The sequence below is a fragment of the Bilifractor sp. LCP21S3_F8 genome (genome assembly GCF_052117805.1).
Classification (GTDB): Bacteria; Bacillota; Clostridia; order Lachnospirales; family Lachnospiraceae; genus Bilifractor.
In genome coordinates this window covers 115,344-163,179 of the sequence record NZ_JBQKIK010000005.1, presented here as the reverse complement: position 1 = coordinate 163,179, position 47,836 = coordinate 115,344, and the positions used below count along the sequence as shown (strand labels likewise).

39 protein-coding genes (1 of these 39 running past the window's edge) are annotated in these 47,836 nt (G+C 50.4%); 31 read left to right on the top strand and 8 right to left on the bottom strand.

Features of this window, described 5'->3' with window-relative positions; all coding sequences use genetic code 11:
• Window positions 1–394: 394 nt before the first annotated feature.
• The 5 genes from ACTQ3A_RS04320 (at window position 395) to ACTQ3A_RS04300 (ending at window position 6,334) form a co-directional block, all read left to right on the top strand.
• Window positions 395–1,918 (top strand): AAA family ATPase, encoded by a 1,524-nt coding sequence (locus ACTQ3A_RS04320; RefSeq protein ID WP_441100819.1) that lies wholly within the window; start codon window positions 395–397, stop codon window positions 1,916–1,918.
• A gap of 394 nt (window positions 1,919–2,312) precedes the next feature.
• Window positions 2,313–4,088 carry a threonine--tRNA ligase gene (gene thrS / locus ACTQ3A_RS04315; protein ID WP_441494144.1) on the top strand — a complete coding sequence of 592 codons (1,776 nt, stop codon included), beginning with the start codon at window positions 2,313–2,315 and terminating at the stop codon, window positions 4,086–4,088.
• 88 nt (window positions 4,089–4,176) lie between these two features.
• A complete protein-coding gene (locus ACTQ3A_RS04310) occupies window positions 4,177–5,061 on the top strand; it encodes a methionyl aminopeptidase (RefSeq protein WP_441494147.1) in 885 nt (294 codons plus the stop codon).
• A gap of 288 nt (window positions 5,062–5,349) precedes the next feature.
• Window positions 5,350–6,027, top strand: a complete 678-nt coding sequence (locus ACTQ3A_RS04305; protein WP_441495251.1) for an AzlC family ABC transporter permease — start codon at window positions 5,350–5,352, stop codon at window positions 6,025–6,027.
• 1 nt (window position 6,028) lies between these two features.
• Window positions 6,029–6,334, top strand: a complete 306-nt coding sequence (locus tag ACTQ3A_RS04300) for an AzlD domain-containing protein (protein ID WP_441494143.1) — start codon at window positions 6,029–6,031, stop codon at window positions 6,332–6,334.
• Here ACTQ3A_RS04300 and yfbR read toward each other — a convergent pair.
• Entirely contained in the window at window positions 6,291–6,923 is a 633-nt protein-coding gene (yfbR, locus tag ACTQ3A_RS04295) for a 5'-deoxynucleotidase (RefSeq protein WP_441494142.1), read from the bottom strand. The genes ACTQ3A_RS04300 and yfbR overlap by 44 nt on opposite strands.
• Before the next feature lie 232 nt (window positions 6,924–7,155).
• Here yfbR and ACTQ3A_RS04290 point away from each other — a divergent pair, with 232 nt between their 5' ends.
• Window positions 7,156–8,406: an AI-2E family transporter gene (locus ACTQ3A_RS04290; protein ID WP_441494141.1), complete on the top strand. Its 1,251-nt coding sequence runs from the start codon at window positions 7,156–7,158 to the stop codon at window positions 8,404–8,406.
• Window positions 8,407–8,866: 460 nt separating this feature from the next.
• On the opposite strand, the gene ACTQ3A_RS04285 is transcribed toward ACTQ3A_RS04290, so the two are convergent.
• Window positions 8,867–9,133: a heavy-metal-associated domain-containing protein gene (locus ACTQ3A_RS04285; RefSeq protein WP_441100756.1), complete on the bottom strand. Its 267-nt coding sequence runs from the start codon at window positions 9,131–9,133 to the stop codon at window positions 8,867–8,869.
• A 99-nt stretch (window positions 9,134–9,232) separates the two neighbouring features.
• On the bottom strand, window positions 9,233–9,631 hold the full coding sequence (locus ACTQ3A_RS04280; RefSeq protein ID WP_441100755.1) for a metal-dependent transcriptional regulator: 399 nt from the start codon (window positions 9,629–9,631) through the stop codon (window positions 9,233–9,235).
• A gap of 562 nt (window positions 9,632–10,193) precedes the next feature.
• On the opposite strand from ACTQ3A_RS04280, the gene ACTQ3A_RS04275 reads away from it, so the two are divergent.
• The 6 genes from ACTQ3A_RS04275 to ACTQ3A_RS04250 all read left to right on the top strand — a co-directional run bounded on the left by ACTQ3A_RS04275 (window position 10,194) and on the right by ACTQ3A_RS04250 (window position 14,945).
• Window positions 10,194–10,463 (top strand): hypothetical protein, encoded by a 270-nt coding sequence (locus ACTQ3A_RS04275; protein ID WP_441100754.1) that lies wholly within the window; start codon window positions 10,194–10,196, stop codon window positions 10,461–10,463.
• A complete protein-coding gene (locus ACTQ3A_RS04270) occupies window positions 10,460–11,221 on the top strand; it encodes an ATP-binding protein (protein WP_441494140.1) in 762 nt (253 codons plus the stop codon). The genes ACTQ3A_RS04275 and ACTQ3A_RS04270 overlap by 4 nt, the downstream gene beginning before the upstream one ends.
• A 387-nt stretch (window positions 11,222–11,608) precedes the next feature.
• Window positions 11,609–11,830, top strand: a complete 222-nt coding sequence (locus tag ACTQ3A_RS04265; protein WP_441100752.1) for a FeoA family protein — start codon at window positions 11,609–11,611, stop codon at window positions 11,828–11,830.
• A 46-nt stretch (window positions 11,831–11,876) separates the two neighbouring features.
• Window positions 11,877–12,098 carry a FeoA family protein gene (locus ACTQ3A_RS04260; RefSeq protein WP_441100751.1) on the top strand — a complete coding sequence of 74 codons (222 nt, stop codon included), beginning with the start codon at window positions 11,877–11,879 and terminating at the stop codon, window positions 12,096–12,098.
• A gap of 180 nt (window positions 12,099–12,278) precedes the next feature.
• A complete protein-coding gene (gene feoB, locus ACTQ3A_RS04255; RefSeq protein WP_441100750.1) occupies window positions 12,279–14,423 on the top strand; it encodes a ferrous iron transport protein B in 2,145 nt (714 codons plus the stop codon).
• A gap of 249 nt (window positions 14,424–14,672) precedes the next feature.
• Window positions 14,673–14,945 carry a FeoB-associated Cys-rich membrane protein gene (locus ACTQ3A_RS04250; protein WP_441100749.1) on the top strand — a complete coding sequence of 91 codons (273 nt, stop codon included), beginning with the start codon at window positions 14,673–14,675 and terminating at the stop codon, window positions 14,943–14,945.
• A 219-nt stretch (window positions 14,946–15,164) separates the two neighbouring features.
• Here ACTQ3A_RS04250 and asnB read toward each other — a convergent pair whose 3' ends face one another.
• Window positions 15,165–17,087, bottom strand: coding sequence for an asparagine synthase (glutamine-hydrolyzing) (gene asnB / locus ACTQ3A_RS04245; RefSeq protein WP_441100748.1), 1,923 nt, complete (start codon window positions 17,085–17,087; stop codon window positions 15,165–15,167).
• Window positions 17,088–17,651: 564 nt separating this feature from the next.
• Between asnB and ACTQ3A_RS04240 the strand changes: the two genes are divergently transcribed.
• Both ACTQ3A_RS04240 and pap read left to right on the top strand, forming a co-directional pair.
• Window positions 17,652–19,118, top strand: coding sequence for a radical SAM protein (locus tag ACTQ3A_RS04240; RefSeq protein WP_441100747.1), 1,467 nt, complete (start codon window positions 17,652–17,654; stop codon window positions 19,116–19,118).
• A 491-nt stretch (window positions 19,119–19,609) separates the two neighbouring features.
• A complete protein-coding gene (pap, locus tag ACTQ3A_RS04235; protein ID WP_441494139.1) occupies window positions 19,610–21,088 on the top strand; it encodes a polyphosphate:AMP phosphotransferase in 1,479 nt (492 codons plus the stop codon).
• A 203-nt stretch (window positions 21,089–21,291) separates the two neighbouring features.
• On the opposite strand, the gene ACTQ3A_RS04230 is transcribed toward pap, so the two are convergent.
• The gene (locus ACTQ3A_RS04230; RefSeq protein WP_441494138.1) at window positions 21,292–22,059 is read right to left on the bottom strand and encodes a tRNA threonylcarbamoyladenosine dehydratase; all 768 of its coding nucleotides are present in this window, start codon (window positions 22,057–22,059) and stop codon (window positions 21,292–21,294) included.
• Between the two features lie 389 nt (window positions 22,060–22,448).
• Here ACTQ3A_RS04230 and ACTQ3A_RS04225 point away from each other — a divergent pair, with 389 nt between their 5' ends.
• From ACTQ3A_RS04225 to ACTQ3A_RS04175, 11 genes are all read left to right on the top strand, one after another.
• Window positions 22,449–23,243: a helix-turn-helix transcriptional regulator gene (locus ACTQ3A_RS04225; RefSeq protein ID WP_441100744.1), complete on the top strand. Its 795-nt coding sequence runs from the start codon at window positions 22,449–22,451 to the stop codon at window positions 23,241–23,243.
• Between the two features lie 248 nt (window positions 23,244–23,491).
• Window positions 23,492–24,232, top strand: a complete 741-nt coding sequence (locus ACTQ3A_RS04220; protein WP_441495250.1) for an MBL fold metallo-hydrolase — start codon at window positions 23,492–23,494, stop codon at window positions 24,230–24,232.
• Between the two features lie 163 nt (window positions 24,233–24,395).
• Window positions 24,396–25,154, top strand: coding sequence for a tRNA pseudouridine(38-40) synthase TruA (gene truA / locus ACTQ3A_RS04215; RefSeq protein WP_441494136.1), 759 nt, complete (start codon window positions 24,396–24,398; stop codon window positions 25,152–25,154).
• 288 nt (window positions 25,155–25,442) lie between these two features.
• On the top strand, window positions 25,443–25,856 hold the full coding sequence (gene rpsL, locus ACTQ3A_RS04210) for a 30S ribosomal protein S12 (protein WP_441100741.1): 414 nt from the start codon (window positions 25,443–25,445) through the stop codon (window positions 25,854–25,856).
• A 182-nt stretch (window positions 25,857–26,038) separates the two neighbouring features.
• Entirely contained in the window at window positions 26,039–26,509 is a 471-nt protein-coding gene (gene rpsG, locus ACTQ3A_RS04205) for a 30S ribosomal protein S7 (RefSeq protein WP_441100740.1), read from the top strand.
• A gap of 15 nt (window positions 26,510–26,524) precedes the next feature.
• Window positions 26,525–28,642: an elongation factor G gene (gene fusA / locus ACTQ3A_RS04200; RefSeq protein WP_441100739.1), complete on the top strand. Its 2,118-nt coding sequence runs from the start codon at window positions 26,525–26,527 to the stop codon at window positions 28,640–28,642.
• Between the two features lie 261 nt (window positions 28,643–28,903).
• Window positions 28,904–30,097, top strand: a complete 1,194-nt coding sequence (gene tuf / locus ACTQ3A_RS04195) for an elongation factor Tu (RefSeq protein WP_441100738.1) — start codon at window positions 28,904–28,906, stop codon at window positions 30,095–30,097.
• Window positions 30,098–30,346: 249 nt separating this feature from the next.
• The gene (locus ACTQ3A_RS04190; protein WP_441494135.1) at window positions 30,347–30,865 is read left to right on the top strand and encodes a hypothetical protein; all 519 of its coding nucleotides are present in this window, start codon (window positions 30,347–30,349) and stop codon (window positions 30,863–30,865) included.
• A gap of 106 nt (window positions 30,866–30,971) precedes the next feature.
• Complete coding sequence (fliB, locus tag ACTQ3A_RS04185; RefSeq protein ID WP_441494134.1) at window positions 30,972–32,126, top strand: flagellin lysine-N-methylase; 1,155 nt, start codon at window positions 30,972–30,974, stop codon at window positions 32,124–32,126.
• A gap of 99 nt (window positions 32,127–32,225) precedes the next feature.
• A complete protein-coding gene (locus ACTQ3A_RS04180) occupies window positions 32,226–32,822 on the top strand; it encodes an NUDIX hydrolase (RefSeq protein ID WP_441494133.1) in 597 nt (198 codons plus the stop codon).
• A gap of 166 nt (window positions 32,823–32,988) precedes the next feature.
• Window positions 32,989–34,104, top strand: coding sequence for a GGDEF domain-containing protein (locus ACTQ3A_RS04175; protein ID WP_441099940.1), 1,116 nt, complete (start codon window positions 32,989–32,991; stop codon window positions 34,102–34,104).
• A 105-nt stretch (window positions 34,105–34,209) separates the two neighbouring features.
• Here ACTQ3A_RS04175 and ACTQ3A_RS04170 read toward each other — a convergent pair whose 3' ends face one another.
• Complete coding sequence (locus ACTQ3A_RS04170) at window positions 34,210–34,833, bottom strand: HAD family hydrolase (RefSeq protein WP_441494132.1); 624 nt, start codon at window positions 34,831–34,833, stop codon at window positions 34,210–34,212.
• 548 nt (window positions 34,834–35,381) lie between these two features.
• Between ACTQ3A_RS04170 and ACTQ3A_RS04165 the strand changes: the two genes are divergently transcribed.
• Both ACTQ3A_RS04165 and nudC read left to right on the top strand, forming a co-directional pair.
• Window positions 35,382–36,755 carry an MATE family efflux transporter gene (locus ACTQ3A_RS04165; RefSeq protein ID WP_441494131.1) on the top strand — a complete coding sequence of 458 codons (1,374 nt, stop codon included), beginning with the start codon at window positions 35,382–35,384 and terminating at the stop codon, window positions 36,753–36,755.
• Between the two features lie 69 nt (window positions 36,756–36,824).
• Window positions 36,825–37,790, top strand: a complete 966-nt coding sequence (gene nudC, locus ACTQ3A_RS04160; protein WP_441495249.1) for an NAD(+) diphosphatase — start codon at window positions 36,825–36,827, stop codon at window positions 37,788–37,790.
• A gap of 334 nt (window positions 37,791–38,124) precedes the next feature.
• On the opposite strand, the gene ACTQ3A_RS04155 is transcribed toward nudC, so the two are convergent.
• Window positions 38,125–38,613 carry an S-ribosylhomocysteine lyase gene (locus ACTQ3A_RS04155; RefSeq protein ID WP_441099934.1) on the bottom strand — a complete coding sequence of 163 codons (489 nt, stop codon included), beginning with the start codon at window positions 38,611–38,613 and terminating at the stop codon, window positions 38,125–38,127.
• Window positions 38,614–38,753: 140 nt separating this feature from the next.
• On the bottom strand, window positions 38,754–39,797 hold the full coding sequence (locus ACTQ3A_RS04150; protein ID WP_441494129.1) for an RluA family pseudouridine synthase: 1,044 nt from the start codon (window positions 39,795–39,797) through the stop codon (window positions 38,754–38,756).
• Between the two features lie 610 nt (window positions 39,798–40,407).
• Here ACTQ3A_RS04150 and ACTQ3A_RS04145 point away from each other — a divergent pair.
• The 4 genes from ACTQ3A_RS04145 to nifJ all read left to right on the top strand — a co-directional run.
• The gene (locus ACTQ3A_RS04145; RefSeq protein WP_441099931.1) at window positions 40,408–41,466 is read left to right on the top strand and encodes a lactonase family protein; all 1,059 of its coding nucleotides are present in this window, start codon (window positions 40,408–40,410) and stop codon (window positions 41,464–41,466) included.
• A gap of 473 nt (window positions 41,467–41,939) precedes the next feature.
• Complete coding sequence (locus ACTQ3A_RS04140; RefSeq protein WP_441494128.1) at window positions 41,940–43,082, top strand: DUF362 domain-containing protein; 1,143 nt, start codon at window positions 41,940–41,942, stop codon at window positions 43,080–43,082.
• A 139-nt stretch (window positions 43,083–43,221) separates the two neighbouring features.
• Window positions 43,222–44,586 (top strand): chloride channel protein, encoded by a 1,365-nt coding sequence (locus tag ACTQ3A_RS04135; protein ID WP_441494127.1) that lies wholly within the window; start codon window positions 43,222–43,224, stop codon window positions 44,584–44,586.
• A gap of 269 nt (window positions 44,587–44,855) precedes the next feature.
• A protein-coding gene (gene nifJ / locus ACTQ3A_RS04130; RefSeq protein ID WP_441494126.1) for a pyruvate:ferredoxin (flavodoxin) oxidoreductase crosses the window boundary here: on the top strand, window positions 44,856–47,836 show its 5' portion. The gene runs 565 nt beyond the window's last position; 2,981 of the gene's 3,546 nt are visible here — the first part of the coding sequence; it begins with the start codon at window positions 44,856–44,858; its stop codon lies off the right edge, out of view.

The following is a 47,836-nucleotide window of genomic DNA, read 5'->3' as shown; positions in this document are numbered from 1 at the left end:
GCTCACACAAAGTGTGAAGCGGTGGGGCGAACGCCGCGACAGACCGACGAAGTCGGTCACCTGTAGGATTGCGGGAGTGCGAAGCACGGAGCAATCCGTAGCTTATACAGTTTGTGGTACGATGTATCGTATGGCCGTTAGTGTATAAGCTCTTCGAAAACGCAGACAGGATCGTCACGCGCGTCGCATATGCAAATATTGATTTGCGAAGCCGATTTTGTTAGACTCAAAGAGTACGTTAAGAAACAACTGCAATCCGGCAGGCCTATTGTGGCAAATTCGCTGTGACAGGTATACTCTGGGATCTGTATTGTGGCAGCTGAACTCCGGAGGGCACCATAACTTATCAGCTGAAGACAACGTTCTTATATTTTTATCTATCGGAGGAATTGAAATGACGGAAATCCAGTCAAGAGGCAGCCAGGTATTTGACCTGAAATCTCTTCGTGAGGCGAAGAAGGCAAAAAGTCCTGATGGCCCCGTATGTACCTATACGACATTTGATTCTGAGGCGGACACAGCGAATCCGGAGCATCCGTTTCTCATACTGAGACAGCCGTCTGGGGAAAAACTGAAGCACCATGTTACAGGTAATTTCATGAATCCTTCGAGAAGGACAGGGTTTGAGTATAAGACCGGGGCCGGTCCGGAGTATACCGATATCCTCAGGGTGGACCGCAGGTTTGAACGGCTGATCAGATGGCTGGGAGAAAATCAGGTTCCGGTAAGGCTGTCCGGCTGTCAGATGGCGGATGGTTTCGGAATTTACAAGGTTCATGCGGTCAATTATTCGGGAAAGGTTGCCGCGGGCACGGACGGATTTCTGCAGATGACGATCGGACGGATTCTGGCGGGGAGATTTCAGGAGGAATCTGACCTGGAGGAGGAAGCGGAGGAACAGGAAGAGCAGGTAAAGCTGACGGACATTTCAAGCATGACGGATTTTCTGGCGTGTGCGGGAGCTGTCCTTCCGTCGAATATCCGGAGATGGGCACAGCGGAATCTGTCTCTGATCCGGACCAATACCATCAGCCAGGACGAGAGACGGCATGCGCAGCGTGCGCTTTCCATGATGCTGAATATTCAGTGGAAGGGCGCATGGTTTGAGTCGATCGATCCGAAGCGGGCCCGTGAAATTCTCGACGAGGAGCTGTACGGACTGGAAAAGGTGAAACAGAGAATCATTGAGACGATCATCCAGATCAACCGCACACACACTCTTCCTGCCTATGGACTCCTTCTGGCCGGTCCTGCCGGTGTGGGAAAATCGCAGATCGCCTATGCGGTCGCGAGGATCCTGAAACTTCCATGGGCATCACTGGATATGAGTGCGATAACGGATCCGGAGGCACTGACCGGAAGTCCGAGAGTTTACGCGAACGCGAAACCTGGGCTGATCATGGAGGCGTTCTCGAGAGCAGGCTCCGACAATGTTGTCTTCATCATCAATGAGCTGGATAAGGCAGATCAGGGGGATTCCGGCGCAAATCCTGCGGACGCTCTGCTGACACTTCTGGATAATTTGGGATATACCGACAACTACATCGAGTGCATGATTCCAACGGGAGGCGTCTATCCGATCGCGACGGCAAACGACAAGTCTCGGATCAGCGCTCCTCTGATGAGCCGATTCGCGGTTATCGATATTCCGGATTATACGCCGGAAGAAAAGAAGGTTATCTTCTCGAGATTTTCTCTTCCGAAGATCCTGAAACGGATGGGGATGAAGGCAGAAGAGTGCATCATTCCGGATGACGCGGTCGATGTCGTGATTGAGAAATTTGCCCGGATGCCCGGCTGCCGTGATCTGGAGCAGGCGGCGGAACATCTGGCGGCGAACGCCCTTTATCAGATTGAAACGGGGAACCTTGCGGGTGTCACCTTCACGCCGGAGATGGTGAGACAGATTCTCGGATGAGAGGTAGCACCCGGCGAGTAGTCTGCGTTTGCAGATTTCTTTGATGGTGAGACAGATTCTCGGATGAGAGGCAGCACGGCAGACACAACGGAAGACAGCGGAAGACTGCGGAGCAGCCGCAAATCGGTCCCGCGAGGCAAGAGGCGTAAGCTAGGAGTAAGTAACGTGTGCAAAGACTTATAACATCTTGATGTAAGTATATTTTCGCACAGTTTGAGCGGCAGGATAGTCGCAATATTCCGGGAAACACCGGCCGAAGTTTGATTTTCGGGTGACAATAAGGGTCTGAGGGTATATAATCGAACTCGTCAGGCAAAGCGGCGCAATGCAGCGGCGCGTGACAGTTATATAAGGCAGATCGCTGGTAGCGATCTTAGCAAAGGAGAGACGTACTATGGAAAAAGAAGAATTTTTAGCGGTTTATCGTCATTCACTCGCGCATATCCTTGCGAAGGCTGTCATTGAACTCTTCGGTAAAGAGAATGTACAGTATGCAATCGGTCCGCAGATTGAGAACGGACTGTATTACGATTTCGTACTTCCGAGGACGCTGAACAACGATGATTACAAGACCATCGAAGACAAGATGCATGAGGTGATACGGAGAAGAGAACCGTGGACACGGAAGGTTGTATCCAAAGCGGAGGCGCTTGAAATTTTCAAGGATCAGAAGTTCAAGACAGAACTGATCGAGGAGCTTCCGGAAGACGAAACCATCACCCTGTACTATACCGGCGATGATTACGTTGACCTGTGCAGAGGACCTCACGTAGAGAACTCCCAGGAGCTGATGAATGTCGCTTTCGAGGTTCGCTCCATTTCCGGCGCGTATTGGAGAGGTGATGAGAACAGGGATCAGCTTCAGAGAATATATGTCACCGCATTTCCGGACAAACAGCAGCTCAAGGAGTATAAAAAGCTCCTGCGCGAGGCCGCGGAGCGCGATCACAAGAAGCTCGGACCGCAGCTTGAACTGTTTATGTTCGACGAGAGCGCTCCCGGAATGCCTTACTGGCTTCCCCGCGGCTGGAAGATGTTCAACGCTCTTCTGAATTTCTGGAGAGGAATTCATGAGGATCACGGATATCAGGAGATTTCCGGACCGGTTCTCAGCAACTCCAGACTCTGGCAGACTTCCGGTCACTGGGGCCACTATAAAGAGAATATGTTCATCATCCCGGGTGTCAAGGAGGATGAGAGCGATTACTATGCGTGCAAGCCGATGAACTGCCCGAACGCGATTCTGGTGTACAAGAAGCATCTGCGCTCTTACAGAGATCTTCCGTTCCGCATCAATCAGGTAGATGTCATCCACAGAAAAGAAAAATCCGGAGAACTGAACGGTCTTTTCCGTGTTCAGATGTTCCGTCAGGATGACGCGCATATCCTTGTGGCTGAGGAGCAGATCGCTTCTGAAATCAAGGATATCATGAGCATCGCGACACAGATCTACGGAACCTTCGGATTGACCTACAAGGCTGAACTTTCCACCAGACCGGATGATTATATGGGTGACATCAAGGTATGGGACAAAGCCGAGAAGGATCTGAAGGATATTCTGGACGATGTATACGGACCGGGCAACTATGAGGTGAACGAGGGCGACGGAGCATTCTACGGACCGAAGATCGATCTTAAGATGAAAGATGCTCTCGGAAGAGAATGGCAGATGGGCACCATCCAGCTGGACTTCCAGCTTCCGCTGAATTTTGATATGAAGTACGCGGCACAGGACGGCTCCGTAAAGCAGCCGGTAATGATTCACCGCGCGATCTTCGGATCGATGGAGCGTTTCATCGGTATTCTGATCGAAAACTACAAGGGAGCTTTCCCGTTCTGGCTGAGCCCGTATCAGGTGGCTGTTGTTCCGATCCGTCCGGAGCATAACGACTACGCGAAGAAGGTTGTAAACGCCCTCAAGAACGCGGGTATCCGTGTAGAGGTTGATTACGCGGACAAGAACATGAACGAGAAGATCAAGACCTACAAGACCTTCAAGGATCCGTATATCGTTGTTGTCGGCGACCAGGAGGCATCTTCGGATACCGTATCCATTACGGTTCGCGGTCAGAAGCAGCAGCTTCACAATGTACCGCTGGATCAGCTTGTTGCCATGTGCACGAAGATGGACAGAGAGCATCTGAAGGAGCTGATTGATACAGCAGAATGATGATGAACCCATGCGGCTGCTGCAGATCCATTCTGCGGCAGCCGCTTTCGGTTTTCCCGTTCCGATTACAGAAAGAGAGTGTGCAGATATGCAGTTCAAAGATAAGAAATTAGACCGCAACGCGCCATGCTGGTGCGGAAGCGGAAAGAAGTATAAACATTGCCATATGGATTTTGATGAAAAAATCCGTGAATTTGAAGTAAAGGGATTTATCGTTCCCGAAAGAAAGCTGATCAAGACACCGGAGCAGGTCGAGGGAATCAAGGCCAGCGCGAAAATCAACATCGCAGTGCTCGACGAGGTTGCGTCCAGAATAAAGATCGGTATGAGTACCGAGGAGATTGACCGGATCGTGTATGATACGACTACAAAGATGGGCGGAATCCCCGCACCGTTGAATTATGAGGGGTTCCCGAAGAGCGTGTGTACCTCGATTAATGAGGAGGTGTGTCACGGCATTCCCTCTCCGGATGTTATCCTGAAGGACGGAGACATCATCAACGTAGATGTTTCCACCATTTATCATGGCTATTTTTCGGATTCCTCCCGCATGTTCTGCATGGGGAACGTATCATCGGAGAAGAAAAAGCTTGTGGATGTCACGAAGGAATGTGTCGAGATCGGCATTAAGAACGTGAAGCCGTGGACGTGTCTTGGGGACATGGGAAATGCGGTTCATCAGCATGCGGTGGAGAATGGCTACAGCGTTGTGCGTGAAATCGGAGGCCACGGGTGCGGAATTGAATTCCATGAGGATCCATGGGTGAGCTACGTCAGTGTTCCGGGGACGGAGATGCTGATGGTACCGGGTATGTGCTTCACAATTGAGCCAATGGTGAATATGGGCCGCGATGATATTTTCCAGGATGAGGAAAACGGCTGGACGATCTATACCGAGGACGGTCTTCCGTCCGCGCAGTGGGAGGTACAGGTGCTTGTGACAGAGGACGGATGCGAGGTCATTGCGTACTGAGGCCTTCGGATGAAGAACTCTTTGGACCGTCGGTGCGAGGATGCGGTAATGCTCTGAAAACTACACGTATTTTGGGTTGAGGAATTCTTTAGCTTGTCGGTTCGAGGGCGGATGCGGTGGCATTCCGGTAGATTTGGTAGAGATGAAGAGGTTTTTGCTGCTCTGTGATAAGGCAGTAAAGGAAGTGTGCAGGGGGATATGATGGATACTGTGGGGAAAAAGAAAAAGGTGCCCCATTCTGCAACGGGATGGTTCGCGTACGGGCTGCGCAACGGAATTCCGATCTGTATGGGTTATTTTGCCGTTTCGTTCGCACTGGGAATCTCGGCTAGAAACGCCGGAATGAACAGTGTGCAGTCTTTTGTGATGTCGCTGACGATGGTGGCGTCTGCAGGACAGTTCGCGGCGATTAATCTGATCGCCGCGGGCGCGGGCATCTTTGAGATGATCACGACGTCAGTCATTGTCAATCTCCGGTATTTTCTCATGAGCTGCTCGCTCACACAGAAGCTTGATCCGAAGAGCAGCCCCCTGCACAGGTTTCTCCTGGCCTACTGTATGACGGATGAGATCTTTGGACTGTCCGTCTCTGTGGACGGCTTCCTCGATCCGCGGTATACCTACGGGATTACTGCCGTTTCGGTTACGGGCTGGTGTGCGGGGACGGTTCTCGGCGTGCTGATGGGGAATATCCTGCCGGCCTGGGCTTCCAATGCGCTCGGTGTCGCCATGTACGGGATGTTCCTTGCGATCATTATTCCGCCGGCGAAGAAAAATCATTTTATCGGCGGTCTGGTAGCTGTATCGATGCTTGCAAGCTGGCTGTTTTCCGTGATTCCGGGACTTGACGATATCTCCTCCGGCTTCCGGGTCATTATTCTGACCATTGTTATTGCGGGAATCGCGGCGGCATTGCGTCCGCGAGAAGAGGTAGAGGAATCTGCAGAGAAGGGAGAGGTGAACTGAGATGTCAGAAAACATATATCTTTCTCTGCTGATCATGGCACTGACCATTTATGCCATCCGGCTTCTGCCGTTTCTGTTCATCCGGAAACCGATCCGCAGCAGGTGGTTCCGGTCCTTTCTTTATTATGTCCCGTATGTGACTCTGGCGGTGATGACCTTTCCGGCCATTCTCACGGCCACCAATCACGTTGCGGCAGGCGCGGCGGCATTGATTGTCGGGCTGATTGTGGCGTGGATCACAGAAGATCTTTTCGCAGTGGCGATCAGCTGTTGTGCGGTTGTGTTTTTGGTCGGACTGATTCTGTGAGCAGTTCATCGAGAGTCCTTCCATATGAAGGAAGAAATTCGTTCACGAAGTCGGTTACCTCCGGCATTTCAGCGGCGAGATGACGGATGGATTCTTCAGTGGTTGATTTCGCTGTCCGGAATTCCCGGTTGCCGGAATTCTCCTCCTCGATACATTTGATGAGCGCGGAGATTTTATCGGCGGCCTTGACCAGACGGCGCATATAGTGCTCTTCTTCCGTGCTCTCTGCATGGAAAATCTCTTCAAAGGCGGGACGGAGATCATCCGGAAGTTCATCGAGCAGACGGTTTTCGGAGTCCGCCTCCACTTCCTTATAGGCTGTTTTCAGCTTCTGATTCGCGTATTTCACAGGCGTAGGCATATCACCGGTTATAATTTCCGACGCATCGTGGTACAGGCCGCAGAGTGCGGCCTTTTCTGCGTTCAGATGTCTCCCGTATCTTACATTTCCTATGACGCAGAGCGCGTGAGAGATCATGGCGACGTCAAGGGAATGCTCGCTGAGGTTTTCCGGTCTGGAATTGCGCATGAGCGCCCATCTTTCAATATATTTCATTCTTGAGATCGTGGCAAAAAAATTGTGCTGCATATAAGCGTCCTTTCTGTATGGAAATAATCCTTCGATCGACCGGAGGTTTAATGAAAGGGGCAGTGCCCGTTGGCGTATGCGTACGGTGTCTTATGGTGTTTGCGGACAAGCATCCTTCTTGCATTAAAACAGGAACTATATTACTATGGAACATGCGGGAAGCCGGCCGTGTGAACCGAGCGGAGGCAACCGCAGCGCATAAATCTGTATCTTACAACTCCGGGAGTGACCTATGAAGTTCAACAAAAACATCCTGAAAAACCGTTGGGCATCCAATGCGCTGGCAATCAGCATCGGCGTTTTTGTATATTTGTTTTTTTCGCATCTTGATGTGGTTGGCAGAGGCATCGCTGCCTTCTTCGGTTTTATCAATCCGGTAATTATCGCGCTGATTATCGCGTATGTCATGGATCCGCTGACCAAGGTATTCGAACACTACGTGTTCCGGCGGATGCGCAGGGAGACAGCCCGGAGAAATCTGGCCGTTGTCTGTACGATCCTGATTATTCTGGCCGGATTTGTGTTCCTGATGGTGGCATTGATCCCGCAGATTGTAAACAGCATAATTACTTTCTTCAATAATGTCAATGTATATGCGGATGAGATTCGAACGCTCCTCGCGAATCTGCAGGAGAAGGCAGCCGGATCAAGGTTTGATTTTTCCAAGATTCTCAACGGCGGTCAGGCGCTTTTGGATACCATAGTGGGGAAAATCCCATCTAATGTAGACAGCATCATCAATACGTCGTTTTCGATCGGCAGAAACATCATGACCTGGGTGATTGCCGTGATCATGTCGATCTATTTTCTTGCGGACAAGAGCAGGCTTCAGGCGGGGTTCGGAAAGCTGATGCACGCGATTCTCTCAGAACGGATGTTCCAGAGCTCCTGTAAATTCTGGAATCACTGCAATACAATCATGATCCGTTATATCGTTGGAGAACTTCTGGACGCGCTGATCATCGGAGTTTCAAACTTTGTGTTTTTCCTGATTGCGGGTCTGCCCTATAATCTTTTGATTTCCGTGGTGGTGGGAGTGACAAATCTGGCGCCGACCTTCGGACCGATCGTCGGCGGGGTTGTCGGCGCGTTTATCCTTGTGCTGAACAATCCATGGCACGCTCTGTGGTTTATCATTTTTACAATTATTCTGCAGACAATTGACGGTTATGTCATCAAGCCAAAGCTTTTTGGCAACACGCTGGGTGTCTCATCGGTGTGGATTCTCGTCTGCATTATTGTCGGAGGAAGAATGTTCGGCGTACCCGGAATACTTCTGGCAATTCCGTTCGCGGCAATTTCGGATTATGTATACAACAATTATATTCTGGTGGTACTGGAAAACCGGAAGAGCAAGAAACGTGACAGGGAGCGGGCACAGGCAGAAAAAAACGGCCATGAGGCTGGCCGGAATGAAAGCGCGGAACCGGCGTCAGAGAGAAGAGAGGAAGCGGCGGACGAGAGAGGCGCAGAACCCAAATAAAGCACTGCCTTGATGGGAGGCAGTGCTTCGGATAGATATTAGAGGTGGGTGATGAGGCCACCTCTCATTTGAGGAGGCGGGGCGTGTGATGGGCACGTCCCATTTAGTTATGATGGGTATACATTCCCAAATGTCTGTTGCTGCACACTGCGTGTCCGCAGTCCTTCGTAAGGCCGGCGGATTGGACTGCCGCGCATTTTTTCTGGAATGCAGATTTTCTCCGGCTCCCTGCCCGGAGAGGTCCGGGAGCCGGTGCGGAGGGATCTGCATTCCCCGCTTAGGATAATGCACGGCAGCGCCAAAGCGGCCGCGATGTCCGTGGCGTTCCGGACATCACAATTTTGAAAGGATTTTGTATGCAGCGCAGTTAGTGATTACTAACTGCGGTTAATACAATATCACAACAAGTTAGAAATGTCAAACATTTTTTAAATAAATTATCGGATTTTTTGGACCAGATTCAGTCCTTGGATTTTCCGAAGTGGAAGAGCCCCTTTTTCTCGAAAGGTTCCGTCCGGCATCCTTTATAGTGATAACCGGTTTCCTCGATACATTCCTTCAGCAGACTGCTGTCAATTTCATCATCTGTCAGGAAGGTGGCAGTGTTCTTGATATGAGAGGCGGAAACCTTCTTTGCGCGGGGAAAAGTCTTGCGTATGACATCGCAGATATGAGCTTCACACATACCGCAGCTCATGCCTTCAATGGATGCTGTAGTCTTATACATTTTGTTCTCCTTTCCATGCTTCCATGCAGTTAACTGCAATTAACATATATTATAGCATTTGAACAGTTATGGTCAAGCGGAAAGGAGAACGTTCTTGTCTCAGGATTCAGCTGCTGCCTTGTTCTGCGTCTCTTTCAGGATTTCATTGTACCTGGACATTGCCTTGAAGGTTTCCTCGCTGATGTCATGTTCGACCTTGCAGGCGTCAGTCCTTGCAATTTCGGGAGAAACGCCGATGGCGGTAAAAAAGTCGGTGAGCATCTTGTGGCGGCTGTAAATGCGGTCCGCAATCTCCATGCCGCTGTCGGTCAGAGTAATGAAGCCGGAATGATCCATGGTGATAAATCCGTTTTCACGCAGACGCTTGGTCGCGTAGCTGACGCTGGGCTTGGTTACGCCGAGATGATCGGCGATGTCAATGGAACGGATATATCCGTGCTGTTCCTTCATCATTAGCATTGCTTCAAGATAATCTTCCGCTGATTTCTGTATGGTCATAATTATTTACCTGCTTTCCTGTAAATCCATGATAGGAGAACGTGTCATGATTGTATATTGGTGATCGCAAAGCGTCCGCGAAAAGTAAATATCATGAGAACGTATCTGATATAAATCAATTGAACTTGTTATCCATAAGCGTTAAATACTTAAATGCTTATACGAAACAGATTATCATTATTCCTGTATTATTTCAAGACACTTTTTAATTCATGTTAGAATAATTAAACATTAGTTTGCGATAAATGTGATTTTCGAATTGCATAAAATTAAAAGCCAAACAAGATCAATGCGTGTTGAAGGTCACACGCATATACCGGGGGTCATGCCGACCAGCAGCCGCGTTTTGACCCTGTAATACCGTGCAGGGCACACGCATGTACCGGGGGTACGTGTGCCCTGCATCGGGCGCCCACGATCCGTTAAGTGTGCTTGTTCGTAACAAATGATACGGAAGAAAACATAAATATATGATATATTGTTTCCGCATTCAGGCAGAGGGCAGTGAGCATAGAGGGCGCGGAATGCCCGTCTGCCGGTGTTGAGAACGGAGGTAATTGCGATGGCAGTAATGATGGGATGTCAGGGAAGAGATAAGACTCCGACAATCACGGAGAAAAAATGTCCGAGGTGCGGACATCTGATTGAGATGTTCTCCACAGATACAGAAGTAAAGTGTGAGAACTGCGGGTTTGTCGTGTATAATGATGCGCTGAGCTGTGTGCAGTGGTGTGCGTACGCAAAGCAGTGCGTCGGCGAGGAAGCTTATGAGCAGCTGATGGCCGTCGCGAAGAAGCAGAAGGAGAGAAGAGAGGCGGAGGCAAATAAATGATCCGGAAAATTGTACATATAGATGAAGAAAAATGTAACGGCTGCGGTCTCTGTGCGAAAGCGTGTCATGAAGGCGCAATTGAGATGGTGAACGGAAAAGCACACCTGATCAGTGACAGCTACTGCGATGGGTTCGGGGACTGTCTCCCGGAATGTCCGGCGGGGGCGATCACGATCACTGAGAGAGAAGCAGAAGAGTATGACAGAGAAGCAGTCAAGGAGAGAATGAAAATGAGACAGGAAGAAACAGAGTTCCACGGATGTCCTGGAAGCAGGCTTCGGATGATCAACCGGGATAACGTGTCTGACGAGGGAGAAGAAGGAGGAAAAACACGTCCTTCCGAAGCTTTCGGAAATGAGGCAGGCGACAGCCGCCGCGCGGCTGAACCAGTCAGCTGCCTGACGACATGGCCAGTTCAGCTTCGGCTGGTTCCCGTAGTCGCTCCGTTTTTCAGCGGAGCAAAGCTTCTGATTGCGGCAGACTGCACGGCTTATGCCTACGCGCGTTTTCATGAGGATTTTATCAGAAATCATGTCGTTCTCGTAGGCTGTCCGAAGCTTGACCCGTTGGACTACACAGACAAGCTTCAGGCAATTATCGAGCGGAATGACATCAAGAGTGTCACTATCGTGCGGATGGAAGTCCCGTGCTGCGGAGGACTGCAGTATGCGGCGGAGAACGCATTGAAAAACAGCGGAAAATTCCTTCCGTGGAACGTTGTGACCATCGGTATCGACGGAAGAATCGTCGAAGATTAATAGTTTTTGCCGGAACTGATCCTGTTGAGATCCCCGCACAGATGCAGTGTTCTTCATCTGTGCGGGGATTCTGGCTTTCTGCGCCTGCGTAAGGGGGTGCGGCTTTCTTGTGTCTGCGCGGGGATCTTCATCTGTGCGGGGATTCTGGCTTTCTGCGCCTGCGTAAGGAGGTACGTTTTTTGCAGCTGCTCCGGGATTTTGCCCTTGACATTACCATGAAAAACAATTAGACTGTTCTTGCTGAGATGATATATATCTAACAACAGTAAGACTGTTCTACCTTATGCGCAGATACAGCCGTGAAGGACCTGCCCGTATGTGGCATATGCACCAGCAGGCCCGATGTCAGCAATGACAGCAAAATGAGTAGCGGAAGGAGGAACTGATATGCTTCCATTAACATTTGCATCAGAGGGAGACTGGGTTATTGTCAGAAAGGTCAGTGGTGCCGCCGAAACAAAGAAACACCTGGAGGATCTGGGGTTTGTGGTCGGCGCTGAGATTCAGGTCATTTCTTCGCACGGCGGGAATCTGATCATCAAGATCAAGGATTCCTCGCTTGCACTCGTCAAGGAAATGGCTTCGCGGATCATGGTTTCCGCGGCATGAGCGACAAGTCGGGAAGGAAGAACAGAAATACTATCAGGAGGAACAGATGAAGACACTGAGAGACATTGGAGTCGGTGAGACTTCAACCGTGGTGAAGATACACGGCGAGGGAAAAACAAAGAGAAGAATCATGGACATGGGGATTACCAAGGGAACCGAGATTTACGTCCGGAAGGTGGCACCCCTCGGAGATCCGGTAGAGATCACTGTGAGAGGATATGAACTTTCTCTTCGAAAGGCAGACGCAGATATTCTTGAGATGGCATGATTGCCGTCCGGGAGAATGCGTTTTTTTATGGACATAAAGTTAGTCCAGACTTACATTTGTTAAAAGAGACTCTTTCACGGGTGACGGATCACAGTATACGTGATGGGTCACGAATACAAATGCAGCAGGTAAAACATAGAGCAACACATTAAATATAAAACGAGTAACAGGAGGAAGGACATGGCAATCAAGATTGCGCTTGCAGGCAATCCGAACTGCGGAAAAACAACGCTGTTCAATGATCTGACCGGAAGCACGCAGTATGTGGGTAACTGGCCGGGAGTAACCGTTGAGAAGAAGGAAGGAAAGCTGAGAGGAAACCGGGATGTTATCATTCAGGACCTTCCGGGTATTTATTCGCTCTCTCCGTATTCGCTTGAGGAAGTGGTATCCAGGAATTACTTGGTTGAAGAAAAGCCGGATGCGATTCTGAACATTATCGATGCTACCAATATTGAGCGAAATCTGTATCTGACAACACAGCTTCTGGAGATCGGCATTCCGTCTGTAATCGCTCTGAATATGATGGATCTTGTCAGAAAAAACGGCGACAAGATCAACATGAAAAAGCTTTCGGCGGAGCTTGGCTGTGACGTCGTGGAAATGAGTGCCCTTAAGGGCGAGGGAAGCAGGGAGGCAGCGGAAAAATGTCTTGAAGTTGTCCGATCCGGAAAAAGAGCGGTTATCCCTCAGATCTACACCGGTAAGGTACAGGAGGCGCTGGAGTCCATCAAGGCACTGATCCGCGGTACGGTTGATGATACAAACCTCGAGTGGTATGCGGTAAAGCTTTTTGAGAGAGATGAGAAGGCTATCGAGAAGATCAGCCTGAGCAATTCCGTGAAGGACGAAATTGAGAAGATCGTCTCAAAAACAGAGGCGGACGAGGATGACGATGCGGAATCCATCATCACCAACGCCAGATACACCTATATCCAGAATGTCATATCCAAGTCTGTTGTTAAGGGAAGACAAAAGGGCGCGCTGACCATTTCCGACAAAATTGACCGCATTGTAACAAACCGCTGGGCGGCCATTCCGATTTTCATCGGAATCATGTGGCTGGTATACGATATCGCAGTAGGATCGCATGTCTGGTCTATTGGTACCGTTATGACGGACTGGACCAACGATGTACTTTTCGGAACCTGGATCAACAACGGCGTTACCGCTGCTCTGACTTCAGCAAATTGCGCGCCATGGCTCCAGGGACTGATCGTTGACGGTATCATAGGAGGTGTCGGAACGGTTCTCGGATTTGTTCCGCAGATGGCGGTTCTGTTCCTGTTTGTTTCGATTCTGGAGGACTCCGGATATATGGCTCGTGTTGCTTTTATCATGGACCGTATTTTCCGCAGATTCGGACTTTCCGGAAAATCCTTCATTCCGATGCTTGTCGGAACCGGTTGCGGCGTACCCGCAATCATGGCCTCCAGAACCATCGAGAATGAGAAAGACAGACGGATGACGATCATGCTCGCAACCTTCCTTCCGTGCGGCGCGAAGATGGAAATCGTAGCGATCATGTCCTCAACTTTCTTCCCGGGTAATTCCCTGATTCCGACTTCCATGTATTTCCTCGGAATCGCAATTGTTGTAATTTCCGGTATCTGCCTGAAGAAGGTCGGCTATTTTGCAGGAGATCCGGCACCCTTCGTCATGGAGCTTCCTGCATATCATGTTCCGTCCATCAAAGGTGTTCTGATCCATGTGTGGGAGAGAGTAAAAGCATACATGATCAAGGCCGGAACGATTATCTTCATCGCCTGCGCGGCACTGTGGTTCCTGATGAACTTCAACGGATCCGGTTACACTGCGGACGTTGAGCAGTCCTTCCTGAAATATATCGGTGAGGGAATTGCTGTGATCTTCCGTCCGCTCGGTTTTGGCAACTGGAGAGCCGCTGTCGCATCTGTGTCCGCAGAGCTGGCAAAGGAGCAGGCTCCGGCAACACTGGCGCTTTTGGCACATGCGGCAAGCGACGGCGAGGTGGATGTGCAGAACGCGATCTTCTCGATGTTCAACGGAAACAAGCTTGCCGGACTTTCCTTCATGCTGTTCAATATCTTTGATGCTCCTTGCCTTGTGGCAATCGCAACAGCGTTCCGTGAGCAGGGCACAAGAAAATGGGGCTGGATCACCTTCGGCTTCCAGATGGCTGTCGGCTACTGCTTCTCCCTGATTGTCTATAACATCGGACTGCTGGTGACGGGCGGCGTATTTACGGCCGCGACTGTGGCAGCGATCCTGATCGTAGCGTTCGTAATCTGGGCGCTGTTCCGCAGACCGTCAAGGAAATATACCGGAGAACGGGCAATGGCATAACACGCAGATTGCTAAATGATTAATATGTGAAAAAAGTTCCGCAGCGCTGCTGTCAGCTTGAAACGGGGCGGGAAAGTGCCAGAATCTGGTATCTGCCTGCCGGAAGAGGATGACAGAGGGTCTGCGGAATATTTGTCTGTTGAAGTGCTGAAAATTTAGTGTTTGATATGAAGTGTTGTAAATTTAGAGTTTGATATTGACAATAATGGTTAAAGGTATTAAACTCTGAAATGAACAGGAGGTGTGACCATGGCAGGAACAATTCTTATACTTGCACTTGTTGTCGCTGCAGTTGTTTTTGCGCTCAGATATACATTGAAGCATCCGGATTCCTGTGAGGGATGCGGCAGCAGCTGCTCCTGCGGAGGAAGCTGCAGCATAAAGACTTCCGGTGGACGAAAGCACGGAAGAAAGAACCGCGAAGGAGATCATGCCGCGAACTATATGGAAGACAGGAGTTTTCGAGACCAGGCTCTGGAGAACATCTGGAACGAGACAAGGACCGACGTCCGGAAGTGCTGAGATCAGAGCTTAGTTCAGAAGGGCAGCGAACATGGATACCGCTGCTGCCGGGCAGTACTGGCCGCAGATAGCGCCGAAGCGGATCATCAGTTAAACAGTCGTGAGGTAAAAAAGATAAAAACTGCCCGCTTGAGGACGGTTTAATTCGAAAAAGAGAGTGCCACTAAACAAGTGACACTCTCTTTTTCGATTTTTGCCTGGAGAAGTCCGGCTGCAGTCTTACGCGCCGATGTTATTCATCGTCGCGTTTCTGTTGTTCTTGCGGATCCGCTCATATTCCAGCTCATCCTCGATGGAGACGCTGCATTCACCATCAACGAAGTACTCTTTGTACCAGAGCAGGAACATGTATACCACCCAGATGTGGCGTGCGTAATCCTCTTTGCCCTCCTTATGGGCGTCCAGAATCCTGACGAGTTCGTCAGTGTGGAAGAATTTCTCAGCAATATCGCTCGTAAATTCTTTCTTTACAATATTGTAGTACTTGTCCTGACGCAGCCATACACGGATCGGAACCGGGAAGCCAAGCTTCTTTTTCTTCGCCTGCGCATCTGACAGGTAGCGGTGAGCTGCCTCGCGGAAGCAGACTTTTGTGTTGTCGTCGGTGACCTTCTCGGAGAGCGGGATGTTCTTCGCGAGATTAAAGACCTCTCTGTCGAGGAAGGGAACGCGGCTCTCGATGGAATGAGCCATGCTCATTTTGTCCGCCTTCAGCAGGATATCGCCGATCAGCCAGAAATTAAGGTCGATATACTGCATCTTCTCGGTGTCCTTGAGGTTTTTCACCTTGTCGTAGAAAGGCTTTGTGAGAGTGTACGGCGCAGAACCGGCACTCGGGTATTTCAGAACCTTGTTTCTCAGCTTCATATCGTAGACGTTGGCATTTCCGATGAATCGCTCCTCGACATCCTTGGAACCGCGGATGACGAAGCTCTTTCCCTTCGGGTGACCGGGGATTTTTTCCGCTACGGCGGCAATTCCACGGCGCAGTGCCTTCGGGAGCTTCTGGTAGCCGGCAAGAGACATGGGCTCATGGTAAATTGTGTATCCGCCGAACAGCTCATCGGATCCCTCTCCGGAGAGGATTACCTTGACATCCTTCGCAGCCTCGCGGTCCACAAAATAGAGGGCGGAGGCAGAGGCGTCCGCCAGGGGCTCGTCCATGAAGTACTGAATTCTGGGAAGCTCTTTCCAGTATTCCTCTGTGGAGATCACCTTGCTGTGGTTTTCGATCCCGAGCGTTTTTGAGAGCTCCTGCGCATAGGGGATCTCGTTGTATTTCTCGTAATCAAATCCAACCGTGTAGGTGCGTGAGCCGTGGAAATGACAGGCCACATAGCTGGAATCTACGCCGCTCGAGAGAAGAGAGGCTACTTCCACGTCGCTGACCATATGATAGCGGATCGAATCCTGCATGGTCTCGTCGATCTGATCGACCAGCTTCGCGTGGTCGACGGGATCCTTCGAGGGAGTCAGCATCGGATCAAAGTAGCGGGTGATCGTTTTGCTGCCGTTTTTCCAGATCATGTAATGTCCCGGCATCAGCTTGAAGACACCCTTGAAGAAGGTTTCCGGGAGGACGGAGTATTCGAAGGAGAGATACTGCTCCAGAGCCTTGAGATTAACTTCCTTCTGATAGAGCGGGTATTCCAGTATACTCTTGATCTCAGATGCGTAGATGATGTTTCCGTTAATTTCTGTATAATAAAGAGGTTTAATGCCAAACATATCTCTGGCGGCGAACATTTCCTTCTTCTTAGTGTCCCACAGAACGAAAGCAAACATGCCTCTGAGGCGGTCGAGCATCGAGGTGCCCCACTGTTCATAGCCGTGGAGGAGAACCTCTGTGTCGGAGCTGCTGGTAAAGATGTGACCGCTCGCCTGCAGTTCCTTCTTCAGCTCCTTGTAATTGTAGATTTCGCCGTTAAAGGTACATACGAGGGTGCGGTCTTCGTTGTACATAGGCTGGGTTCCGGCATCTGTCAGATCAATGATGGAGAGACGTCGGTGTCCCATGGCGATATCCGGGCCGATATACTGGCCTCCGCCGTCCGGGCCCCGGTGTATCATCCGGTTCATCATATTTGTCAGAATTGGTTTCTGCTCTACATCAGTTCCGGTAAATCCGCAGATTCCACACATATATTTATTCCTTTCTTTTATCTCTTATAGCAGACCTTCACCACGGAGACGTGCCGCGCGGGTGTCCCCGGGAACCAATCTATTATAAGACAGCTTAAGAACAGGGGCAAGATAGTAAAATTAATAAGGAAAAATCGAGAAGGAAAAATGAAGAAGAATAAGACGGCATAAGAGGCGGGGCAGGGTAGCAGAATTAATAAGAAGAAATCGAGAAGGGAAAATAAAGAAGAATAAGGCGGCATAAGAGGCGGGGCAGGATAATAAAACTTATTAGGAAGAGATTGGAGTCGAAATCATGCCAAACAAGAAGAGATTGGAGTCGAAATCATGCAGAAGAAATGGAAGAGGATCCGGCCTGTGTCTCGTACGCAGTCACGGATAATAGACAGATTTTGCATAGATGGGTTCAGCCGAATGATCGGAAAACAGATAAAAACAGGGTAACAGTTTTTTTGAAGTGGGAAAACAGGGAGGATTTTGAGACATAAACGTGAGTTTGTCCGATGGACGGAAAACGGTTTGAAGCATATAATCCAAGAGAAATGATAAGGAGGAGACAATATCATGGCATCTACACTTGGTTACGTTAAGCATGCAGCAGAGCGTAAGGCTGTTGAAGTTGTAATCGATGGTTTATTAAAGAGCGCAAAGAATAGTAAAGATAAAAGACAGACCTACCTGACCTTCATGGGATGGGCAGAGAAGTTTTTTGGAAATAAGGCTTTTTCTGAGGAAAAGGTGGAAGCCGTAAAGAAGGCGATTCAGGATCCGGACAATAAATGGATGAAATTCATTGACCAGATCATTGATGAGACCAATCCGCAGTTTGCCAAGATGACACTGCTGAATCTTGGATATGAAGCATTCCTTCGCGGCACGAAGACAATCCGTGCAAACCGCGAGAAGTATAACTGCAATATTCCGTGGCTGATCCTGTTTGATCCGACCTCCGCGTGCAATATGCACTGTGAGGGATGTTGGTCCGGCACATATGGCCACAAGAACAACCTGTCCTTTGAGGACATGGACAAGATCATCACACAGGGCAAGGAGCTTGGCGTATACCTGTATCTGATGACCGGCGGAGAACCGATGGTCCGTAAGAAAGATATCCTGAAGCTGATGGAGAAGCATCATGACTGCTATTTCGCAGCCTTCTCCAATTCTACCCTGATCGATGAGGATCTGGTGAAGGAGATCGCGCGTCTGGGCAATATGACCTTCTTCCTTTCTATCGAGGGAACACCGGATACGAATGACGCAAGACGAGGCGAGGGTCATTACGCGGCAGTTATGAAGGCGATGGATCTTCTGCATGAGTACGGAATTCTCTTTGGTACATCGATCTGCTATACTAAGGCAAACATCGATGCGGTTACGAGCGATGACTTCTTCCATCTTCTGGAGGAGAAGGGCGCTAAGTTCGGATTCTATTTCCACTATATGCCGACCGGTCAGAACGCGGTACCGGCACTGCTGCCGACTCCGGAGCAGAGAGAGTATATGATCAACAGAATCCGCTACATTCGTTCCGCGGAGTGTCCGATTCAGTTCTATCCGATGGATTTCCAGAACGACGGAGAGTATGTAGGCGGATGTATCGCGGGCGGAAGAAACTACTTCCATATTAATGCAAGCGGAGACGCAGAGCCCTGCGTATTTATCCACTACTCCAATACGAACATTCATGACAACTCCATTCTGGAGATGCTTCAGAGCCCGCTGTTTATGGCATATCACGAGGGACAGCCGTTCAACCGCAACCATCTTCGTCCCTGCCCGATGCTTGAGAACCCGAAGCTGCTTCGTGAGATGGTGAAGGAGACGGGAGCACACCAGACCAACGAGGAGGCACCGGAATCCGCAGAGGAGCTCTGTGAGAAGTGTGACGATTACGCTAAGAACTGGGCACCGGTTGCAGACCGTATCTGGGCGAGCGAGAAACACAAGAAGCCGACCTACGAGAACTACACCAAGGAAAAGAGAGAGCATCCGGAGCTTGCGGCATTTGAGCATGCTGCTAACGAATAATGGATCCTGTCCGTCTGGAATCTATCCGGCAGTTTAACTGTCAGTCAGATACATTAAATTTTATAAATGGACGAATCCGGGGCTGCCCTGCGAAGAAATTCGCAAGGCAGCCCCTTTTACTGTATAAGTCCAGTCGCAATGTTCTTGGCCCACGGGGAGCTTGCTCACCAGTGGGCAAGAACATTAGCGACGACAACAGGTATGAGCACGAAGTGACGCGTAAGCGGCACGGAAGTGCGAATATGCGCGAGCAGTGAGCCACATCCGCTCACACAAAGTGTGAAGCGGTGGGGCGAACGCCGCGACAGACCGACGAAGTCGGTCACCTGTTAGCGGCACGGAAGCTGCGAAGCAGCGAAGTGACGCGGGGACTTATACTGTGTGTGGCACGACTTATCGCATGGTGGTTTATTGTATAAGCATTGCGAGGTGAAATGTTCGTGAAAAAGTGATAAAATCATAATATATACAGAAAAAAGGGAGGGTGCAGCATGTTAAAGGATTTCGTGAAGACAGTTCCGCCTGAGAGGGAGGAGATCAAAGAGGAACTTAAAACGGCGCGGGAGCAGCTTGCCGGCTATCAGCTGAAGATCAAGGAGGCAAAGCTTCCGGTCATGGTGATTTTTGAGGGCTGGGGTGCCGCCGGAAAGGGGAGCGTGATCGGCAAGGTGATCCGGAACATTGATCCCCGGTTTTTCAAGGTCAAAAATTTTGCGGCGCCGACTGCCGATGAGAAAAGGTATCCGTTCCTCTATCGGTATCTGCTCGAGATCCCGGAGGCGGGAAAATTTACTTTTTTTGATACCTACTGGCTGGAGGAAGTCGCAAACGGGGTGATGTCCGGAGAAATGAGCGAAGAGGAGTACAAGCAGAAAATTCACAGCATCAACACGACGGAGCGGTCGCTTCACGACAATGGATATCTGATTTTGAAGTTTTTCTTCCAGATCGGCAGGAAGGAGCAGAAGAAACGGCTGGAGGCACTCGCGGCGGACAAGAATACCCGCTGGCGGGTAAACGGTGAGGATCGGAAGGAGAACAGAAATTACGGAAAATGCCTGGAGGTGTATGACCGCTTTCTGGAGGATACCAACCGTTCTGTCGCGCCCTGGTATATCATCGACGCGGATGACAAGAAATGGGCGGAGCTTCAGGTTCTGCGGTTCCTGAATCAGGGCATTGACACGGCACTGAAAAATCAGGCACTGGCGGCTCCGATTCTGCAGAACCCATTCCCCCTGAAGCAGATGCCGAAGCTTGCGGACATTTCCCTGAAGGACAAGACGATGTCTGAGGAGACGTATCGGGAGGAGCTCAGCAGACTTCAGAAGGAACTGAACCATCTGCATTACGAGCTTTACCGCAAGAAGATACCGGTGATCATCGCCTATGAGGGCTGGGACGCGGCAGGGAAGGGAGGCAACATCAAGAGAGTTGCGGGAGCTCTCGATCCGCGGGGATATGAGGTGCATCCGATCGCAAGTCCGGAGCCTCACGAGAAGGCGAGACATTTTCTGTGGCGATTCTGGACCAGACTCCCGAAGACCGGCCATATCGCGATTTTTGACCGGACCTGGTATGGAAGAGTCATGGTGGAGCGGCTAGAGGGCTTCTGCTCTGAGAACGACTGGCAGCGGGCCTATAATGAGATTAATGAGTTTGAAAAGGAACTGACGGACTGGGGAGCGGTTGTGATCAAGTTCTGGGTGCAGATTGACAACGAGACTCAGCTCGAGCGGTTCACGGAACGGCAGAACACGCCGGAAAAGCAATGGAAGATCACGGATGAGGACTGGAGAAACCGGGACAAATGGGATTTGTATGAAGGAGCGGTAAATGAGATGATCCGGAAGACGAGCACGACCTTTGCGCCCTGGTACATTCTGGAATCTGATGATAAGAAATATGCCCGTATCAAGGCGCTGCGGATTGTGATTAAGCGAATCCGGGAGGCGTGCGGAGAGAAATAACCTCATGCCCGGCTGCCCCGGCACGCTTTGTAACGCGTGCCGGACTTGCAGAACTGGGGAACAGCAAGAGCTATTCACCGGCTGCCCGGCACACGTTGCTCCGCGTGCCGGACGGCGGTGATGAAAACGGAGCAATCCGTGGCTTGTACAGTTTGTGGCAGGATGCATTGTATGGCGTTTTAGTTTTTGCAGACGGTCCGGAATTACTTTGCGGGCTGGACGCCGGTGATGTCACGGCAGATCTCGCTGGCGATCAGAAGGCCGGCAGCCGGGGGAACAAACGGAGAACTGCCCGGAATATCCCTGCGGTCCGTACATTTGCGGGCAGTTCCGGGAGGACAGATGCAGTTTGTGCGGCAGCTGATCGACATGTCTTCGAGAGGACGCGTCGGTTTTTCCGTGGAAAAGACTACCTTGAGCTTTTTCACCCTGCGCTTTCGCATCTCGTGGCGCATCACCTTCGCCAAGGGATCCATGGTGGTCTTGTAGATGTCGGCGACCTGGAGTTTCGAGGGGTCAAGCTTATTGCCTGCTCCCATGCAGCTGATCACGGGTACGCCGGCTTTTTTTGCCTGCATGATGATTTCTACCTTGGCGGTGACGGTATCTACGCAGTCTACGACATAATCGTACTGGGAGAAATCAAACTGGTCCGCGGTCTCCGGCAGATAGAAGCACTTGTAAAGGGAGACATTCACATGTGGATTGATATCGAGAATCCTTTCCTTTGTCACATCTACCTTGTACTTTCCAACGGTCCGCCTTGTAGCGACAAGCTGGCGGTTTACATTTGTGAGACAGACCTTGTCGTCGTCTACGAGATCAACGGCGCCAAGTCCCGCACGGACAAGACCTTCTACGACATATCCGCCGACTCCTCCGATTCCGAATACAATGACCCGGGAGTCCTGTAATTTTTTTATTCCGTCCTCGCCCAGAAGAAGCTGGGTTCGCGAAAACTGATTCAGCATAATGGTTCACCTTTTCTGATTTTTTCTTAAATATATCAGACGCAGATTGCATTACGTAATCCGTTCTAAAAATATATTTCGTTGTTGCTTCATTGACATATCTTATAATAATCGTGAGGGAATATCAACAATTTACAAATTTCTGATAATCGGTGACGCGCAGGGCAAAGGTAGAACTTTCTTCGCCTTATCCGTTAAGTGTGAAGTACAAGGACATGCTGAAAAATAAGTATAAAAGAAAAAATAGTACTGGATTTTTTGTGAGAAGTCTGCTAGAATGAGTACATCAAATGCAAAGAGGCATTTCCTGTAGAAGGAAGTGCCTCTTTTTTTGTCTAAATTCATCTTTTGAATGTAAATGAACTGGAAGCCGTCTTCAGGAGGTATAAATGATGGATAATTTTCTCGCTTATGACAACCTTTTATATTCTCTGTATACTGCGATTGATTTTGAGGATCTTAAGGGAAAGCTGCTCTGTCATCTTGAGGAGCTGATTCCGCATCAGTATTCGAGTATCCTGCTGATTGATCCAAATTACAGCAGAAAGGGCGGAAGTCTGAAGGTATCCGAGTTTTTCTGTAAACCGAGTGAGTTTATGGAGGCGGAGAAAACCTACATGGAGAAATATCCGGAGGCAATGAACCGCAGACTGAATATCTCAAGAGAAACCGTATCGGTGCGTGAGAGCAGCCTGATGCCGGAGGCGGAACGCCTTCATTCGAAGGTGTACCAGGAATGTTACCGGAGATTTGACATCTACGATACACTTCAGCTTTCCATCGCGAGCGGCGATGATCTTCTGGCTGTTCTCACTCTCTTCCGCACCAGAGCGGCGGGAGCTTTTGCGGATGAAGATGTGTACCTGCTGAAGGCGCTGAGCAAGCATCTGAACACGATTTTCTACAAGCATTGCAGGGAGAGGGACACGGCGGCTTCTGTGAGCGGCGCGGTGGAGACGATCACGAAGAAGGTTCATATGACGCCGAAGGAGACGGAGATTCTGACACTGATCTTTCTCACAAAATCCAATCTCGAGATCTGCGACGAGCTCGGAATCAAGGAACATACCCTCCAGAAGCATTTTCAGAACATATACCGAAAACTGAATATTTCCTCGAGATGGGAGCTTCTCCGGTTTGCACATGATGGAGCCCAGGGCCTGGGAATGGGACAGGCAAGCTGACGACTGCATGGACGGCTGCGCCGGATGGCAAGGACGTGACGGAAAAATGAATATTCCGGTACACATTGATGTGGGTTTGTGTTAGAATTGTGAGTAAAGCAATCAACTAATAACACAAATCCACATGTTGTTGTATAAGCTCTTCGAAAACGAAGATAGAGCTCGTCGCACGCGAAGTGTGCGTGATTCTGGATGCGATAAGCAATTGGAGACTGGCGATGAGAATTCATTTTTATAGAAACTGCACAATGAAGCTGGAATATGGAGGAAAGGTATTCCTGGTCGATCCGATGTTCCGGGCACATGGGGTCACCCATCAGCTGAAGACGACGCATTACCCGGAAAAACCGCCGCTGACAGACCTTCCGGAAGCACCGGAGGAAATTATGAAGGGCGTGAAGGCGGTTCTGCTGACACACGTCCATCCCGGACATATTGATCAGGAGGCCGCGGACTGTATCCCGAAGGATATGCCTTTTTACACACAGAATCTGAACGACAAGGATCTGGTGCGAAACTACGGAATGAGCAAGACGCAGACCATCAATATGACGCTCAGCACACATTATGAGGATGTGGACATCATTCGTGTAGCGGGCAGGCATGGCGACGGAAAGATTCAGCATGTGCTGAATACCATGCAGAATTCAAGCGGTATCGTACTCCGTAAGGAGGGCGAAAAGACGGTCTACATCACCGGCGATACCGTGTGGTGCAGGGGCGTCCGTGAGGGCATTGGCTATCACCCGGATGTGATTATCGCATATCTTGGGCATGCCCACGGGGAAGGAATGCACATTACGATGGGAACAGAGGATCTTGAGAAGATTCAGAGTGCAGCTCCCTATGCAAAAATTGTGTGCGTTCACATGGAAACCTTTGAAAATCAGGAGTTGACGCGGGATGCCCTGCGCGCGTATGCGATGCAGAGAGGCTTCCTGGATCAGCTGATCATTCCGGAGAACGGAGACACAATCGAATTCTCCTGATCATCTGCTTGTGCGCATGCGCCGTAGCAGGAGGATAAGACGGGCAAACCACGTTTTGTTTTGCCCGTAGATTGGCGGATGAGGGAATGCCAACTGCTCGCCCACTCAGAGCCAGTGCGTTCCCATCCACAATTTCCGCTCACAAAACGAAAGAATTATATTTATGAAGAAAAATTATAAGATGCTGGTCAGCTATGACGGCACCCGCTATTACGGATGGGAGCACCAGCCCAATCAGGAAATGACGATACAGGGGAAGCTGGAAACGGTTCTTTCTAGGATGGTCGGGGCGCCGGCAGATAAACCGGTGACAGTGATCGGAGCCGGACGGACGGATGCAGGCGTGCACGCGAGAGCAATGACGGCGAATGTGCTGCTGGATACGGATATGACAGAGCAGGAGATTCAGGAATACATGAACCGTTATCTGCCGGAAGACATCAGTGTCAATGAACTGAAAATCTGCGCAGACCGTTTTCACAGCAGATTCAAGGCGATTGGAAAGACTTACTGCTATACATGCTGGTACGACCCGCGGGGCGCGAAGCCTGTTTTTGACAGAAGGTATGTGACCGTGCTGGACAGAATGCCGGATCTGGAGCGGATGAGAGAGGCAGCGGATATCCTTTCAGGGATGCATGACTTCAGAAGCTTCTGCGGCAATTCTCATATGAAGAAATCCACCATACGCGTGGTGGATTCAATAGAGATCCGGCAGAAAGGCCCGTATCTGCGCTTTGTGTATCATGGGAACGGCTTTCTCCAGAACATGGTTCGGATCATGACGGGAACTCTTCTTGAGGTCGGATACGGAAAAAGGTCTGCTGGGAGCATGCGGGAACTTCTGGATGCAAGAGATCGGAAGCTCGCGGGGCCGACGGCGCCCGCGCAGGGGCTTTGCATGATGGAGGTGCAGTACTGACCCTATCGATCTGATCAGCCTTATCCGTCATGCATAAAAAGAATCTGAAAGACAGAATACTGGCCGGCTATAGAGCAGTGCACAGGCTGGATATAGGCTGGGTATACCCGGAATGAGGAAACCCGGGAAACCCGGAAACCGGAATTAACGCGGTTACAGCTTGACATTTATTTTCAGGAACGATATAATAAGCCGGCATGGCAAAAGTGAAAGGCGTTCGTGCGCCTTTTTTCCATGTAATGACTGAATAAGAAGCAGCCGTAGAAAAACAAGGAGGAAATTAAAGGAATGCCTACATTTAACCAGTTAGTTAAGAAGGGCCGCCAGACTTCCGTAAAGAAGTCCAACGCACCGGCATTGCAGAGAAGCTTCAACTCTCTGACAAAGAAATCCGTAAACCAGTCTTCTCCTCAGAAGCGTGGTGTCTGCACAGCAGTTAAGACCGCTACGCCGAAGAAGCCGAACTCAGCGCTTAGAAAAATCGCCAGAGTACGTCTTTCCAACGGTATCGAGGTTACAAGCTATATTCCTGGAGAGGGACATAACCTTCAGGAGCACAGCGTTGTGCTGATCCGTGGAGGAAGAGTTAAGGACCTGCCAGGTACCAGATATCACATCATCCGTGGTACTCTCGATACTGCAGGTGTTGCCAACAGAAAGCAGGCCCGTTCCAAATACGGCGCCAAGAAGCCGAAGAAGTAATACAAAAGCAACCAGGATAAGAATTCATTATCTCACTAAAGTTTTATGGTTTTGTGTAACGGTATTTCGACAACCTCTGCGGCTGCAGGTTGGATAGAAAAATTACCGGTACAGACACATTCGTACCATACCAGATGTGAGTACCTGAGATCTAATCGTTAATGATTAAGGAGGGAAGTAACGTGCCACGTAAAGGACATACTCAGAAAAGAGATGTTTTAGCAGATCCGGTATACAACAACAAGGTTGTAACCAAGCTGATCAACAGCATCATGCTGGACGGCAAGAAAGGTACCGCTCAGAAGATCGTTTACAGCGCATTTGCTAAAGTAGAGGAAAAGGCCGGAAAGCCGGCAATTGAATGTTTTGAAGAGGCGATGAACAACATCATGCCTCAGCTTGAGGTTAAGGCCCGCCGTATCGGTGGAGCTACCTACCAGGTACCGGTAGAAGTTAAGCCGGACAGACGTCAGGCTCTGGGACTTCGCTGGCTGACAATGTTCTCACGCAAGAGAAGTGAGAAGACAATGTCTGACAGACTGGCAAACGAGCTGCTCGATGCTATGAATAACACCGGAGCATCCGTGAAACGTAAAGAAGACATGCATAAGATGGCAGAGGCCAATAAGGCATTTGCTCATTACAGATTCTAAAAGGAGGGAACTCTGTTGGCTGATAACGGAAGAGAATATCCGCTTGAGAGAACCAGAAATATTGGTATCATGGCGCATATTGATGCAGGTAAAACTACTCTGACAGAGCGTATCCTGTATTACACCGGTGTTAACTACAAGATCGGTGAGACATACGAAGGAACTGCTACAATGGACTGGATGGCACAGGAGCAGGAGCGTGGTATCACGATCACATCCGCTGCCACTACCTGCCACTGGACACATCAGTACCAGAACAAACCCGCTCCGGGTGCACTTGAGCACCGCATCAACATCATCGATACACCAGGACACGTAGACTTCACTGTTGAGGTTGAGCGTTCCCTTCGTGTACTTGACGGTGCCGTAGGTGTATTCGATGCCAAGGGCGGCGTTGAGCCTCAGTCCGAGAACGTATGGCGTCAGGCGGATACCTACAATGTTCCTCGTATGGCATTTGTAAACAAAATGGATATCCTTGGAGCAAACTTCGACAACACCGTTCACGAGATCATTACCAAGCTCGGCAAGAACCCGGTTGTTATCGAGCGTCCGATCGGCAAAGAGGATTATTTCCAGGGCGTAGTTGATCTGTTCGAGATGAAGGCATACATCTACAACAATAAGACCGGCGATGATATCTCCATCGTAGATATCCCGGACGATATGAAGGATGAGTGCCAGGCCGCTCACGAAGAGATGGTCGAGAAGATCGTTGAGTTCGACGATGATCTGATGATGGCTTATCTCGACGGAGAGGAGCCGAGCATCGACGACATGAAGAAGGCACTCCGCAAGGCAACTATCGCGAATAAGGCCGTTCCGGTTCTCTGTGGTTCTGCACATCAGAACAAGGGAATTCAGAAGCTTCTGGACGCAATTGTTGACTTCATGCCGGCACCTACTGACGTACCGGACATCGAGGGAACAGATCTGGACGGAAATGAAGTCGTAAGACATTCTTCTGATGAAGAGCCGTTCTCAGCTCTTGTATTCAAGATCGTTTCCGACCCGTTCGTTGGACGTCTTGCATATTTCAGAGTTTATTCCGGTACACTGAACTCCGGTTCTTATGTACTGAATGCAACCAAGGACAAGAAAGAGCGTGTCGGCCGTATTCTTCAGATGCATGCCAACAAGCGTCATGAGCTGTCCAAGGTATATTCCGGAGATATCGCTGCGGCTATCGGATTCAAGTTCTCCTCTACCGGAGATACAATCTGCGACGAGCAGCATCCGGTAATTCTGGAGTCCATGGACTTCCCGGATCCGGTTATCGAGCTCGCAATCGAGCCGAAGACAAAGGCCGGACAGCAGAAGCTTGGCGAGGCTCTCGCAAAGCTGGCTGAGGAGGATCCGACCTTCCGCGCTACCACAAACCAGGAGACCGGACAGACAATCATCGCCGGAATGGGCGAGCTCCATCTGGAGATCATCGTTGACCGTCTGCTTCGTGAGTTCAACGTAGAGGCAAATGTCGGAGCTCCGCAGGTTGCATATAAAGAGACAATCACAAAGGCATCGGATATCGACAGCAAGTATGTTCGTCAGTCCGGTGGTAAAGGACAGTACGGTCATTGTAAAGTTAAGTTCTCGCCGCTGGATGCAAACGCAGAGCAGTCCTACGAGTTCGTTAACAGCGTAACCGGCGGTTCCATCCCGAAGGAGTATATCCCGTCCATCGATGAGGGTATTCAGGATGCCATGAAGGCCGGTCAGCTCGGCGGATTCCCGGTAGTCGGAGTCAAGGCTGAGGTATACGACGGATCCTATCATGAGGTCGATTCTTCCGAGATGGCATTCCATATTGCGGGATCCATGGCCTTCAAGCAGGCAATGGAGAAGGGCGCTCCGGTGCTCCTCGAGCCGATCATGAAGGTTGAGGTTACTACACCTGAGGAATACATGGGCGATGTTATCGGTGATATGAATTCCCGTCGTGGCCGTATCGAGGGAATGGATGATGTAGGAAACGGAAAGCTTGTCCGCGGTTTTGTTCCGCTGGCTGAGATGTTCGGCTACTCCACAGACCTTCGTTCCGCTACACAGGGACGTGCAAACTACTCCATGTTCTTCGACCGCTATGAGCCGGTTCCGAAGTCTGTTCAGGAGAAGGTCCTTTCTGATAAGTAATGAAACGGTTCCTGCCCCGTTCGCGGGGCAGAAGCGTTAATGTCAACACCGGATGGACGGAGCCATTCCGTCAGATGTCACGGCTTCCCGGGACAGCCCCGGAATTTCGTGCACGGGACTCCGGATAGAGAGAATTCACTTGCAAAGATTCTGAAAATGAAATATAATCAAGCATAGCGGATTTTCTATTTTACAGTAATTTTTAATAAAGTAAATACGCAGGCAGAACGCCGGTATTCATTTTAAGGAGGAAGTATTACAATGGCAAAACAGAAATTTGAAAGAACAAAACCGCATTGCAACATTGGTACCATCGGACATGTAGACCATGGCAAAACCACTCTGACAGCTGCAATCACAAAGGTTCTGGCTACCAGAATGCCTACCGATGAGAACCAGATCGTTGACTTCTCCAACATCGATAAAGCTCCGGAAGAGAGAGAGCGTGGTATCACAATCAATACCGCTCACGTAGAGTATGAGACTGAGAACCGTCACTATGCACATGTTGACTGCCCAGGACATGCTGACTACGTAAAGAACATGATCACAGGTGCAGCTCAGATGGATGGCGCTATCCTTGTAGTTGCAGCTACTGATGGTGTTATGGCTCAGACTCGTGAGCACGTTCTGCTTGCACGTCAGGTAGGTGTTCCGGCCATGGTTGTATTCCTCAACAAGTGTGATATGGTTGATGATGACGAGCTGATCGAGCTGGTGGAGATGGAGGTTACCGAGCTTCTTGACGAGTACGGATTCGAGAACACACCTATCGTTCGCGGTTCTGCTCTGAAGGCTCTTGAGGATCCGAACAGCGAGTGGGGCGACAAGATCATGGAGCTTCTGAGCGTTGTTGACGAGCATATCCCGACTCCGACACGTGATACAGATAAGCCGTTCCTGATGCCTGTTGAGGATGTATTCACAATCTCCGGACGTGGAACTGTTGCTACCGGCCGTGTAGAGCGTGGTACTCTGAGACTGAATGATCCGGTTGAGATCCTTGGAATCTCTGAGGACAAGCTTTCTTCTGTTGCTACCGGTATTGAGATGTTCCATAAGCTCCTTGACGAGGCTATGGCTGGTGATAACATCGGTGTTCTTCTCCGTGGTATCAACAGAACTGATATCGAAAAGGGACAGGTTGTTGCTAAGCCCGGCACTGTAACCTGCCATACAAAATTCACCGCTCAGGTTTACGTTCTGACTAAGGACGAGGGCGGCCGTCATACCCCTTTCTTCAATAACTATCGTCCGCAGTTCTATTTCAGAACAACTGACGTTACCGGTGTTATCACTCTTCCGGAAGGCACTGAGATGTGCATGCCTGGTGATAACGTTGAGATGACCATCGAGCTGATCCACCCGATCGCTATGGAGCAGGGACTTACCTTCGCTATTCGTGAGGGCGGTCACACTGTAGGATCCGGCCGTGTAGCTACGATCATCGAGTAATCGAAAAACAGTATTATCACGCAATTCATGAAGAGCCGCAAACCCTTGATACAGGGGGGTGCGGCTCTTTTTGTGTGCCTTTGCGTCAGGCAAGGGAGATCTTTTTTTGATCCTTTTTTGATAAAAGGAGTCGCGTATATGTATTCGAAGCGTTTTTGATGTGGTATGATTGTAATACGCCCTTGACAAAGAAAGTCAGAAGCAAGATGAAGTGGGAAATCATTCAGTTAGAAAAGAAAGGATAATAGAATGGCAAAACCTGTTAAGATCAGACCTGCGGCGATGCTCGGAGCGGTTCTTGATTTTCTGGGAGGACAAAAGATCGCAACCTACACGAATGAGGATGAGGGTTATGAATATCTGAAAAATGGATATTTCTGTGTCTCGGTGTTAAACCCGAAGGGAAGCGACGATCTCTATATCGATCTTGAAGATGGCTTCACACTGACGTACGGTGACTGGAACGCGCACTATGAGGCGACAGACCGTGATTTCGAATACATGCGGAAAGATGTGGAGGATTTTCTGGCAAACCGCATGTATCTGGCTGTTGTGTATTCTGGAAAGGAATGGATCTGTTCCCTTACGATTCATGAGAATGATGTCAGTAAGGCTCGTCTCTTCCGGCAGACGAAGGATTTTCTGCACAGCGCGGACTGCGATCCGTTCATACAGCTTCTGAATCATAAGGGCGGGGTGATTGACTGCAGTTTCTGGGATGTAAAGAGAAACCGGGAGATCCGCGTAAATCCGGGGGAGATCAGGTGATCATGAATAACAGGTGCCTTTGACGGCTGAATGGCTTCGTAGAATAAAGTTCTGATGGACGGAGGATTTCAGGCGGCTGAGAATTCACATAAGGGGACGAGAAGATATGATTTATGAATATCCGGATACGGTTCTGAAGTTTTCCTGCATTGCAGGAAAGTGCCCGGATACCTGCTGCGCAGGCTGGGAAGTGGATCTTGACCGGGAAACGGAGGAATACTACCGGTATGTCGAGGGTCCCTTCGGGAAGCGCCTGCGGCGTGCCATGAAAACAGAAACAGAAGAAAACGCGGACGGAGAAGAGGTCCGTACCTGTTTCTTCCCGCTTACGGATCAGAATCGCTGCCCTTTCCTTAACGATGACAATTTGTGCGAGATCATCACTCACCTGGGACCGGAGGCGATCAGTGTCGTCTGTGATGAGTATCCGAGGTATTTTGAGCAGTTCGGGAATTATCAGCAGATGGATATGAGTCTTTCCTGTATGGAGTTCGGAAGAATATTTTTTTCTTCGGGACCGGTGCAGCTGCAGCGCATGGAGGATGATACAGACCGGGGATGGGGCGACACGGACCGCGAACGGCTTCGCGGAATACTGACGATCCGCGATGATGCGGTTCGTTATCTCCAGGATGAGGATCATAAGCTTTCCTGGAGGGAGAAAATGAATGACATTGAGCGGCAGATCGGCATCGTTCCGACACAGGAGAGCCGGCGAAGTCTGATGCGGCGTATGGAGAGACTCGAGGTTATCGATCACCGCTGGACCGAAATGCTGGAACTGGTAAGAAATACAGGTGTGAAGGCTGGCGATGCAGGGACGGCTGTCAGCAGTGAGGCCGGCGATGCAGGGACGACTTTCAGCAGTGAGGCCGGCGGTGCAGGGATAACTGTCAGCGGTGAGGCCGGCGATGCAGGGACAGCTGTCATCGGTGAAGCTGACAACATTCCGGCGCAGCTGCGCGCGGAATTTGAGAGGCTCCATGAGGACTGTCTTCCCGGATGGTTCACAAAGCTTTGCGTGTACTTCGTTTTTCGTTATACGCTTGACATCTATTCTGACGGGGATCCGGCAGGTGTCTTCCGCTACATTGACAGAAGCCTTCGTTTTCTGTGGATGATGTGTCTGGCTGAATGGAACGCGGCGGGGCGAAAGCTGACCATTGAAGATATGATTGATCTCGCCCACCTTTATTCCAGGCAGGTTGAGCACTGCGAGGAAAACGTCGCCATTCTGAAGGAAGACGGAGAAGACGGGTGACGGACAGATTCATTTCGGAAAAAGAAGAGAGTTCGTTCACCTGCCGAAAATCTTACCGCCGTGGAGTTTCTGCCCACAGCAGACGAAAGGATTGAATATATGAAGGACGAGGATCAGAATCTGGAAAATCAGAGCCCGGAAAATCAGAGAGGAACCGGCCATCTGAGAAGATTGTCGCGGTCTCTGGCCTACAGCGGCTCCGTGGTTGATGTGTATCAGGACACAATGGAGCTTCCGGACGGCTGCATTCAGAAGTGGGATTTTGTCTGTCATAAAAAGGGAGGCGGCGCCTGCATCGTTCCGGTTCTCGCGGACGGAAGAATTCTTATGGTGCGTCAGTACAGACCGTCAATTGACCGGGAGACTCTGGAACTTCCGGCCGGAGCGGTTGACGCGGAGGATGCGACGACAGAGGATACCGCAAGAAGAGAACTGAGGGAGGAAACCGGATACACTGCCGGGAAATGGAAGCTGCTGCTGCGGCTGAAGACAGCGGTTGCTTACTGCAATGAGTACACGGATGTCTATCTTGCCTCTGAACTGAAGGACTCCCATGGCCAGGCACTGGACGAAGCAGAGGAGATCCGTCTGCGTGCTGTTGAGCCGGAGGTACTGCTTCAGGATATTTACAGCGGAAGAATACAGGATTCCAAAACAGTTGCGGGTATTCTCGCTTATACGAATCAGAAGAGGTGAATATCGCTGCTGCAGCTGTCAACATTGGCACCAGGAACATCTGTGATTTTGATTTACGCGAACAGTGAGCCGCAGCCGAATGCGAAGTATTCGAGTGCGGCGAGCGTCGCGATAGCGAGATAAAACTCGCGCAGCGTGTTTTATCTCGTTTGATTTTAGGAGAAATATGTTAGTTCTTTTTGAAGATGTCATAAGCTTTATTCTGGTGATATTCGCCTGGTTCCGGCTCTATGACAATATAAATATCGATCAGAGAATCAAAAGATATTTTGCGTGTGCCGGAGGCGTGATTGCGGCGATACTTGTTCTGGATCAGATCTGGCAGGCGATTTTTACGATATGCAGGATTACTGCCCGGATTGACTACATACTTAATGTGCTGACTTGTGTCATTTATTTTCTGGTCGCGTTTCTGATCCTGATTATACCTATGCAGCGATTGAAAAAGATATCGCTTGTCAACAGGGTTCTAAATGTAATCATATTAATCTGTTTCGGCGTGATTCCGATTGTAAACATCTGGAAGCCGGTTATTTTCTATCACAGCGGCGGATATATGTATTATACCAATAAATATATTTATTATATAATCGCCGAATATGTGATGTATATGGTGATGGTGCGCATGTACTACTCTCGTAATTATCTGTTCGACAGAAGCGACCGGATCATGCTTTTGTTTGCACAGGTAATCGTCGGGATAGGTGTGATTGCGCAGATTGTCTACGGAGATCTCGCAGCGAGCTGGAACTGCATCAGCATCTGCTATCTCTTCATGTATCTCGCACTGGAGCAGATGTATGCAAAGATAGATCCGGTGACAAAGCTGCATAACCGCGGAGTTTATGACAAGACTCTTCAGAAATATTCCGGTAAAAAAAGAACACTTACCGCCGTTATGTTCGACCTGAACCACCTGAAGCTTGTGAATGACAGATACGGGCACGATGCGGGTGATGCTTATCTGCTTGCCTTTGGTCAGACAACCCGGAAAGCACTTTCTTCCTTTGGAGAGATCTTCCGGATCGGTGGAGATGAATTCTGCCTGCTTTCCTGGAAAACCGGACCGGAGAAACTGCTTCCAGCTCTTCGTGAGCTTCAGTCGAGGGAAAAATGTGATCCGGAGTTTGGAGATCACCCTCTGGATTTTGCATACGGCATCGCGCAGCAGCTTCCGGGGGAGGAGGGATCTGAGACCGTGTCGCGGGCAGATCACGAGATGTATATGAATAAGAGGGAGATGCATTCCCGCGAGGACAGGCAGACGCCCGCAGAAGCATAGACAGTACCGCGCGTCACTTCGTGCTCATATCTTTTGCCTTCGAAACCGCATACAGTCTCTTACGCGCGGTTTGCGGCAGGCGGCCTGTCGGCGCTTTCAAAGAGCTTATACAGAATCCGCCATGCCGAGAAAATCCCGGAGCTTCCGGACATCTCCATCGAAGACGTATCCGCCCAGACCGCAGGAGCGGGCAGCGTCTACATTTCGCTGAAGATCATCGATGAAGAGACAGTCCTGTGGGTTCAGGTGAAATTCCTCAAGAAACATTTCATAGATCTGCCGCTGGGGCTTCAGAACCTTATGAGGAGCAGAGAGAAAGACTCCGTCGAAAAGATCGGGCGTCTCGAGATGGCTTTTCCACTTGCCGTGGTCCAGACGGACACTGACATTGGACAGGATGTATGTCTTTTTTCCTGCTTCCCGCAGATCCCTTACCAGTGCGCCCATACCGGGATGCGGGGTGAGGTTGTATCTGTCCCAGTTCTGAAAGCTGAAGCGGACCGCGCTGCGGACCTCATCGGAGGATGCGCGGGACAGCATCTTCTCCAGCGCGTCGTCCTGCCGGATCAGACCAGCGTCAAGCATGATCCATTCTCCGGAGTGATAGACGAGGAGATTGACCTCCCGGATCACGTCGGGATCCGATGTGTATTCCCGTGTGGCATTATCGGCGTTGTAATCGGCCAGAACCCTTCCCATGTCAAATACGATGTTTTTGTATCCTGTCATTGCTGTACCCCTCCGAATTGTAGTATTAACTCTGACTCCTGGTAATCAAAGAAGCTAACTCTGATTCCCGGTAATTGAAGAAGCTGGCTCTGATTTCCGGTAACTGAAAAAGTCAGCTCTGATTTCCGGTAATTGAAGAAATTAACTGTGATTCTCTGTTACTGAGAGCCGGTTACTCGTTGAAAGCGGACCGGCTCTCACAGGTATTATAGCGAAGGAGAGAGAAAAAATCCATATCCAGGGATTGCAGAGATGCCCTGAGATGTCCTGCCGGAGCTGCGGCTTTTCGTTTCTGCCGGAAAAGTCCGGAGTGAATAAGGCTGGTACGGATCAGATTCAGGGAGTTGAGACGCGGTGGGATGTCTTTCTCTCGGATTGATATTGAATCTCTGCCTTTTCTGGGATAAAATACAGACTTGTGACTGAATGAATAATTCCGGATGAATCCGGGCATTCTGAACTGTGATAGGCTAAATAGTTCCGGATGAACCTGGGCATTCTGAACTGTGATAGGCTAAATAATTCCGGATATACTGGGGGTATTTTGAATGGAAACAGATATGACAAAGGGCAGACCGTCGTCTATTCTGCTTCGTTTCCTGATTCCGATTTTCTTTGGAAATCTTTTTCAGCAATTTTACAATGTGGTGGATACGGTGATTGTCGGAAGAGTGGTAGGTGCCGGCGCGCTGGCGGCGGTTGGATCGACCGGGACGATTATGTTTCTGCTGAGCGGAATTGCGCAGGGTATGTCTACCGGGTTTACGGTACTGACGTCGCAGTATTACGGCGCAAAAGACGAGAAGGGTGTGCGCAGGAGTGTTGCGAATGCTCTGCTTCTCAGCCTGATTCTTACGGCGGCTTTCACGGTGGCGGGCGCACTTTTGATGGGACCGCTGCTTCGCGTGATGAATACACCGGATGATATCTACAGGGACGCGCATACCTACATCATGATCATAACTGTCGGCCTGATCGCCATGATCATGTACAACATGAGTGCGGCTCTGCTTCGGGCAATCGGGAACAGCAAGGCACCGCTCTACTTTCTGATTTTCGCTGTTGTGTCAAATATTTTTCTGGACCTTCTGCTGACAATGGGCATCCGTATGGGAGTGGCGGGCGCGGCGCTTGCCACGGTACTTTCGCAGGCGATGGCTGCAGTGTTGTGCTTTATCTACATTTACCGGAAAGCGGAGATTCTGAGACCGCGCCGGGGAGAGTGGCGTCTGTCAAAGGAAATGACGAAGGCACAGCTCGGAATCAGCATCCCGATGACGCTTCAGTTCGCGATCACATCCTCCGGAACCATGATCATGCAGTCTGCCGTAAATCTGTTCGGTTCAACGGCAGTGGCCGGATATACTGCGGCAAATAAGGTGGTTACGCTGTTGTCGCAGGAGATGCCGTCGATGGGATCGGCGATCTCGACCTACTGCGGGCAGAATTACGGCAACCGCCAGATCGGCCGCGTGAAGAAGGGAGTCAATGCCGCTGTTCTGATCGACACGATATATGCGGTCGGAGCTGCAGTGATCTGTGTGGTTATACTGCCGCTGACACTGGGCATTTTTTTCTCGGGAAATGAGGATATCAGCGCGCTGATGCCCTGGGCAAAAACCTACGTGAACGTCGCGGTCTGCTTTTTCATTCCGCTGAGTTATATTTTTGTATTCCGGAACGCCATGCAGGGATGTGGCTACGGACTGCTTCCGATGTTCGGCGGAATTGTCGAATTTGTCGCCCGGGGAATTACGGCATTCATTTCCATTCATATGATGAGCTATCTGGCAGCCTGCTTCTGCGATCCTGCCGCCTGGCTTACGGCGGGTATTTTTACCGGGGTTTGCTACCGCTTTGTGATAAAAGATATTGAAAAGACGTTTCACGTCGGAAGCAATGAAGACAGAGAAAGAAAATAGAGGGATGCTTCGTGTCGGAGCCGATGAGGCCAGAGAAAGAATATAGAGGGATGCTTCGCGTCGGAACCGATGAAGACAGAGAAAACGCACGGAGAGAATCCGAAAAGACGTTTCACATCGGATCCGATGAAAGCAGGAAAAGGACAGGGAAAAATGATTCAGGATATTGCACCCAGAAAATTTCACATCGAGTATCAGAACAAGCAGCCTGCCGGTTATGAAACGGCGCTGGTGTACAATGGACCGCTGACATTGCTCCGGATGGATGAAGACGGAGTTCTTACGTATCCGAAAACGAGAGATTTTGATGGGACGAACGCAGAGTTCACCTATCTCTTCCGGATTGATGAGGAGGAGTATTACCTTGCGGTGATCGATCCTGAAGAGATTCCGGAGGTTTTACTTGAGGAGGGATTTCACTTTGAGAAGGACTGGACCTTCCGGAGCGCAAAACCAGGAGATCGGGCGTTTGCCGGCGTGACCGGAAAACAGCTCTCTCTGTGGTACTCGAGTCACAGGTACTGCGGAGGCTGCGGGGCAGAGCTCGTGGCGGATGAAAAAGAAAGGATGATGAAGTGCCCGAGATGTGGCAGAACCTTTTATCCGGTCATCTGCCCCGGTGTTATCGTTGCGGTGGTTCATGACGGGAAGCTTCTGATGAGCAAGTACGCCGGGAGAGAATATAAGAGGTTTGCGCTGATCGCGGGGTTCAATGAGAGTGGAGAGAGCATCGAGGATACGGTTCACCGGGAGGTGATGGAGGAGACGGGGCTTGCGGTCCGTAATCTTCACTTTTACAAGAGTCAGCCCTGGCCGTTTTCTGACACACTTCTAATGGGATTTTTCTGCGAGCTGGACGGCGACAAGGATCAGATCACCCTGGAGGAGGATGAATTGTCCATGGCCGGCTGGTATGGGCCTGCGGAAGTGCCGGAGGACCGGGAACACATCTCCCTGACCAGCGAGATGATGACGGTGTTCCGGGAGAACGGAGGAGATTTCCAGCGTATACTGGATGTGATTCAGAGAAAGTAACCGCCGGGGATGCGCTGACAGAGGTACGGTTATCAATTGCGGCATTCATCCCACATGCTTGCGTGTGGGATGAATGCCGCTTTTCCTTAACTTAACAAATACATAGCACAGATTTATTCTGACCTTGCCGGCTGTGCGAGCCCCGGCAGAGAAGCTATGCGAATATTTGAGATTGACAGGAACAGTTCTGAGAGCTGTGTGCGAGCCCCGGCAGAGAAGCTATGCGAATATCAGAAATTGACGGGAACAATTCTCTCAGTTGTGTATATTCCCTCGGCTGGGAAGGCAGCCAGGATCACTGCGGTGTCAGTGTGGGGAACGTCGGAGCCGCGGTTCAGTCGGGATATACAAGCCGTTCGGTGCTCCCCTCGTGAATCTGAGACAAATCCCGTTCCAGATATCTCCGGGCAAGCCAGTTCGCCATGCTGAGGTTCTGGTCGAGATAGTTTCCGCAGTCTCTGGCTGCCGCGCCGGGAATTTCTCCCTTGTAGTCGCGGATGAAGGTAAAAGTACGGATTACAAGATCAGTGATATCGGAGGATGACAGGTCGCCGGCGAGGATGAGGTAGAATCCGGTGCGGCAGCCCATTGGTCCAAAGTAAATCACGCGGTCTTTCCATTCGGGATCATTGCGCAGGAAGGTCGCGCCGAGGTGCTCGATGGTGTGGCATTCCGCAGTGTTCATGACGGGCTCGCGGTTCGGGGCGGTCATGCGCAGATCAAAGGTTGTGAGGCACTCGGAGCCGATATGATCCTTTCGGGAGACATAGATGCCGGGCATAAGAGTCAGATGATTTACGGTAAAGCTTGCGATTTTTTCCATTTCTTTTTCCTTTCTTTTCCTTTTCTTTTTTCTGTTATCTGTACAGAACGTAGAATATTCTGTTTTCATCAGATGCCTTTGGCCTCTGATACGGCAGCAACGTGATAATCTGCCTTATAATGTCTGATACAGCAGTGCTGTCAGAAGCTGTCCTTCGGTGTCTGATACAGCAACGCCCTCATATCCTCCGGCACCGGTGCCGTGAAATGCATTGCTTCTCCGGTGATGGGGTGAATGAAGTCAAGCTTCCATGAGTGTAGAGCCTGACGTGTGATGGCAAGAGGGTCTCCGCCGGAAGACCTTACGGTTCCGGGCTCGGAAAGTTCGTCGGGCTTCCGCAGGTAGTGAAGGTTATACAGGGTGTCTCCGAGAAGGGGATGTTCCCGGTATGCCATGTGGACCCTGATCTGGTGAGTGCGGCCGGTCTCAAGCTTCAGACAGACAGCAGAATAACCGGGTGTGAAGTCTGCCTTCTCTGTGCCGGATGCAGATACTGCTTTCCGGGAATTCAGGAAATCGGTTCTGCCGGGCGCGGGAAAATAAGCAAGTGTCTGAAAGTGAGTGATCGCCCGGTCACCCCGGTCAAAATCCACACAGCGTTCAATGAGAGAGCCTTCCTTGCGGGCAATCGGCAGGTCGATGGTGCCTTCGGCAGGGGTATGTCCGTCGACGACTGCCAGATAGGTCCGGTGGATTTCCCTTTTTACAAGCTGCTGCTCCAGAACGGAGGCACTGACGAGATTTTTTGCCACGATCAGCAGACCTGTAGTGTCTCTGTCCAGGCGGTTGATGCAGCGGAACACAAAGGGAATATTCTTCTGCTGAAAATACCAGACGACACCATTTCCCAAAGTATTGGCCGGATGGCCGACGGCAGGGTGGATTGCTTCATTGGCAGGCTTATCGATGACAAGCAGATCCGGATCCTCATAAATGATCCGGAAGGGAACAGGGGCAGGGATGATTGTCTCTGAGGAGACATCATCCCGAACCTTGGTTGTGAGGACATCAGAACGGCGGAGAGTATAGCGCATGTACTGATGAACTCCGTTGACCAGAACGGCGTCTGGGATCGGCTTCATAGAGGCGAGAATGTGCCTGGAGTATCCTTTCCCGCGCAGGAAGGCGTGAATGTCCTTGCCGTCGTCTTCTTCTCTAATAATATAAGTAAAAGTTCTTTCCATGGTTCTGATATCGTAACGCCGCACGGCCGGGGTTGTCAATGAGCAGCCGGGGTATAAGCCGGATTCGCTGCGCGGCAGAGTTGTCGTTGAGCAGCCGGTTCAGAGCCCGTTTGCTGGAGGACGAGAGAACTGCGAAATCCTTGTGCCGGTTTATGATTCGTGATATACTTTTAGCGTGTTGCCGGGAACTGCAGATAAGACTGAAGTGCAGAGGGCACACTTGTTTTCTGACTGAACCATATGCCCCGCAGGCGGGGCATCACATACTGTATAAGCTATGGATTGCTCCATGCTCCGCAATCCTGCAGGTGAACGACTTCGTCGGTCTGTCGCGGCGTTTTCGAAGAGCTTATACAGCAAACCACATGCTGTAAACAGCGCCACAAACTGTATAAGCTGCGGATTGCTCCGTGCTTCGCACTCTCGCAATCCTACAGGTATGAGCACTTCCGTGCCGTTTAAGCGTCACTTCGTGCTCATACCTGTTGCCTTCGAAATCGCATACAGTCTCTTACGCGCGCTTCGCGTGCGACGATCCTGTCTGTGTTTCCGAAGAGCTTATACAGTAATTTTTCAGAATGCAGTCAACAATAGAAAAGAGGAAGAGATTATGGCAGAAAAGTATGTTGCGTATGTTGGAACGTATACCCACGGAAGCAGTATCGGCATCCACCTGTATGACGTTGACGTGAAGGAGGGGACTCTTTCACTGCGTAAGGTGATCCCAGTAAATAATTCATCTTATATCTGCCGCTCGGCGAACGGAAAGTTTTTGTACTCCATTGCGGACGAGGGTGTAGCGGTATTTGACATCAAGTCCGACGGTGATCTTGAGATGATCAATAAGATCGGCATCGATGGTATGCGTGGCTGCTATTTATCTGTTGACGCGACGGGTCAGTATCTTCTGGTCGCGGGCTACCACGACGGCAAGGTGACACTGGTTCATACGCATCATGACGGACGCCTCGGCTCTGTGATGGACGGCGTGTTCCACAAGGGCCTCGGCAGTGTGGCGGAGAGAAACTTCCGTCCGCATGTCAGCTGCGTGAAGATGACGCCTGACAACCGTTTTATCTGTGCGGTAGATAACGGAATCGATCAGGTGAAGATCTATCGCATCAGCTCCAAGAGTAAGCTTAAGCTGGTGGATATTCTCCGCTGCGAGCGCGAATCCGGTCCAAGGCTGATTGAGTTCAGTCAGGATGGAAGATTTGCTTATGTGATCTATGAGCTGGCCAACAGGGTGGATGTGTTCGCCTATTCCGTAGAGGATGATGTTCCCAGGTTTGATTACATCCAAAGCGTGAGCACGACCTCTGACAATGTGGATCAGCTCCATGATGCCGCATCGGGGATGACTTTTTCTCCGGATGGAAAATATCTCTTCACTTCGACGGCCGGTGATGATACGGTTGCCATGTTTAAGGTGGATCAGAAGACCGGCCTTCTGACGAAGAAGTTTGCCCTTCCGATCAGCGGAGAGTATCCGAAGGATATCGCGATGTTCCCGGATGGGAAGCATATCGCCTGTGTCAATCATGAATCCAACAGCATCACGACATTTGCCGTTGACTATGAGAAAAATATTCTTGTCATGAAGGGCAGGCCGATGAAGGTTGACACACCGAACTGTATTCTGATCACAAAGATGGGCACGAAGGATTGACTTCTCCTTTTCGGTTAAAATCCGGGACAGATTAACATCTGGGACAAATCAAAAATCTCGGAGTAATAACCGGATGTCACCAGGTTTGCCAAATGATCCCTTGTTTAAGCAACGGGGTAATCAGGCGACGGAGAGAAGCAGGAGAGCGGTGATTCGTTCCCGTATTAACTCTCATGCCCCGGAAGCGGGGCGCCACATACTGCATAAAGCCAGCTGCCGCGCGTTTTTCGATCCTTATGTTTAATAAAGAAGGAAAACAGCGTGGCAGTTTTTGTTTGTGCAGATAAAGAGCTTCATCTGGTTCTTGTGCGGCAATCACTATGTGATGCTAGGTGCCACATATTGCAACTGAGAAATGATCAGAAGGAAGAGAAATGATCAGAACGAAGAGAAATATCAGAAGAAAGTAAAATGATCAGAACGAAGAGAAGTGATCAGAAGGAAGGAAAATGGCCAGAGGGAGGGATAAAGGCTTGAAGAGTACAGTTGCGCTTGTTCCGTGCGGCAGTTATGATCCGGAGAGAGTGTATCAGGCTTTGAAGCAGGGCCTGAGCCTGGTCGGAGGCATTGAAAAATATGTCCGCAGGGAGGAGAAGGTACTGCTGAAGATGAATCTTGTGCGGGAAGCAGACGCGGAACGCGCGGTTACGACACATCCGGTAGTCGTTGAGATGCTGGCGAGAATTCTGGCGGAGGAGCATTATATCGATGTATCGGCCGGAGATTCCGGCGGTTTCGGCTCCTCAGTCAGATCGATGGAGCGTCTGGGGATGCGGGAGGAGCTGAAAAAATACGGCTGCCGTATGGCTGCGTTTGACGAGGCCGTTCGGACGGAATATCCGCAGGGAATTCACGCAAAGGAGTTTATGCTTGCCCGGGATGTCACGGAGGCAGATGCATTGATCAGCGTCTGCAAGATGAAGACGCATGCGCTGGAACACATCACAGGGGCTGTAAAGAATCAGTACGGCTGCGTCCAGGGAAAACACAAGGCTGCGGGACACACCAGATATCCGAGCGCGGAGAGCATGGCAAGAATGATCGTGGATCTGAATCTTCTCGTCCGACCACGCCTTTATGTGATGGATGGGATCGTGGCAATGGAGGGAAATGGCCCGACCTCGGGAGACCCGGTGCCGATGAATGTGCTGCTGTTTTCGACGGACCCTGTGGCGTTGGACAGCGTGTTCGCAAGGCTCGTATATCTGGATCCGGAATCGGTTCCGACGGAAGTCGCGGGAGCGCAGATGGGCCTTGGCACCTGGCGGGAAGAAGAAATAGATCTTGTGACGCCGGACGGACCTCTTTCCATGCTGTCTGCCGTGAAAAAATATGGCAAACCGGATTTCCGGGTGAACCGGAAGAAGGGTAAGGCGGAGGGAATCATGAACACGGTGACGTTTCTGCGATTCCTGAAACCGGCTCCCAGAATCGACGCAGATAAATGCCGGAGGTGTGGCGTCTGTGTAGAAAGCTGCCCGGTAGAGGGAAAGGCATTGCATTTTTCAAAGGGTCGTGATTATCCTCCGGTATACAATTACAGAAAATGTATCCGCTGTTTCTGCTGCCAGGAGATGTGCCCGCACAAGGCAATCTACGTTCGAGGACGCAGATAAGAGCAGCCGGCAGTATTGAGGCAGAACAGCAGAAGCCGGGTGCGTTCGTGGATGCAGGTTAGAGCAGCGGGCAGCATCGGAGGAAGCGGCGGCAGCGGCAGGGATGCCGCAGGCAGAAAAGGAAGAGGAATTGGAACAGATGACAGATCGGAATAATGAACAGGGCAGACGATGGGTGAAAGATTATTTTGCCTATTTTATTAAGTGGATCATCCTTTCTCTTGTGACAGGAGCTGTATGCGGTGTGACCGGAGGTGCATTCGCGCGGTGCGTGTCGTGGGCGACACAGTTCCGGTCAGTGAACGGATGGATGATCTTATTCCTTCCGGCGGCAGGACTTCTGATTGTCCTTATGTATCAGAAGCTGAAATTATCCGGCGTCGGAACCAACGCTGTGTTTGACTCTGCTGTTGAGGGAGATTCTCTCAAATTCCGGCTGATACCTGCGATTTTTGTCGGAACAGTTCTCACCCATCTGTTCGGCGGTTCCGCCGGCCGAGAGGGTGCCGCGCTGCAGATCGGCGGAGATATCGGGAACCACATCGGGCAGATGTTCCGCTTCGATGAGGAGGATAAGAAGATCGCAACGATGACCGGAATGGCAGCTTTTTTTGCGGCATTGTTCGGAACTCCGGTTACGGCGGCGGTTTTTGTGGCCACAGTCATCAGTGTCGGGATGGTAAAGCATGCGGCGCTTGTCCCGGGAATGATCGCGTCTGTTTTTGCCGCTGAGGTGGCATCCCATATGGGGGCGGCACCGGTGCGCTTTCAGATTGAGGCACCTGATGTTAGTCCGCTGATGATGGGAAAGGTCATGGTTCTTGCGGCAGCCTGCGGCCTTGTCTCCGCGTTTTTTGTCATGGCACTACATTATGCGAAGGGGCTCTATGAGAGGTTCCTGAAAAATCCGTATCTGCGCGTTCTTGTGGGCGGAGCGGTTATTGTCGGACTGACGTTTCTGGTGGGAAATCAGGACTATAACGGAGCCGGCGTGGATGTGATCGCAAGAGCGATCGGACAGGGGCAGGCGAGGCCGTGGGATTTCGCGATGAAGATTCTGTTCACGGCGCTTACACTGGAAGCCGGATTCAAGGGAGGAGAAATCGTTCCGACCTTCTATATCGGCGCGACCTTCGGCTGTGTATTCGGCCAGCTACTGGGTATTCCGGCAGGATTCGCGGCGGCCGTCGGTTTCACCGCCATGTTTGCCGGCGTCACGAATACCATGATTACATCGATACTGCTTGCGGCAGAGGTTTTCGGAGGAGCCGGGCTTCCCTATTTCGGTGTGGCCTGTATGCTGAGTTTTGTCTTCTCCGGCTACAACGGGCTTTTCTCGAGTCAGGTCATTATCTTCTCCAAGCTGCGCCCCAGACGTGTCATGAAGAAGGTGGATCACCGGGTGGATCTCGACAAGGATTGCAGGGCAGTCACTGGGGATGGCCGGGAACCGGAGACAGGGAAAAACAACGAGGAATACGATCCGAAACGTGGCGACATGTAACGGACACGGTGTATTCAAAGAAGAGGCTTATGTAACGGAAACGGTGTATTCAAAGAAGAGGCGTATGTAACGGAAACGGTGTATTCAAAGAAGAGGCGTATGTAACGGAAACGGCGTATTCAAAGAAGAGGTGTATGTTACAGACATAGTGTATTTAATAAAATACATTTGCCGAACTGGTGACAAAGAAAAATACGGGTGCTATAATAACCTTGTATGTGTATAAAATCAATTATACATCTTAAGTTATATAAGGAGGAATAGTTACGATGGCAAGAAAAATGAAAACCATGGATGGTAACACAGCAGCAGCTCATGCTTCGTATGCTTTTACCGAAGTGGCAGCGATCTATCCGATCACACCTTCTTCACCGATGGCTGAACACACTGATGAGTGGGCAACTCAGGGAAGAAAGAATCTGTTCGGACAGGAAGTTCAGATCACAGAGATGCAGTCTGAGGCAGGTGCAGCTGGTGCCGTTCACGGCTCTGTAGCAGCCGGTGCTCTGACAACCACATATACCGCATCCCAGGGTCTTCTTCTGATGATCCCGAACATCTACAAGATCGCCGGTGAGCAGCTGCCTGCAGTATTTGATGTATCTGCGCGCTGCGTTGCTACACATGCACTGAACATCTTCGGTGATCATTCAGACGTATATGCATGCCGCCAGACCGGCGCTGCTATGCTCTGCGAATCTTCTGTACAGGAGGTTATGGATCTGACGCCTGTCGCTCATGCAGCAGCTATCTCCGGACATCTTCCATTCATCAACTTCTTTGATGGATTCCGTACATCCCACGAGCTTCAGAAGATTGAGACCTGGGATTATGAGGATCTGAGAGACATGATCGATATCAAGGCTCTGAAGGAGTTCAAGGCAAACGCTCTGAACCCGGAGAACCCGAAGGAAATGGGATCCGCCCAGAATCCGGATATCTTCTTCCAGACCCGTGAGGCATGCAACAGCCTCTATGATGAAATGCCCGGAATCGTTCAGAAGTACATGGATATGGTAAATGCCAAGATCGGAACAGACTACAAGCTGTTCAACTACTATGGCGCTCCGGATGCAGATCAGGTTATCGTAGCTATGGGTTCTGTATGCGACTGTATCGAGGAGACCATCGATTACCTGATGGCTCAGGGCCGCAAGGTTGGTGTTGTAAAGGTACGTCTGTACAGACCGTTCTCCAGACAGGCACTGATTGACGCAATCCCGGATACGGTAAAGAAGGTTTCCGTACTTGACCGTACAAAGGAGCCGGGTTCCATTGGCGAGCCTCTGTTCCTGGATGTTGTTGAAGCACTCCGCGGAAGCAAGTTCGACGGAATCAAGATCTTTGGCGGACGTTACGGACTTGGATCCAAGGATACCACTCCGGAGCAGATCGTTGCTGTATACGACAACGAGACAAAGGAGAGATTCACCATCGATATCGTCGATGATGTAACCAATCTGTCTCTGCCGGTAGGCGAGCCGCTTGTTACCACACCGGAAGGAACGGTAAACTGCAAGTTCTGGGGACTTGGAGCTGATGGTACCGTAGGAGCAAACAAGAACTCCATCAAGATCATCGGCGACAACACAGACATGTACGCACAGGCTTACTTCGATTATGATTCCAAGAAGTCCGGCGGTGTAACAATGTCTCATCTGCGTTTTGGTAAGAAACCGATCAAATCCACTTACCTGATTCACAGAGCAAACTTTGTTGCATGCCACAATCCGTCCTACATCACCAAGTTCAACATGGTTCAGGAGCTGGTAGACGGCGGAACATTCCTGCTGAACTGCCCGTGGACCGGAGAAGAGCTGGAGAAGCATCTTCCGGGACAGGTTAAAGCATATATCGCAAAGCATCACATTAAGTTCTATGTCATCGATGGTGTAAAGACAGGTATCGAGGTAGGCATGGGACCGACCCGTATCAACACCATTCTTCAGTCCGCGTTCTTCAAGCTGACGGGTATCATTCCGGAGGAGAAGGCAATCGAGCTGATGAAGGCAGCGGCAAAGGCTACTTATGGCCGCAAGGGTGATGATATCGTCAAGAAGAACTGGGCTGCTATCGACGCCGGCGCAGACAGAGCTGTTCAGGTAGAGGTACCTGCAAGCTGGGCTGATTGTGAGGATGAAGGCCTTGAGTTCAAGAAGGTTTCCGAGGGCCGCAAGGATGCCGTTGATTTCGTCAACAACATTCAGCTGGCTGTTTCCTCTCAGGAGGGCAACAACCTGAAGGTTTCCGACGTTCTGAAATATTCAAACGGCGAGACTCCGTCCGGTACTGCTGCTTATGAGAAGCGTGGCATCGCTGTAAATGTTCCAGTTTGGAACAGCGACAACTGTATCCAGTGTAACAGATGTTCTTATGTCTGCCCGCACGCGGTTATCCGTCCGTTCGCTCTGACAGAGGCTGAGGTTGCTGCGGCACCGGAAGGCTTCAAGAACATTCCGATGACCGGTATGCCGTCCTACAAGTTCGGCATTCAGATTTCCACCATGGACTGCACAGGCTGCGGATCTTGCGCGAATGTATGTCCGGGCAAGAAGGGTGAGAAGGCCCTGACCATGACTCCGATTGCCGACGCCATGGATCAGCAGAAGGGCTTCGATTATGCGGTTAAGCTTCCGGAGAAGCAGGATGTTATCGACAAATTCAAGATCACTTCCGTAAAGGGAAGCCAGTTCAAGAAACCTCTGCTCGAGTTCTCCGGCGCATGCGCAGGCTGCGGCGAGACTCCTTACGTAAAGCTGATCACTCAGCTGTTCGGAAGCAGAATGCAGATCGGAAACGCTACCGGATGTTCTTCTATCTGGGCGAACTCTTCACCGTCTACACCTTATACGGTAGATCAGAACGGCAGAGGACCGGCATGGTCCAACTCCCTGTTTGAGGATGCCGCAGAGTTTGGCTATGGTATGCTGCTTGGACAGAAGGCTATCCGTGATGAGCTGAAGACAAAGGTTGAAACTCTTATTGAGAAGGATGCATCTGTCAAGGAAGCCGGACAGGCATGGCTTGACACCATGACAAAGGGCGCTGAGAACAGAGTCGCAACAGATAAGCTGCTGGCTGCAATCGCTAACAATACAACCGAAGAGGCTGCGTTCATCAAGGACAACAAACAGTTCCTGGCGAAGAAGTCCAACTGGGTATTCGGTGGTGACGGCTGGGGCTATGATATCGGATTCGGCGGACTGGATCATGTTATCGCTTCCGATAAGGATATCAATGTTCTGGTTAT

Coding starts and splice junctions, on each gene's coding strand:
- ACTQ3A_RS04320 (WP_441100819.1), top strand. CDS start 395: ATGACGGAAATCCAGTCAAGAGGCAGCCAGGTATTTGACCTGAAATCT.
- thrS (WP_441494144.1), top strand. CDS start 2,313: ATGGAAAAAGAAGAATTTTTAGCGGTTTATCGTCATTCACTCGCGCAT.
- ACTQ3A_RS04310 (WP_441494147.1), top strand. CDS start 4,177: ATGCAGTTCAAAGATAAGAAATTAGACCGCAACGCGCCATGCTGGTGC.
- ACTQ3A_RS04305 (WP_441495251.1), top strand. CDS start 5,350: ATGGGTTATTTTGCCGTTTCGTTCGCACTGGGAATCTCGGCTAGAAAC.
- ACTQ3A_RS04300 (WP_441494143.1), top strand. CDS start 6,029: ATGTCAGAAAACATATATCTTTCTCTGCTGATCATGGCACTGACCATT.
- yfbR (WP_441494142.1), bottom strand. CDS start 6,923: ATGCAGCACAATTTTTTTGCCACGATCTCAAGAATGAAATATATTGAA.
- ACTQ3A_RS04290 (WP_441494141.1), top strand. CDS start 7,156: ATGAAGTTCAACAAAAACATCCTGAAAAACCGTTGGGCATCCAATGCG.
- ACTQ3A_RS04285 (WP_441100756.1), bottom strand. CDS start 9,133: ATGTATAAGACTACAGCATCCATTGAAGGCATGAGCTGCGGTATGTGT.
- ACTQ3A_RS04280 (WP_441100755.1), bottom strand. CDS start 9,631: ATGACCATACAGAAATCAGCGGAAGATTATCTTGAAGCAATGCTAATG.
- ACTQ3A_RS04275 (WP_441100754.1), top strand. CDS start 10,194: ATGGCAGTAATGATGGGATGTCAGGGAAGAGATAAGACTCCGACAATC.
- ACTQ3A_RS04270 (WP_441494140.1), top strand. CDS start 10,460: ATGATCCGGAAAATTGTACATATAGATGAAGAAAAATGTAACGGCTGC.
- ACTQ3A_RS04265 (WP_441100752.1), top strand. CDS start 11,609: ATGCTTCCATTAACATTTGCATCAGAGGGAGACTGGGTTATTGTCAGA.
- ACTQ3A_RS04260 (WP_441100751.1), top strand. CDS start 11,877: ATGAAGACACTGAGAGACATTGGAGTCGGTGAGACTTCAACCGTGGTG.
- feoB (WP_441100750.1), top strand. CDS start 12,279: ATGGCAATCAAGATTGCGCTTGCAGGCAATCCGAACTGCGGAAAAACA.
- ACTQ3A_RS04250 (WP_441100749.1), top strand. CDS start 14,673: ATGGCAGGAACAATTCTTATACTTGCACTTGTTGTCGCTGCAGTTGTT.
- asnB (WP_441100748.1), bottom strand. CDS start 17,087: ATGTGTGGAATCTGCGGATTTACCGGAACTGATGTAGAGCAGAAACCA.
- ACTQ3A_RS04240 (WP_441100747.1), top strand. CDS start 17,652: ATGGCATCTACACTTGGTTACGTTAAGCATGCAGCAGAGCGTAAGGCT.
- pap (WP_441494139.1), top strand. CDS start 19,610: ATGTTAAAGGATTTCGTGAAGACAGTTCCGCCTGAGAGGGAGGAGATC.
- ACTQ3A_RS04230 (WP_441494138.1), bottom strand. CDS start 22,059: ATGCTGAATCAGTTTTCGCGAACCCAGCTTCTTCTGGGCGAGGACGGA.
- ACTQ3A_RS04225 (WP_441100744.1), top strand. CDS start 22,449: ATGATGGATAATTTTCTCGCTTATGACAACCTTTTATATTCTCTGTAT.
- ACTQ3A_RS04220 (WP_441495250.1), top strand. CDS start 23,492: ATGAAGCTGGAATATGGAGGAAAGGTATTCCTGGTCGATCCGATGTTC.
- truA (WP_441494136.1), top strand. CDS start 24,396: ATGAAGAAAAATTATAAGATGCTGGTCAGCTATGACGGCACCCGCTAT.
- rpsL (WP_441100741.1), top strand. CDS start 25,443: ATGCCTACATTTAACCAGTTAGTTAAGAAGGGCCGCCAGACTTCCGTA.
- tuf (WP_441100738.1), top strand. CDS start 28,904: ATGGCAAAACAGAAATTTGAAAGAACAAAACCGCATTGCAACATTGGT.
- ACTQ3A_RS04190 (WP_441494135.1), top strand. CDS start 30,347: ATGGCAAAACCTGTTAAGATCAGACCTGCGGCGATGCTCGGAGCGGTT.
- fliB (WP_441494134.1), top strand. CDS start 30,972: ATGATTTATGAATATCCGGATACGGTTCTGAAGTTTTCCTGCATTGCA.
- ACTQ3A_RS04180 (WP_441494133.1), top strand. CDS start 32,226: ATGAAGGACGAGGATCAGAATCTGGAAAATCAGAGCCCGGAAAATCAG.
- ACTQ3A_RS04175 (WP_441099940.1), top strand. CDS start 32,989: ATGTTAGTTCTTTTTGAAGATGTCATAAGCTTTATTCTGGTGATATTC.
- ACTQ3A_RS04170 (WP_441494132.1), bottom strand. CDS start 34,833: ATGACAGGATACAAAAACATCGTATTTGACATGGGAAGGGTTCTGGCC.
- ACTQ3A_RS04165 (WP_441494131.1), top strand. CDS start 35,382: ATGGAAACAGATATGACAAAGGGCAGACCGTCGTCTATTCTGCTTCGT.
- nudC (WP_441495249.1), top strand. CDS start 36,825: ATGAAGACAGAGAAAACGCACGGAGAGAATCCGAAAAGACGTTTCACA.
- ACTQ3A_RS04155 (WP_441099934.1), bottom strand. CDS start 38,613: ATGGAAAAAATCGCAAGCTTTACCGTAAATCATCTGACTCTTATGCCC.
- ACTQ3A_RS04150 (WP_441494129.1), bottom strand. CDS start 39,797: ATGGAAAGAACTTTTACTTATATTATTAGAGAAGAAGACGACGGCAAG.
- ACTQ3A_RS04145 (WP_441099931.1), top strand. CDS start 40,408: ATGGCAGAAAAGTATGTTGCGTATGTTGGAACGTATACCCACGGAAGC.
- ACTQ3A_RS04135 (WP_441494127.1), top strand. CDS start 43,222: ATGACAGATCGGAATAATGAACAGGGCAGACGATGGGTGAAAGATTAT.